Raw genomic sequence first — 57,671 nt, forward strand, 5'->3', positions numbered from 1 at the left:
CCCCTCCCCTCAACCGACCCCTCAACCGACCCCTCAACCGACCCCTCAACCGACCCCTCAACCRACCCCTCAACCAACCCCTCAACCAACCCCTCAACCGACCCCTCAACCGACCCCTCAACCGACCCCTCAACCGACCCTTCAACCGCCCCTTCAACCGCCCCTTCAACCGACCCCTCAGCGACCCCTTCAACCGACCCCTCAGCGACCCCTTCAACCGACCCCTCAGCGACCCCTCAGCCGACCCAGCCGCCGCCCCCTACTCCCCACAGGAACACCAGCACCGACAGAATCAGCCACGGCAGCCACGCTTTAAGCACGGCGGAACGCGAGTGGTTGTAGGCGATGGATTCTGGCGCAACGGCGTGTTCGCTGCCGGTGAATTTTCCCGCCGCGTTAGTCCAAATCTTGGTTGGCTTCCATATCTAGGCTTGAATCCAGGTACGCGCGGCGCTACGTAAAGGAGTAGCGAACGTCTCGATTTTTGTGATCGAGGGCGGGCGGTACAATGGACGCGTTGACGGAGAATGGATCGAACCGCTGCAACGCGCCGGCATTGGCGGACCTAACGTAACGACAAGTTGAGCCGCATTAACGCAGAAACCCGATCCGAGGACGTTCCCGCGGCGCGTACGGCTCGACTTTCAGGTCACGAGGCTGAACACTCCTAGACCGCCGCAGGATTGCTCGGCCGATCCCTTCCCGAAGCGCTTGGCGCATTCGCCGAGGAGAGACGCGCATGAGCACGTCGACCGACGTCCTCGGTAGCCGAATAGCATGAGTCAGGCCGGGCATGCTCTGGATCAGCCCGTCGTAAATCTGGAGTACAACAGCGCGCGCTTGCCGATCAGTCAGATTGGGGATGTCGAATCGCCGCACACGATCGAGGATCGGCGCCGAAAGCGTGTTCGCATCATTGGACGTACAGATCCAAATGATACGGCTAGCATCAAGCGTGATCCACGGGTAGGAGAGATCACGAAACGTCTTCGCAGTCCCCGTTTCAAAGAGGCCTAGAAGGGACGACATCGGGTCGTAATCGCGCGCTTTTGCCTTGTCGATCTCATCAAGAAAGACGACAGGATTCGCGTACTCCTTTTCGACGAGCAGGTTGAAGAGCTCGCCAGGTTTCGAGTTACTCCAAAACTCGGCGCTACCGCTAAGGCTCGAGTTGCTCTGCGCATTTTCCATGGACAGCTGTAACAATCCGGAGCCCAGTTCTGTGGCCAGAGCGCCGGCAAACATGGTCTTCCCGCATCCCGGGGCGCCGTTGAGAAGGATGGGGTCGAAATACGCAACTTCATCACCTCGATCTGCCAATGCAAATGCTGCGCGCACGTAGTCGAGGACGTCTCGGAAGTTAGGGAACCTCGCCTCCAGGTCGTCGATGATGATCTTCCAATCCCGCGGGATGCGCGCAAGCTTTCGAAGCTCGCCGCGATCGCGCAGGACGTTAATCATCGCAATCGTTCGCTTTTGATCCTCGACCGCTGTGTTCCTGGCGAGGCGCAAGCGGTACGCCTGTTCTGTCGGCACCTGTTCGACAAGCCGCAGGACTGGCTCTCCCCATCCGTAGAGCGTTAATTGCCAATCGACGTCAGCGCTCGTCACAGGCTTCTGGCTATTCCCTACTTGCCGCATCACCCTCACTGAGGCATCTTCCTGCGCAAGCTCGGCTTCACGGATCTGCCGCTCGACCATTTGCCTGGGAAGCATCAATCTTCCGGTGAATGCCCAGTTGGCGTCAAAGGATTGAGTGTGTGTTGTCATTGCATTTCCCCATCGTCAGATTTAAGGCGACGGGAATGACTCGATCACCGTCTGCCGCTTTGCGCGACTTGGAGGATCGGAGAGAATGCCCGTCGATGTACGAGGGGCGGCGACGCAGTTACGCTATGGCCACCCTGTGAGGGCGGCGTATCGATGAGAGCGCGGAGTAGATGCCGCTGAGGGATAGACGAGTCATAAGTGTTCAGGCTACCACGTTACTGAGAACGTCGGATATCCTATTTGCCCGCTCGCGCTTTTTTCGTAACCAGTTCGGCCCGCGCGCGGCCGTTCCGTCTCCACCGTCCAAACAGCGTCTGACTCCCCCTGAGAAGCACCGATACGGCGTTTGGGCGCTGCTTTCGGTAGTCCGGCCTACATCTCAACATAGGAGCGTCACAGCCTGTTTGTCGATCTCGATCGACAACATCGCGTGTAGATGTTATTTATGCAACTAATGACCAGCGAGATGAGCGAAAGGGCAGTAGTAAATGTAGAACTACCTTCTACTACCGCGTCGCACATGTTACCTATAGGCATTGATTTTCAACTTTTCGGGTCAACTGCTACATAAGACCGGACTTACGGCCTGATCGGCGGTATCGGCACCGGCATCATCTACGTGGGAGTTGTCGGGTTGATGGTGAAATGGTTCCCCGACAAGCGCGGTTTCGCCACAGGCCTGGTTGCCGCCGGCTACGGCATGGGGGCGATCGTCACCACCTTTCCTATTTCCGCCAGCCTTGCCTCGGCGGGCTACCAACAAGTCATGCCCACGTTCGGTCTGATCATTGGCACCGTCGGCCTAGTCGCGGCCCAGGCGCTGAAACGGCCACCGGCGGACTGGATGGCCGAGCATCGCCCGGCCCCTACTGCCAAAGCGGACACGTCGCCGCGGCAGATGTTGAAGACGCCGGTGTTCTGGCTGATGTTTCCGATGATGACGATGATGTCGACGTCCGGGCTGATGGTCATTTCGCAGATGGGCAGCTTCGCCAAGGATTTCGGCGTCACGGGTGCGATGGTATTCGGCATGGCCGCATTGCCGCTAGCACTGACCATCGACCGGTTCACCAATGGGCTGACGCGGCCGTTTTTTGGCTGGGTATCGGACCGCATCGGCCGCGAAAACACAATGACGGTGGCGTTCGGGCTGGAAGGGCTGGCGATGATTATATGGCTGGCCACTCGCGACAACGCGCTGCTGTTCGTGCTGATGTCGGGCGTGGTGTTCTTCGGTTGGGGGGGGATTTTCTCGCTGTTTCCGTCGACCCTGACCGATACCTTCGGCGCGCGCGACGCGACGACTAACTACGGTTTCCTGTACATGGCGCAGGGCGTGGGCTCGGTGTTCGGCGGCTCGCTGGCGGCGCTGTTGCACGAAAGGACCGGCAGCTGGATTCCTGTATTCGAAGTAGTCATTGCGATGGACCTGATCACGGCACTACTGGCATTCTCGTTCTGCGGCCGATGCGGCGCAGGTTCCTCGCATCAAAAGGGTGACGCGGCCGGTTGGCGACTTGCGCGCAACGCTGGTTTCGGCGTATCGTTGCGGCAGTTGCTTGCAGCCGGAGGCGGCGGACGAACCTCCCCCGAATTACGGAATTTTTAGGAATACTCGATGCTCACAAATACCGCCCGCTCTACTCGGGCGATGGCAGTCGCGCCACACCATCTGGCGTCTCAATCGGCGCTGGCGGTGATGCGAGACGGTGGAAATGCGATCGAAGCGATGATTGCCGCCGCAGCCACCATTGCCACCGTCTATCCGCACATGAACGGCATTGGCGGTGATTCGTTTTGGCTGATAGTGCCGCCGGATGGCAAGCCGATCGCGATCGACGCCTGCGGTCCGGCTGCCCTTGCTGCGACGATCGATAGCTACCGCCAGCGCGGCCTGGCCGAAATCCCCTTGCGTGGCCCACTCGCCGCCAATACGGTGGCCGGTACCATCGGCGGCTGGCAGGTGGCACTAGAGCTGGCGCGGGAATTGGGCGGGCGTGTGCCGCTGGCGCGGCTGCTGGAAGACGCGATCGGCTACGCGACCGATGGCGTCGCGGTGACACTGAGCCAGCAAAATGCGACCGCCGCCAAACTGAGCGAGTTGCGCGACCAGCCCGGATTCGACGGTCAATTCCTGATCGATGGCGCACTGCCAATGGCAGGGCAACGATTCCGCCAGCCCCGCCTGGCGCAGACGTTGTCGGCGTTGGCGGCCGATGGGCTCGACAGCTACTATCGCGGTGCGCTCGCCGGGCGCATCGCGGCCGACCTACTCGCGGTCGGCTCACTGGTCACCGGCGAGGACTTGGCCGCCTACTGTGCGCAACGGACAAAGCCATTACACCTGCGCCATTCTGCCGGCGACCTTTACAACATGACGCCGCCCACCCAAGGCGCCGTGTCTCTGGCCATCCTCGGCCTGCTCGACCGGGCCGGCTTACACAACGTCGCCGCCGATAGCGCCGACCACATCCATTTGGTGGTGGAGGCCACCAAACGCGCGTTCAAGCTTCGCGACCAATACATTACCGATCCGCGCGACATGGAAATCGATGGCCAAGCCTTGCTCGCCGATGCCACCCTTGACGCGCTGGCCGCCGATATCCGGCTTGACCGCGCTGCCGCTTGGGGAGAAGGGAAGGGGCCGGGCGACACAATCTGGATGGGAGTGATCGACCAGGAAGGGATGGCGGTATCGTTTATTCAAAGCATTTATCACGAATTCGGTAGCGGCGTTGTGCTGCCTGAGACTGGCATCAACTGGCAAAACCGGGGCGCGTCGTTCAGCCTCGATGCGGACAAGCTACTGGCGCTCAAGCCCGGCAAGAAGCCGTTTCACACCCTCAATCCTGCAGCTGCACGGCTCAAGGATGGCCGGGTGATGGTCTACGGAACGATGGGCGGGGATGGCCAGCCGCAGACGCAGGCAACCGTATTCACGCGCCATGTGGTGTTTGGTCAGCAGTTGCAAAGTGCGGTCAGCGCGCCGCGCTGGCTGTTGGGACGCACATGGGGGCAGAAATCCGATACGCTCAAGCTGGAGCAGCGCTTTCCGCAGACTGTGGTCGACGAGCTAGTGCGTAGGGGGCATGACGTCGAAGTTCTGCTGCCATTCGATGAAACGATGGGACATGCAGGCGCTCTTGTGCGGCATGCGGACGGCGTCCTCGAAGGCGCGTCGGATCCGCGTTCGGACGGCGCCGTCGCTGCCTGGTAAGTTCCAGAACACAACTTTCGAAACGCCGCTTTCTTTAGCAAAGTCGCACACCATGCGACCGCACCTTTAAAAATGACGATTCCGGCACAATCGCGGGCGATGGCGTCGGGCTGGGCAATGGCTGAACGATTACAACCTGAACATCTCACGTTCTATCAGTACAGCGACGGCGAAAGACAAGGTTGAATTCGACTATCGCTGCCTTCCCTAACTGCGCGGCGTGCCGCATGAACTCGCCATGAGCGGTACGCTGATCTTGTGTCCTGGCCAAAAAAGCGCCCGGCTTGACGGTTTATCGCCGGTTTGCGATAAAGCCCTCTCGGAACTGTTGGCGCAGAAAAGCCACGAAGACGCGAACCGCAGTTGGTACGTAAGGGCTGTAGGGCCGAATCGCAAACAGGGAATCGCCGAAACTGCCAACCGGGCGCCAATGGGGAAGCACCTGCACCAGCTTGCCGGCCGCAAGGTCGGCGCTAGCGGTGAAATCGGGAAGAAGGGCAATGCCAAGCCCATCGAGCGCCGCGCCGCGCAGTGCCTCGCTGTTGTTGGCGGCGAAGGGGCCCGATAGGGCAACACTGTGCCGCTGCTTATCGCCGCGCCGCGCTTCGAAACTCCAGCTGGGCGATTCGCCACGCCGAAAATAGTAAAGGCAATCGTGGTCCTTCAAATCCTGCGGCGCGGACGGTGTACCCCGCATGCGCAAGTAGGCGTCGGTCGCGACCAGAACGGCATCAGTGCGGCATAAGTTCCAGGCGACATGCGTTTCGGGCGCCGATGAGGCATGCCGAATTGCCAGGTCGAAGCCTTCTTGTGCCAGAGGCACCAGGCGATCCGACAGCTCCAGCACGATATGTATCTGCGGATATGTGCGAAAGAACGCGGCCATCCGCGGAACGATTTGCTGGCGGCCAAGCGCCACTGGCGCCGTAACTCGTAGCACGCCCCCCGGGGATTCGGCCAGATCGCGGATGCCCGCAAAGCTGCGTCCGATGTCCTCGAACGAGCCACGCACCGAATCGACCAGCATCTTTCCTGCTTCCGTTAGCTGCATGCTGCGGGTAGTCCGGTGTACCAGCGCAATTCGCGCGGCACGCTCCAGTTCAGCGATGCGCTGGCTGATCGCGCCCTTTGTCAGTCCGAGCCGGGTGGCGGCGGCGGTGTAGCTGCCGGTGGCGTCGACGATGACAAGCGAATACAGATGGTGCCATAGGTCTTCGATGTTCTTGGGATCCATTCAGGCCCTATCATAGTTGGTCGATTGTTTAATAAATTAAACGATCTTTGTATTGTAGACGCATTGTTTCGATGTGAGGAGGAACATAGAATGGGCAGTCTTATCACCAATCAGGAGACAGTCGATATGAACAACACCCCCGCATTTACCAGCAGCGAGACGGTCCCTCATTACATCGGTGGCGAGCGCACCCAAGGTACGAGCCTGCGTCGCGCTGACGTTTTCAATCCTTCCTCCGGCGCCGTGGCGCGCCATGTCGTGCTTGGCGAAGCCGCCGACGTCGCGACGGCCGTCGCCGAGGCCAAGCGGGCGTGGCCCGCATGGGCCGATACGCCGCCAATCCGACGTGCGCGGGTGATGCACCGGTTTCTGGCGCTCATGAATGAGCACCGCAACGAGCTGGCCGCCATCATCACGGCCGAACACGGCAAGGTATTTACCGATGCTGTTGGCGAAGTGGAACGCGGCATCGACATCGTCGAGTTCGCATGTGGGATTCCGCAACTGCTTAAAGGCGACTACACCGAGCAGGTATCGACGGGCATCGACAACTGGACCATGCGCCAGCCGCTGGGCGTCGTGGCCGGCATCACGCCGTTCAACTTTCCGTGCATGGTACCGTGCTGGATGTTTCCGGTCGCGATTGCGGCGGGCAATACTTTTATTCTTAAGCCAAGCGAGCGCGACCCGAGTGCCGCCTTGCTGATGGCCGACCTTTTCAAGAAGGCGGGCCTGCCGGACGGCGTTTTCAACGTCGTTCAGGGCGATAAGGCAGCGGTCGATGCGTTGATCGAGCACCCTGACGTCAAGGCGATCAGTTTTGTCGGCTCGACCCCGATTGCCCATTACATTCACGAGCGTGGTGCCCATTTCGGGAAGCGCGTCCAGGCCCTTGGAGGCGCCAAGAATCATATGATCGTCATGCCTGACGCCGATATTGAACGCACGGTCGACGCCCTCATCGGCGCCGCCTACGGCTCTGCAGGCGAACGCTGCATGGCAATTTCGGTGGCGGTGCTTGTGGGAGACGTGGCCGACCATATCGTGCCGCTAGTGACGGAACGAGTGCGTAAGCTGAAGATCCGCGACGGCATGGACCTCGATGCGGAGATGGGCCCGATCGTCACGCGCCAAGCGCTCGACCGCATCGATGGCTACATCCAGATCGGCGTCAACGAGGGCGCGAGCCTAGTGGTTGACGGCCGCGGCCACCAGGTCGCAGGGCACGAGCAGGGATTTTTCACGGGAGGCACCTTGTTCGATCACGTCACTCCCGACATGCGCATCTACAAAGAAGAGATCTTTGGACCGGTGCTGGTCTGCGTACGGGTCAAGGATTTCGCGGAAGCGGTAGAACTGGTAAACGCTCACGAATTTGGCAACGGGGTCTCCTGCTTTACCAGCGACGGAAACGTCGCGCGTGAATTTGCGCGCCGCATCGAGGTGGGCATGGTTGGCGTGAACGTACCGATCCCCGTGCCGATGGCGTGGCACAGCTTCGGTGGCTGGAAGAAGAGTTTATTCGGCGATATGAATGCTTACGGCGAAGAAGGAGTGCGCTTCTATACCAGGCAAAAATCGGTGATGCAGCGTTGGCCGCAGAGCATTGTCAAGGGCGCCGAATTTGCGATGCCGACGGCAAAATAGATTGGCTGACAACCGCGCCGTAGGTGATCTCAACTAAATAAGTTATTAATACGGTTGTGTAAGCGGAGACCCATCCAGGTGACTTAGGTGTGATGTTTCAATAGGTTGTTGTGGTTCATTCGGACTGGATTTGAGAAACTGGAAATCGCCAAACCCCCAGTTCTTAAGGAAACCACCCGAATGAACATCCATAAGAATGCCCGATTGACTTTGATTCGTCGAGTCGAAATGGTTGAAGACGTCCTACTGAACCGAATACCTAGCTGCCAGGTTGCTTCGCATTTTGGAGTAAGCGAGGCGACAGTACGCAAGTGGCTTGGGCGCTTCCTTTCCGAAGGCCGGGAAGGCTTGGTCGATCGATCTTCGCGACCGGCATGCAGTCCCAGGGCATTAGAGGCGGCTAAGGCGCTCACTATCGTCGAACTGCGAAAAAAGCGCATGACGCAGGCAAGAATTGCGCAGTATCTTGAGGTATCGAAGGCTACGGTGAGCCGTATCTTGAGCCGCGCGGGCTTGTCCAAGCTGACCGACCTCGATCCGGTCGAGCCAGTGCAACGCTACGAACATGAACGACCGGGCGACCTGATTCATATCGACACAAAGAAGCTCGGCCGCATCGAAAATACGGGACATCGCGCGACTGGCGACAGGCGACATAGAAAGCACGGCGCCGGCTGGGAAGTCTTGTTTGTCGCAATTGACGATCATGCCCGCATCGCGTTTACGGAACTCTATCCTGATGAAACCCAGGAAAACGCCAACCGGTTTCTCGCCAACACCCATGCCTATTTTTGCTCGCTCGGAGTGCGCCCTAAAGCGCTCCTGACCGACAATGGCTCCGCGTTTCGCGCCAAGTCGTTCAACGCTACCTGCGCCCAGCTAGAACTAAAACACCGTTTCACGCGTCCCTATCGGCCGCAGACCAACGGTAAAGCCGAGCGCTTCATTCAATCGGCCCTGCGTGAATGGGCCTATGGCTTCGTGTACAAAAACTCAGACGAGCGTACCGACATGCTGAAGGTATGGAATCATCATTACAACTGGCATCGACCACATCAGGGCATTGCAGGCAACGCTCCAATGTCTCGACTCAGATCCAGTCCGAATAACCTCTTGCAACTTCACACTTAGGTCGCACAATCTGAGGTGTACTGTCAATAGTGGACACGTCTGTTTCAAGCAGCCAGCGCCTCTTTGCTGAAGTTCTTGGCGAAAGGCGCTGGCGATACGTAGCCTCGATCCGGTTGCGGGAAGCGCATTAATGGCAGTGGGATTTGCCATCCACTATCTGCAGGACTGGCGCTTTGTCAGACACGCTGGCCTGCCAGCATGGTATCTGCCGAGGCGCCTCAGACTGTCTGTGGTGGCAGCGCTGAGTTTGATTGTGACAAGCTTTGCCAGCCGCGTCTGAATTGGTGCGTCGTGTCGTTCTTCACCCGAGTATGTCAACTCATCGCGCGGCAAGCACATGCGCAGGATGCGCAGAGCGGTCAAGGTTGCATCAACGCGGATCGTTGACGCCGCTCAGTTCTTATTCGGCGCCAGCACGATCAAGACGCCTTCAGTGATGGATAATCGATGTATCCGCCTGCTCCGCCGCCGTACATGGTGGCCGGGTCAGGCGTGTTCAAAGGCGCGACGATGCGTAGCCGCTCCACCAGATCCGGATTGGCGATGAACGGGCGGCCGAAGGAAATCAGGTCGGCGGTATTGTCGGCGCGGGCGGTGACCGCCAAAGCGAGGTCGTAGCCATTGTTGGCCATATACAGGCCGTTGAACAAGCGGCGCAAGATTTGCAAGTCGAAGCCGCCGGGTACTTCGCGCGCGCCACCAGTGTCGCCTTCGATCGCATGCAGATAAGCCAGATCGAAGCTGTTGAGTTGCTCGACGACATAGGTGAACAGCGACTGCGGGTTACTATCGGCAATGTCGCCAAACGAGCTCAGGGGCGAGATGCGAATGCCGACCCGATCGCCTCCCCAGACCTGCACCACCGCTGCCGTCACCTCAAGGAGCAGCCGTGCGCGGTTTTCGATCGAGCCGCCATAGGCATCGGTGCGCTGGTTGGTTTTGTCGCGCAAGAACTGGTCAAGCAGATAGCCATTTGCCGCATGGATCTCGACGCCGTCGAAACCAGCGGCGTGGGCATTCTGGGCCGCGCTGCGATATTGCTCGACAATTGAGGGTATTTCGCTCGTCTCCAGAGCGCGCGGCGTCACCATCGGTACAAAACCGTCGTTCGTATACGCTTGTCCTTCAGGCTTGATGGCAGACGGTGCCACCGGCAGTGCGCCGTCGACTTGGATCGATGGATGGGAAATGCGCCCAACGTGCCAGAGTTGCAAGAAGATCTTGCCATCTGCCGCATGCACGGCCTCGGTAATTTTCTTCCAGGCCTGCACCTGCGCTTGGCTATAAATGCCCGGGGTGAGCACATAACCCTTGCCTTGTTGAGAAATCTGGGTAGCTTCGGCAATGATCAATCCGGCGCTGGCCCGCTGAACGTAATATTCGGCCGCCAGATCACCGGGGATGTCATCTTCCTTCGCGCGGCTGCGCGTAAGCGGCGCCATGACGATCCGATTGGCAAGCCGCAAGGGGCCGAGTCGCGTCGGCTGGAACAGATCGCTCGACGTGTTCTGCGTGAGCGCGAAGTTATGGTCGGCGATGCTGGTGGGTGTTTTGGAGCTGGTCATTATTTCTTCCTTTGAAAGAGGGGCGCGGCCGCGTGACGGAGTTTAGAAAACAATAGCGTGCAATTGATTTGGATGAAGGCATCTTAAACTTAAAACTAGATCGAGGTCGGCGGTTTGGCAGGCGTACGGTGTTGGCCGAATGCGCAAGGCGAATTGGCTCCAGCAGTTGCTTCCCCTGTCATTCAGGGCGGCTCATTCGAAATAACTGGGCAGCGCCAATGGCGAAGTAATCTGCCGGACCGCCCCCGCGCAGAACGTGCCCGGCAGTAGCGGTGTCATACATGCCGTCCGCGAGCAAAGCGCTGGCGATATGCACGCCGACGACTTCTCCGAGCACCAGCCAAGTCGGCACTTTCTGACCCTCTGCTCCTTGCAGTTGTACTATCTGCGTGCAGCGGCATTCAAACGAGACGGGGCTTTCGGCAACGCTCGGGACCGTGATGACGCGCGAATCGCGTGGGGTCAAGCCGGCCAAGCCGAATTCGCTGATGTTCGGAGCGACCGGCGCGCCGGTCTGGTTCATCGCCTCGGCGAGCTGCCGGGTCACAAGATTCCAAGTGAATTCCCCAGCATGCTCAATGTTGCGAACGGTATCTTTGTAGCCGATACTGGCAAACCCGACAATCGGCGGTGTGTAGTTGAAGGCATTGAAAAAGCTGTAGGGCGCCAGGTTCAGCACGCCATTGGTGCCGCGTGACGCAATCCAGCCGATCGGACGCGGTCCGACGATGGCATTGAACGGGTCGTGCGGCAATCGATGACCATTGCGCGGTTCGTAGAAGTGAATCGGATCGGTCAAGGAGGATTGCCTTGTCATGGTTGGGAGCAGGCACGATGGCTTTCGTCATCGCGACGCCGTTGCCGGTGTCAAACTGGCAGCAACTAGCGTTGCCTGGGCGTGTCGAATTTTTTGAACAGCCATTGGATGGCGGGGCGAACATGGAGGAAGCCACGATAAAGCAACTCCAACAAGGGGGGAATGCCAGGCAGCGAGCCTAATTTTCCGAGCCAGCGCCAAGCGGGGAACAATCGCCACAGCGCTATAAACGCTGCCGCTCCGCTCAGCATCACGCCGTCGGCCCTTTGTACATGAAATCTCTCCATCAGTTCGCCGCAACTGCGACCCTCCATCGAGGCGGTTCTCTCGGCGCTGACATCGACCCAAATGATGGGAGTCGAAGCGATGGCGCGTTGATAGACACTGATTTCCCTTCGGCACAAAGGGCAGGATCCATCGAAAAAAACCGTCGTGCTGGCAGCGCCATCGGCAGGTTCAAGCATTCCTGTGGTCCTTCAAAAGAGCGTCACTTTCGGGGGGCGATGCAGCTAAAAAATGCGCCTGGCGAAGCGGGTGAGGCGCGCTGATGCACGGACCAACAGGTCCAGGCGCATCCCAACGTCAGTAAGCTGGCGCTGGAATTGGCATCATCCCTTTTTTGCCCAGGCGACGCACCATCCTTTTGCGCTCACCAGTTTGCCGCCGAAGACGCTGCACGGCCCCGCCGCGTCGGACGGCTTGCCGGCGTAAAGCTGGCAGCCGGCACATTGCCGGCCGGTGGCCATGGCCGGATATTTTTTAGCGTCGACCTTGCTGGCGTCGGCTTTGTAGCCGAGCGCGGCTGCGGCCGGGTCGGCCTCGGTCACTGTTATGGCTGCGGCAGTGGCCTTGCCCATGCTAAGTGTAATGGCGCTGACGGGAATCACGGCGAGGAAGCTTCGGCGGGTGGTCATTGTATGCTTTCGTCAATAATGAACTGATATTGTACCGCGATTTTTTGGGGGCTGTACCGAATTTTGCGTAATTAATACGCTATAATTAGCCATTAACGGGTCTACATCGGTTCACAACATGGTTAATATAGAACAGTCCCCTGAGAAAGTCGCCCCTTGCACAGCCCGCTATCGCAGCGGGGTTGCCGCCAGGCTGGCGGGCTTGCCGGTTGAAACATTGCGCGTCTGGGAGCGCCGTTACAGCATCTCTGACACCGGCCGCAGCGCGCATGGGCAGCGCCTGTATTCCGATGCCCAGGTGCGCCGGCTGAGGTTAATGAAGCAACTGGTCGACCAGGGGCATCCGATAGGCGTGCTGGCGCCACTGCTGCTCGACCAGTTGCAAGCATTGGCGTCGGTGCCGGTGCCGCGCGCGCCGTCGCAGCCGGCGCGGGTGGCCCTGGTGGGCGCCGCGCTGGCGCGGCGCCTGGCCGGCGGCGGGCGCGAATTGCTCGCGCTCGATATCGTCGCCAATTGCAGCGAACTGGACGGCGCGCCAGCGGCATTGGCCGGCGCCGGTGCCGAGGTCGTGCTGATCGAAATGTCGGAACTCGACGACAGCGTGGTGCCGGCCATTACTGCGCTGCGGCAGCAGCTCGGCGTCGCAACCGTGGTGCTGTACCGCTTTTGCGCCAGCGCGACCATCCGCCAGCTGCGCGCGCACGGCTGCCTGGTGGCGCGCGCGCCGAGCGACGCCGCTGAAATCGTGCTGCTGTGCCAGACGGCGCTGGCCGCCGCGCCGGCCGCGCTGGCACAGGCGGCGCCGGCCGGCGTGGGCGCGCCGGCGCCGCGCCGCTTCGACGATCAGGCACTGGCCGTGCTGGCCGCTGCCGGCAACAGCATTGAGTGCGAATGCCCGCGCCACCTTGCCGACATCCTACTCATGCTCAACAGCTTCGAACGCTACAGCGCGCAGTGTGCCGCGCGCACGCCGGCCGATGCGCTGCTGCATGAGCAACTGCATCACGCCGCCGGTTCCGCCCGCGTGCTGATGGAAGCGGCGCTCGAGCGTCTGGCCCGCGCCGAAGGCATCCCGCTGCCCGCCGGAATGTGAGCGGCCCCCCAACAAACGAAAAGGAACGTCATGCCGAACGACGCCATTGCCATCTTCAAACCTGCGCACAGCACGGTCTCGCACCGTATCCGCGAGCGGCTGCAAGCGCGCCGCACGCGCTACTTCGCCAACGATAATATCGCCGCGTCCATCGAGCCCGGCGAGCTCGACGAGCTGGTCGAGGAGGTCGGCGCCAGGCTGCAGCAGGTGCTCGAGAGCCTGGTCATCGACACCGCGGCCGACCACAACACGCGCGACACCGGGCGCCGGGTCGCCAGGATGTTCATCCACGAAGTATTCGCCGGCCGCTACACACCGATGCCCCCGGTGACGGAGTTTCCCAATGCGTCCGCCCTCGACGAACTGATGATCGTCGGCCCGATCACCGTGCGCGGCGCCTGTTCGCACCACCTGTGTCCGATCATCGGCAAGGTCTGGATCGGCGTCATGCCCAACAAGCGCTCGAACCTGATCGGCTTGTCCAAGTACGCCCGCATCGCGCAGTGGATCATGGGCCGCCCGCAGATCCAGGAAGAGGCGGTGGTGCAGCTGGCCGACGTGCTGCAGCAGAAGATGCAACCGGACGGCTTGGCGGTGCTGATGGAGGCCGATCACTTCTGCATGCAATGGCGCGGCGTCAAGGACAGCGAGGCGCGCATGACCAACAGCGTGATGCGCGGCGCGTTCCGCGACGACGCTGCGCTGCGCCGCGAGTTCCTGTCGCTGATCCGCGGCCGCGAATGAACGCGCCAACACCGCTGCGCCTGCAGGCGGCCAAACTACTGCGCAGTAAATGGACCGCTGCTGTGCCAGTCAATAAGGAAAAGCACTTCATCGTCACCGCCCTGATCGCACCTGAGCCGCCGGGTACGCAGATCGACGCCATCACGATGGAGGCAGTGCTGACAGGGCGCTGCGTTACCTTGCGCTGGCGCGAACTGAACGACGCCGCGCAATGGCTGCAAGGCTGGCGTTGAGCGGCGCCGGAAAACCAGGACAGGAAACAGCATGAGCGCTTCTCCGCACATCGCCGTGATTGGCGCCGGCATCGCCGGCTTATCGTGCGCCACTGCGCTGCAGCATGCCGGTTTCCAGGTGAGCGTATTCGACAAGAGTGGCGGCCCCGCCGGGCGCATGAGCACCCGGCGCGTCGACGGCTGGCAATGTGACCACGGCGCCCAGTACTTCACCGCGCGCGACCCGGATTTTCGCGCCGAGCTGGCGCGCTGGGAGCGGGCCGGTGTGGCCGAGCAGTGGTCCCCGGCAATGCGCCGTTTCGATGCCGACGGCACCGCCATCGGCTGCGGCGCAGCCGAACGCTTCGTCGGCACACCACGCATGACGGCGCCCGCCGCATGGCTGGCATCGAGCCTGGCGCTGCGCAGCGGGGTGACGATCCGCGCTTTGCAGCGCGGGGATCCCGGCTGGCGCCTCGCGGTGGACGGCGCGGGAGCACTTGACTGTCGCTATGACGCGGTAGTGCTTGCGGTGCCGGCACCGCAGGCCACGCCGCTGCTGCGGGACGTCGCACCGCTGATGGCCGCACTGGCGGGCGGAACGAAGATGGAAGGGTGCTGGGCCATGATGCTGCAGTACCCGGCACCGCTCGCGCTTGGATTCGATGCCGCCTTCGTCAATCGCGGCGCGCTGCGCTGGGTCGCGCGCGACAGCTCCAAGCCGGGCCGCGGCGGCGGCGAAAGCTGGCTGCTGCATGCCAGCGCGGACTGGAGCGAGGCGCACATTGAGCTCGACGCCGACAGCGTGGCCGCGGTGCTGCTGCCCGCCTTTGCGGAGTTGGGCGGCACGTCTCCTCAACGCTGGAGTGCGCACCGTTGGCGCTTCGCCAGCACGGCGCAGCGGCATGGCGAGGTCTGCGTCTGGGACGGCGGCCTAGGCGTGGGAATGTGCGGCGACTGGCTCAACGGCGGAAACGTCGAAGCCGCCTGGCTCAGCGGGCGGGCGCTGGCACAGCGCATCATGGCCCGCGCGGACGCCACCGGCGTACCGTAAACAGGCTTGTATCAGCCCGCAGCGCGGCCGTCCCCCATGTCGACGCGCTGTCGATGCCCGCGTGGCAACACCAGTGCAGTTCGGGATCGGCTAGGGGAGGTGTATCGAGCACATGCAGCATGGCGCTGTCGGCGTCTCGAGGGGGACGCCCGATCGCCTTGCCGCGAAACGGCGGCGACCGGCGGGAATTGACGGTGCAGGGATGCAGTGCGACCAGCACGCTACTTTTTTGCGGACATGGTGGTCGCCGTTTTGATCAGCATGTTGAGCGCTGCCTTTGAAGCATGGTAGCTGTACCAGCCGCCGAGCCGATTGTCGCCGTTGTCGACCACTATCGGTACCGGTTCGTCCGCCAATGTGACAGTATTCGTGCGATGGCAAAGCGATGAATCGATGGTCAGGTCGGCACTCGGCGCCGCCTTTTCCGCGTTGGCGCTTGCCGACGAGGCGAAGGAATACATAGCGTCAAGGCCCGCCGCCTGTTGCTCATGATCGCGCCGCACGCTTCGACCCGGAGTAGCGCTTGGCAGTGGCATTCATTCTGCCGTTTCGCCCTCCCGGATCGGCAGCGTGGCTGGGAATTCCGCATGTTGGCGAACTGTCGCGAAGCCGACTCCAGGTTCAGCCGTGTTGCTCTCTTCCTCAGGATTTTGCTATGGTGATGATGTACTGGCGTAGACGTCGGCCAAGATCTGTGCAGTAACTGGCGCAGCGAGGACGGCATCACCAGCCGGGATTTGCACCGTTCGAACGGTTTGGAGCATTCCATGAAACCTTATGTCATTTGCCATATGATGTCCTCCATTGATGGACATGCCCTTACGGACGGCTGGGACCGTGCTGTCAAAAACAACGCCGGCGAGCTATACGAAAGGCTAGCGCACCAGCTAGAGTTCGATGCCTGGATTTGCGGCAGGGTCACCATGCAGGAGATCGCCCACGGCGACGGCTATCCGGCGGGGATGGCCAAGGCGCCTTTTGCACGCACTCATCATTTTGCCCATCGCGATGCGGCTCGTTACGCGGTATCGATCGATCCGCACGGGAAGGTAGCGTGGAAAAAAAATACAGCGCTCGATTCGCACATCGTGGAGGTTGTCACGGAAGGGGTGGCCGACGATTACCTTGCTTACCTGCAGTCGATCGACGTGTCGTACGTGTTTGGCGGCAAGACCGAGATTGATCTGGCGCGTGTCGTCCAGATACTCGCTGATGAGCTCGGCACCAAGCGTCTGATCGTCGAAGGCGGGCCTCATATTAGCGGCTCATTTGTCAATGCCGGTCTAGTCGATGAAGTCAGTGTGCTGGTCCTGCCGCTCGTTGACGGGCGCGGAGAGCATCCAGCATCGTTCGAAATCACCAAGGAGGAATGGGTCAAGCCGACGTATCTCTCGCTGGCGTCGGCAGAGATTCAGGACGGCGGCGCTGTATGGTTGCGCTACAAGAAGCATGCGTAAGGCAAAGCGCTGGCAACGGCGCCGACGGCTGGCCTGACTAGGAATTTGATGCCGTCGACCGCGAGCCGACATCGCCCCCAACGGGTCATCTTCTCTTCTTACCTTCTCTTCTTCTTTCTTCTTAACTCAATGCGCGAGCGGCGATGATAGGATATTCTCTGTGCACATGTATGGTATATGAAAGATGAATTGGCATCGACTACAGTGCGGCGACATAATGCATCTGTCTCTTCCGACTCCCTCAAAAAAAATTGGATTGATGCCCGCCAGACGGCGGGCTTTTTTATAGACCGTTTTCCGTAAAGTCGGTTATTGCAATGGGGGGGCATTGAGGCAGTTCCACCCTTCAACACGAGCCGCGTGGCTTGGCGACGACGCGCCATGCTGCACTGCCATACTCACACATTCACATTCTGATCGATCGCTCGCGCAGCAAGGCGCGGAACATTGCATCGTCAGCTAAGCGCCAGGACACACCGCATATGGATCAGCACGCTAAATTATCGCCTGACATCTCGACCGCCATGGTCTGGCTGCTCGCTATTTCCACCGGTTTGATCGTGGCGAACCTGTATTACGCTCAGACCCTCGTTGGGCCGATCGCCACCACCACCGGGCTGATGCCGCAAGCAGCCGGGCTGATCGTCACGCTGACCCAAATCGGTTATTGCCTCGGTCTGCTGTTTATCGTCCCGCTCGGTGACATGGTAGAAAACCGGCGCCTCGTGTGTGGCGCGCTGCTACTGACGTCGTTCGCGCTGTTGGCTGCGGCGTTTGCCAGCAGCGGCTGGGTGTTCTTGGGCGCGTCGCTGTGCATCGGGCTCGGATCTGTGGCGGCCCAAGTGCTGGTGCCGTTCGCCGCCCACCTGTCGCACGAGGCGACGCGCGGCCAGACAGTCGGCAAGGTGGTCAGCGGATTGCTGATAGGAATCATGCTGGCGCGCCCAGCAGCGAGCCTGGTGGCCGATCATTTCGGCTGGCACGCAATCTTCCTCTTTGGCGCAGTCGCCATGCTGGCGCTGGCGATGCTGCTGCGCTGGCGGCTGCCGGTGCGCGTACCGACAGTGATGCTTGCGTATCCCAAGCTGCTCGGCTCGATGTGGCAGCTGTTTTGCACCACGACGGTCCTACGCCGCCGCGCTGCGTATCAAGCGGGAATGTTTGGCGCGTTCAGCCTGTTCTGGACCACGGTGCCGCTGCTCCTGGCCGGTCCATCGTTCCATTTGTCGCTTACCAGTATCGCCATCTTTGCGCTGGTTGGGATGGCTGGTGCGATCGCATCGCCGGTTGCCGGACGGTTGGCCGATCGCGGGCATACCGGCATCGCCACAACGGTAGCATTGCTGCTGGGTGTGGGCGCATTCGCGCTGCCGCTGTTGGTGCCGGGCAGCCCCACGCTGGCCCTGGCGGTTCTGGTGGTCGCCTCGATCTTGCTCGATATGGGCGTTGCCGCCAACCTCGTGCTCGGCCAGCGCGCCATTTTTGCGCTCGCCGCGGAAACGCGCAGTCGCATGAACGGCGTGTTTCTGGCGATCTTCTTCGGTGGCGGTGCGCTCGGTTCGGCGCTTGGTGGCTGGATGTATGCCGCCCACGGATGGCATGCGACGCTGCTGCTCGGCGCGGCGTTTCCAGCTCTGGCGCTTGCGTATCATGCGGCGCAGTACACTGCGGCACGGCGCTGCGCCTGCAGTCCATGACGAACGTCGGCACCGCTACGCGCGGCGACGGCAATCTTCGGTGTCGCGCAGCCAAGCTAAATCAGGGCGCTTTTGCCGCTACTAACAGTTTATTGGGATATCGGGCATGCACACCCACATTGCCGTCGACGAGTAGCGTGATGTTGAGGTCGACTACCGCGCTGGAGAACATGTAGGCCATCGCGTGAGCCCGTTGCAAGCGAAATTGACGTCGAAATTCACCTTCAGGATTTGTACCTCAAGCATGTCGTCAGGTTCGGCTTTGGTGATCGCCACTGGGTCCGTAAGGATATGTCCACAGGGGTCCTTTTCGGTCACCTCCTTGTCGATGGCATCGGTGCAAAGCGCAATGTCCTTACGCTTGCGGACGCGACTCATCATCAGGTCCGGTGAACCGCGCGTGGATATCCTGTCGCCGGAGCGCACTCGTCAGAGGGGGCTTCGAGAGGCCTAAACGGTAACCGCATACCACCGACGTGGGGGCCGCAGCGTATGCTCGGCGGCATAGAGCGGGGCGGCGAAGCCGGCTGCGTAACGCACCAAGACAGTCGATTCATTTATTTTCACCTTGAGTTAGCAGGACACACGTACAAGGGGGCGATACGACGCGCTGATGCGCCTGCCCCGGCGAAAGAGGGAGGACTAGAACGACAAGACGAAGGTGCTGCTGCGCTGGCGCGCATTGGTTACTCTGGCACACGAGTTGGGCAAGCTAATTGAGGTGAGCGCGGCTGAATGCCCCCTCAATATTGAGCATCCGCCGGCTAATCGCCGCCGTGCATTGGTAACACAGGAGTGGCTCAATTTCACGTAAAATCGTTGACTGATAGAAGACATTACGATCAGGCTTTAGCCATTGGCATCAGCATCATGGCCGCGTCAGCGCCAATCCTAAATGTGAACCCAGATTCAGTGGAGCCGTCGACCGCTTCGTCGGCATACCGGAGAGAGTCAATGCAACTTAACACCAACTCCTCGCAACGTCTTGTGGTTGAGTCATCTCGCTTGCCGTGGGTTGATTCGCCCGTCGCTGGCGTCCAGAGGCAATTGATCGAACGCGACGGCGGTGAAGTCGCACGCGCCACTTCCATCGTACGCTACGCCCCCGGCGCAAGTTTTGCGCGCCATACGCACGATTTCGGCGAGGAGATTTTCGTGCTCGATGGAGTGCTTGGCGATGAGTCTGGCAGCTTCCCGGCGGGTACGTACATCAAGAACCCGCCCGGGTCCTCGCATGCGCCGGGCTCGACAACGGGCTGCACATTGTTTGTCAAGCTGCGTCATCTGGATTTAGCAGACCGCGAGCGGATCGTGGTCGATACGCGGACCGCAAACTGGTTTCAGGGGATGGTGCCTGGTCTGACAGTGCTTCCGTTGTCGGAGTTCGCGTCGCAGCACACGGCGCTGGTGCGCTGGGCGGCGGGGACGCAATTCAATTCGCATCGTCACTATGGCGGTGAAGAAATCTACGTGTTGGATGGTGTGTTTGAGGACGAATTTGGACGTTATCCGGCCGGCACGTGGATACGCAGTCCACATTTGAGCATGCACTGCCCATTTAGCCAGGAGGGATGCACAATTTTGGTCAAGACAGGCCACCTGCCAGTCGACGAATCCGATCAAGTGCTGGCGTGAGTTATTCGGGGGCGACTTCGTTGACCATGGCGTACGAAGAGTGCTGGGCAATCGATACTGCGATAGCCGCCAATTTCGCGTTAGCCAAACTGCGCGCATGGGCTCAACTGCGTTGTTTCTGCGTCTGAGTGTCAAATGTAAGCGGCCAGCCGCTCCACCTTCCATTGGAACTTAGGACTATGTAGAGTTTGCGAACGGTGGCAGCGAGTCGATCCTGCTGTTGGGGCAAGTTGGGAGTTGTTCGAGGTGTCGGCCAGCCACCGCAACGCCGCAGAGGGCAGCGATACTGCGAAGGCCATCGGTCAGGCGCTAGGCGCTGGCCGGCGCTGCAGCTTTACGCCAGGTCGAGCAGCCTGGCCATCGACAACAACCCAGTCGAGAGCGCGATACGTCCTCCATCGAAGACATCGTATTCCGCGCATTCATCGCAGCTGCAACAAAATTTGGTATCCAGCCTCGGGTGAAGTTTGCATGGGCCGGGTGGGCGCGATATGCGGACGTTATCAACGCAGACTTAAAAAGCAGCAATGCCTGTCTGCGCCCGACCGAGAATTAGCGCGTGGATGTCATGCGTGCCTTCGTAGGTATTGACTACCTCGAGGTTGACCATGTGGCGGATCACGCCGAACTCGTCGGAGGTACCGTTCCCGCCCAGCATGTCGCGGGCGACGCGCGCAATGTCGAGCGACTTACCGCACGAATTGCGCTTCATCATCGAGGTGATTTCCACCGCCGCCGTGCCCTCATCCTTCATGCGGCCGAGGCGCAGGCAGCCTTGCAGGCCGAGCGTTATCTCAGTCTGCATGTCGGCCAGCTTCTTCTGCACCAACTGGTTAGCCGCCAACGGCCGGCCGAACTGGGTGCGGTCCATGGTGTACTGGCGCGCGATGTGCCAGCAGTCTTCGGCCGCGCCGAGCGCGCCCCAGGCGATGCCGTAGCGCGCCGAATTGAGGCAGGTGAACGGGCCCTTCAGGCCGCGCACCTCGGGGAAGGCGTTCTCTTCCGGGCAGAACACGTTGTCCATCACGATCTCGCCGGTGACCGAGGCGCGCAGGCCGAACTTGCCGTGGATCGCCGGCGCCGACAGGCCGGCCATGCCTTTTTCCAGCACGAAGCCGCGGATCGCGCCTTCGTCGTCCTTGGCCCAAACCACGAATACGTCGGCCACCGGCGAGTTGGTGATCCACATCTTGGCGCCCGACAGCGCATAGCCGCCGTCGACTTTTTTGGCGCGCGTGATCATCGAGCCCGGGTCGGAGCCGTGGTTCGGCTCGGTCAGGCCGAAGCAGCCGATCCATTCGCCGGACGCCAGCTTGGGCAGGTATTTCTGGCGCTGCGCCTCGGTGCCGAACTCGTAGATCGGCACCATCACCAGCGACGACTGCACGCTCATCATCGAGCGGTAGCCGGAATCGACGCGCTCGACCTCGCGCGCGATCAGGCCGTAGCAGACGTAATTCATGCCGGAGCCGCCGTACTCGGTCGGGATGGTCGGCCCGAGCAGGCCCAGTTCGCCCATCTCGCGGAAGATCGAGGTGTCCATCTTCTCGTGGCGGAACGCTTCGAGGATGCGCGGGCGCAGCTTGTTCTGGCAGTACGCGGCGGCGGCGTCGCCCACCATCCGCTCATCGTCACTGAGCTGGTCGTTCAGCAGAAGCGGGTCGTCCCAGTGAAATGTCGCTCTTTTGTTTGTCATGATGGTGTCCTCGAATATTTGCTCAAGATTGATAAGAAACGCGGATGATCCGCTACATGTTCGGGTAATTCGGGCCGCCGCCCTCCGGCGTGACCCAGACGATATTCTGTGTCGGGTCCTTAATATCGCAAGTCTTGCAATGGACGCAGTTCTGGGCGTTGATCTGCAGGCGATCCGCGCCTTCGTCGCTCTTGACGAACTCATACACGCCGGCCGGGCAATAGCGCTGTTCGGGACCGGCATACCGCGCCAGATTCACCGCCACCGGAACGTCCCGATCTTTCAGCGTCAGGTGGATTGGCTGGCCTTCGGCGTGGTTGGTATTCGAGATGAATACCGACGACAGGCGGTCGAAGGTCAGCTTGCCGTCCGGCTTTGGATAGACGATGGGCGTGTAATCGGCGGCCGGCCCGAGCATCTCGTGGTCGGCATGCTTGTGGCGCAGCGTCCAGGGCGCCTTGCCGCGGAACAGGATCTGGTCGATGCCGCTCATGACCGTCCCGAGCAACAGGCCCTTCGACATCCACGGCTTGAAGTTGCGGGCGACGTGCAGCTCGTCGTGCAGCCACGACTGCGCGAACGCGAGCGGATAGCTCGCCAGTTCGTCATGCTGGCGCTGCTCGAGCAGCGCCGCAAAGGCCGAGTCGGCAGCGAGCATGCCGGTTTTGATCGCGGCATGGCTGCCCTTGATGCGGCTCACATTCAGGAAGCCGGCATCGCAGCCGATCAGCGCGCCGCCCGGGAATACCACCTTCGGCAGCGACTGCAGGCCGCCGGCCGTGATCGCGCGCGCGCCATAGGAGATGCGCTTGCCGCCTTCGAAGAAGCCGCGGATTGCCGGATGGGTCTTGTAGCGCTGGAATTCTTCGTACGGCGACAAGTAGGGATTGCGGTATCCCAGGCCGACCACATAGCCGACCGCGACCTGGTTGTTTTCCAGGTGATACAGGAACGAGCCGCCGTAGGTGTCGGCCGGCAGCGGCCAGCCGGCGCTGTGGATGACCAGCCCCGGCTGGTGTCTGGCCGGGTCGATTTCCCACAGTTCCTTGATGCCGATGCCGTAGGTTTGCGGATCCTTGCCCTTGTCCAGCGCATACCTGGCGATCAACTGCTTGCCAAGGTGCCCGCGGGCGCCTTCCGCGAACAGCGTGTACTTGGCGTGCAGTTCCATGCCGCGCTGGAACGCCGCGGTGGGCTCGCCTTCGCGGTTCATGCCCATGGCGCCGGTGGCAACGCCCTTGACCGCGCCATCGTCGTTGTACAGGATTTCGGCAGCCGGGAAGCCGGGGAAGATCTCGACACCCAGCGCTTCGGCCTGCTGGCCCAGCCAGCGCACCACGTTACCCAGCGAAACGATGTAATTGCCGTGGTTCTGCAGCGCCTTCGGCAGCGCGAAGGCGGGCGTCCGGAACGATCTGGTGGCGGTCAGGAACAGCACGCGGTCTTCGGTGACGGGCGTGTTGAGCGGCGCGCCGCGTTCCTTCCAGTCGGGCAGCAGCTCGGTCAGCGCACGCGGATCGATCACCGCCCCCGACAGGATATGCGCACCGAGCTCGCCGCCTTTTTCGAGCACGCAGACCGACACTTGCCGGCCTGTTTCGGCGCCCAGCTGTTTGAGCCTGATGGCGGCGGACAGCCCGGCAGGGCCGCCGCCGACGATCACCACGTCGTACTCCATGGCTTCGCGCGGTCCGTATTGTTCAATCATCGTGATAGGCTCCGGTGCCGCGTCAGCGGGCAAAATATAGGTCGTGAAGCTGGTCGAGGCTCACTTCGGAGGCCGGCTGGGACAGTACGACCTTGCCACTTTGCATCAGATACACATGGTCGGCGACCGACACCGCCCGGTGCGTATTCTGTTCGACCAGGATAATGGTGCGGCCTTCCTGCTTGAGCCGGGCGAGAATCTCGAACAGCTCATTGACCATCACCGGGGCCAGGCCAAGCGAAGGCTCGTCGATGATGAGCAGCTTCGGGTTGCTCATCAAGCCGCGCGCCATCGCCAGCATCTGCGCCTCGCCGCCGGAGAGCGAGCCGGCCAGTTGCTTGTGCCGTTCGCGCAGGCGCGGGAACATCTGGTACGACTTCTCGAGGTTGGCTGCGGCGCCGGCCCGGTGCTGCGGCGCGAACGCGCCCATCATCAGGTTTTCCTCGACCGTCATGTCGCGAAACGTCATGCGGCCTTCCGGAATCATGGCCATCGACATGCCTGTCATCTTCCAGGTCGGCATGCCGTTCAGGGACTGGCCGTCCAGCGTGACCGACCCCTGCGACACCCCGACCATGCCCATGATGGCGCGCAGCAGGGTGGTCTTGCCGGCGCCGTTCGAGCCGATGATGGTGGTCAGCTTGCCCGTTTCAGCGGTCAGGGACAGGTCCCACAACACATTGATCGCCCCATATCCTGCGCGGACGTTTTTAACTTCAAGCATGTTCTGCTCCCGTATAGCTCTTCACCACCGCCGGATCGCGGAACACCTCGTCGGGGGTGCCGTTGGCGATGAGTTCACCGAAATTGAGTACCGCCACCCGCTGGCACAGGTTGCTGATGGTCTCGATATCGTGCTCGATGATGATGATGCCGACCGCAAACTTCTGATGCAGCTGCTTGAGCATGTTCATGAAGTTGCGCTTGCCGGTCGTCTCGAGGCCGGCCAGCACCTCGTCGAGCAGCAGCAGCTTCGGGTCGGTGGCCAGCGCCTTAGCCACTTCCAGCGCCTTCAGTTCGGTCAGCGCCAGCGCGGTGGCGGCGTCGCGTGCGGCCTTCGCCGACAGGCCGGTGAAATCGAGGATTTCATCGATCCGTTTCTGGTTGATGCGGCCGGTGCCAAAGCGCTGGGCCACCATCAGGTTCTCGCGCACCGTCAGTTCGTGCATCGGCTGGGGAATCTGGAACGTGCGTCCGATCCCCATCCGGGCGCGCTGATACATCGGCGCGGCCAGCACGTCGCGGCCATCGAACATGATCTTGCCGCCGGTCGGCCGTACCAGGCCGGAGATGGCGTTGAACAAGGTGGTCTTGCCGGCGCCGTTGGCGCCGACCAGGCCGACGACGTCGCCGGTGCCGACCGCGAGCGAGACGCCGTTGACGGCGGTGAGGCCGCCAAAGCGCACAGTGACGTTATCAAGCTGGAGCATCATTTTTCCTCGTGAACTTGCGCATCAGTGCCAGCAGGCCGTTCGGACTGGCGACGATCATGGCGACCAGCACGACGCCCAATACAAGCTGGTGACCCGACGGCAGAATGTTTTTGACGAATAGCTGGTCGACCAGGTAGACCACGACGGCGCCGACGATCGGGCCGGTGATCGTGCGGTAGCCTCCGAAAATCGCCGCCACGATCGGGATCGTGACCCACAGGCCGCTGAACGCGTAATCGGGCTCGAGGAAGTTGATGTAGTGGGCGTTGAACGCGCCCACCACGCCGCACATGAAGGCCGATACCACTAGCATCAGGGCCTTGAGCAGCGTGTTGTTCACGCCCACCACCTGGGTCGCGTCTTCGCTGTCATGCATGGCGCGCAGCGCGAGTCCCTGTGGGCTGCGCCGGATCAGCTCGTAGACGACGGCGAAGGCGAGCACGATGCTGAGGATGACCAAGTAGCTGCCGGTTTTGCTGCTGAGGTCGTAGCCGAGCACGACCGGCAGGCGCGGAATGCTCGAGATGCCGGCCGAGCCGCCGGTGACCGAGGTCCATTCGTTGGCGAGGATGCGGAAGATGTGCGCATAGGCCAGTACCGCCAGGGCAAAATACGGCCCGCGCAGGCGCAGCACCGGGAACATCGCGAACGCGGCAACGACGGCGCCAAGGCCACCGATCAGGATTGCCAGCAGCACCGGGATACCGTGCTGCATCGACAGGATGGCCGAGGTGTAGGCGCCGACGCCGAAAAACGCGGCGTGGCCAAAGCTGACCATGCCGCCGAGATTGCCCAGCAGCGCCCAAGACAAGGCGATGCCGCCGATCACCAGCGAAGCGATCACCAGGCTCATGACGTAGTTGTTACCGCCAACGGCCAGCGGCACCAGGATGTAGACCGCCAGCAGCGCGGCGACCATGGTTTTATTGAGCGTCATCCGCGCCTCCTTGTAGCGCCGAATAATCCATTCGGCATAACGAACAGCACCAGCAGGAACAAACCCATGCCGACCAGTTCCTGCAATGCCGAGCTGGCCAGCGTCACGGTCAGCGCCTCGGCAATGCCGATCAGCACCGCGCCGATCAGGACGCCGGGGATCGATCCCACGCCTGCCAGTACCGTGATGATGAAGGCCTTGACCGTCAACACGCCGCCGTAAGCGGGGCTGATCACGCCATAGCTGAACAGCGCAACGCCGGCGAAGGCGGCCAGGATGCCGGCCACGATGAACGAGACCAGCTCGGTGAAGCCGGGATCGATCCCCATCAGCTTGGCGGCATCGCGATTGCTCGATACCGCCCGTACCGCGCGACCATACCAGCTGCGCGAAAGCCACCACCATAGCCCAACGATCAGCGCCAGGCTGACGACGAAAAACAGCAGTTCGCTGCGCATGCTGAACAGCGGGCCAATCACGAAGGCCTCCTGCATCCACGACGAGCTGGTGGTATGCACATCGGCCTTCCAGGTCAGCAGGATCAGGTTGGTCAGGATCACGCCGATGCCGTAGGTCAGCGTCAGCGAGTTAATTTCGCGGTTGGTCTTGACACGCCCGACCGCGAAATACACCGATGCCGAGGCGATGCACACGACCACCACTGAAACCGGGATGGCGGCCATCGGATTCCAGCCCAGTTTCGACTCGACCGTGTAGGCGACGTAGGCCGACAGCAGCACCAGCTCTCCGTGCGCCATGTTGATCACTTTCATTGCGCCGAACACCAGCGCCAGTCCGAGTGCGATCAGGGCGTAGGAACCGCCCTGCAGCAACCCGGAATACACAGCTTGCATTATTAATTCGGTCATATTCTGCATTCCATTCGAATTCGTCGCCGGCAGGCGGGGCCGCTGGCCCCGGCCGCCTGCCACCTTTCATTACCAGGGAACGCCCGGATACACGACCTTGCCGGTAGCGGCGCTTTTCGGCCAGACCAGCTCGATTTTCTTGCCCTGATGCTGCCCCATGTTCTGGACGAAGTTCTTGTTGTCGCCCTTGGCATCGAACTGCACGCGGCCGATCAGCGTCTGCCGATCGGTCTTGCGCATCTCCTCGATGACGCCGTTCTTCTTCAGGGTGCCTTTGTCGGCGGCGCGGGCGATCGCTTCGAACAGCAGCATCGACTGGACGTAACCGAACTGGCCCAGGTAGTCCGGCTCCTTGTTGAACAGCTTATGGTAGGTTTCGCCGAACGCCTTGCCGTCAGCAGTGGTGAACGCGACCGGGAACGGCAGCACCGCGGTGCCGTAGACGTTCGGCATCAGGTCGGGGAAGTCGCCGGCCATCTTCGGCGTCGCCAGCGACCATACGCCGATCATTGCCTTGACGTTCGGCTTGAGTACGCGCGCCGCACGCAGGATGCCGACATAGTCGTTTTCGTAGCCGACCATCGCCACCACTTCGGAGCGGTCTTGCAGCTTGACCTTGTTGATGATCGGCTTGAAGTCGGTGATCGACGGGTCGAAGGCATGCGTCGCGACCTTGATGCCTTTCGCTTTGAGCGTTTTCTCGACGTCGGCAGCGAGCGCGTGGGTCGCTTCCTTGGTCGAGTAGATGATCGAAATCGATTTCGCGTTCAGGTCCGACACCAGGCCGACGAGCGCCTTCTGGTAGCCGGCCGTGTTGTTGATGCGGAAAAAATTCTTGCGGCCGCTATTGACCAGGCTGTCGTCGACGCCGCCGGAACTGACGTACGCCAGGCCGAGCTTGCCGGCCGCGTCGGACGCCGGCGCGATGTTGTTGGAACCGTAGCCGCCGGTGACGGCGAGCACGTTCTGGCTGGCCAGTTTTTCAACGGCGGCGATCGCTTTCGCCGGCGCCGACTCGTCATCGACGATGATCAGCTTGACGGTATGCTTGCCGTTGGTCTTGTTAAACAGTTCAGCGGCAACCTTGACGCCTTCCTGGATGCCATTGCCCACCCGTGCCAGGCTGCCCGTCAGGGGCAGTTCGACACCGACCAGCAGTTCGTCGGCGTACGCCGTCGACAGGGTGGATGCGGCAATCAGGGCCAGCGCGATTTTTGTTCGGGTGTTGTTCATTTGTCTCCGCCTATTCAGATTTGTTCCACGATCAAGTCCTGTTGTCAGGACCAGTTTTCCTACATCAGCCGGGCGTGTGCCCGCCGGAATTCACGATGCCTTACTCAGCTAACAGGGTGGCCCAGGCTCATGGCGACGTTGCGCACCATTTCCACCAGGCGCGGCCCGAGGTCATTCATCAACACGTCGCGCGGCAACAGGAAAGCGGGGCCGCCGCAGTTGAACGCCATGGTATTGGCAGGGGAAGTATCGATTAACGGTACGCCGACGGCGCTGATGCCCGCGTCCCAGATGCCCGACGACAGGCAAAAACCGCGATCCTGGTAATCCCTGTAGCCCTGTTCAATATCGGCCTTGATTTTCGGCCAGTTGTCTTCGTCATTGAGCCGGATGTGGTCCATCAGGAAGTCGCGATCCTTCTGCGGCAGGCCGCACAGGTAGGCCTTGCCCATCGCGGTGGTGGCCAGCGGAATGCGCGATCCCGCATCGCGGCGCAAGGTCACGGCCGCGCTGCCGCGGCACGCCTCGACGTACACCATGCTCAGCCGTTCGCGGATGCCCAGCGCCACGCTGGCCTGGGCGTGCTCGGCCAGCTCCTGCATCGCGGGGCGCGCCAAATTGCGTACATCGAGACCGGACAGCACGGTATACCCGAGGGCCAGCACGCCCGAGCCGAGCTGGTAGCGGCCCTGGTCGGCCGAAAAGTTCAGGTAGCCGAGCTCGGTGAGGGTATAGGTGAGGCGCGAAATCGTCGGTTTCGGCATCCCGGTCCGCTTGGCAATTTCATTGTTGCTCAGGTATTTCTCCCCCGGCCGGAAGCAGCGCAGGATCTCCAGGCCGCGCGCCAGGGCGGTCACAAAGCGGCGGTCCTTGCCGCTGTCGTCATCCGGGAATGGCTCGATCTGCTCGCCCATGGTGCGTCTCCTGTTCGTTGTGTCCCCCTGCATCGTTGGCAGGCTGGTCCAGATATTCACACACCCAAAAGCGCAGTGTCAACTGTTTTGTGAAATCACGGTTCGCACTGCGGAACGTCTGATGGTTGCCGAAGAATCGTCTGCCAGCCAGCCCGCCGCGAGGTCTTGGCCGGAACACGCTGGACAAAAAACGGGCGGCGAGGTTCGATAATCAGCGGTTTACATCCCTCATGAAAATAAGGTATCGTTCATTTCGAATTATTTTGCGGAATGATGTTCTGCACAGCGAAACAACAATCAAAAGGAGCGAATAATGAATTCCGGCCAGCCCAATCCCGTCTTGCGCCAGCTGTGCGGCGACATCCTCCTCGTGACAATCGATCATCCGCCGGTCAATGCGCTCGGCGTCGAGGTGCGCCGCGGCCTGCTGGCAGCGATCGACGGCGCCGGCGCCGACCCTGCGGTGGCGGCGGTGCTGCTGGTTGGCGCGGGGCGCAATTTCATCGGCGGCGCCGATATCCGCGAGTTCGGTATGCCGCCGCTGGCGCCGGCGCTGCCCGACGTCTGCAACCGCATCGAGGCATGCGGCAAGCTCGTGGTGGCGGCGATCCACGGCGCCGCGCTCGGCGGCGGCCTCGAGGTCGCGCTGGCGGCCCATTACCGGATCGCGCTGCCGGCGGCCAGGCTCGGGTTGCCCGAAGTGCAGCTGGGGCTGTTGCCTGGCGCCGGCGGCACGCAGCGCACGCCGCGCCTGATCGGTGCCGCAGCGGCACTTGAGCTGATGCTGAGCGGGCGCCATATCGGCCCCGCCGAAGCGCTTGAGCTCGGCCTGATCGACCGGGTCGGTTCCGGCGCCGACCCGGTGGCCGAAGGCCTGGCCTATACCCGCGAGTTGCTCGACAAGGCGGCCGCGCCGCGCCGCACCCGCGATGCGCCCGGCCTTGCCCAGCGCGAACAGCAGCTCGCTGCCCTCGACGCGGCGCGCGCCGATACGGCGAAGAAGGCGCGCGGCCTGTTTTCGCCGCTGAAGATCGTCGATGCCGTGCAGGCTGCCGTCGAGCTGCCGTTCGACGCCGGCCTGGCGACCGAACGCAAGCTGTTCCTTGAATGCCTCGACAGCCCACAGCGTGCCGGCCTGGTGCACGCCTTCTTTGCAGAGCGCGAAGTGCTGAAGTCACCCGAAACGCGCGCCGCCAAGCCACGCCCGATCGACAGCGTGGGCGTGGTGGGCGGCGGCACGATGGGGGCCGGCATCTCGGTCGCCGTGCTGGACGCCGGCCTGCAGGTGACGATGATCGAGCGCGACGAGGCTTCGCTTGCGCGCGGCCGCGCTCACGTCGAGAAAGTCTACGACAGCCTAATCGCCAGAGGCCGCATGACCCCAGAAGCGAAAGCGGCGGTGATGGCGCGCTGGCACGGCAGCACCAGCTACGACGCGCTGGCGCAGGTGGACCTGGTGATCGAAGCGGTATTCGAAGACATGGCGGTCAAGCTGGCCGTGTTTGCCGAACTCGACCGCGTCTGCAAGCGCGGCGCGGTGTTGGCCACGAATACGTCTTACCTCGACATCGACCAGATCGCCGCGAGTATTTCGCGCCCGGCCGATGTGCTTGGCCTGCACTTTTTTTCGCCGGCCAACATTATGAAGCTGCTCGAGATCGCGGTGCCGGCCGCCGTCGCGCCGGACGCTGTGGCAACCGCCTTCGAACTGGCCAAAAAGTTGGGCAAGACACCGGTGCGCGCCGGCGTGTGCGACGGTTTCATCGGCAACCGTATCCTTGCGGTGTACCGCCAGGCTGCCGACCACATGATGGAAGACGGCGCCTCGCCCTACCAGATCGACCAGGCCGTGCGCGACTTCGGCTACCCGATGGGACCGTACCAGGTGGCCGACCTGGCCGGCGGCGACATCGGCTGGGCCACCCGCAAGCGGCGCGCGCCAACGCGCGACCCGCAGGCGCGCTATGTCCAGATCGCCGACCGCTTGTGCGAGCGCGGCTGGTTCGGCCAGAAAACCGGCCGCGGCTTTTATCTGTATGCCAAAGGCGCGCGCAACGGCACCCCCGATGCGGAAGTCGAGGCCATCATCGACCTCGAGCGCCAGCGCGCCGGCGTTGCCCCACGCCGCTTTAGCGACGCAGACATCATGCGCCGCTACCTCGCTGCGATGATCAACGAAGGCGCCAACGTGGTGCATCAGGGCATTGCGCTGCGACCGCTCGATGTCGACGTCACCTTTGTCCACGGCTACGGCTTCCCGCGCTTTCGCGGCGGCCCGCTGAAGTATGCCGACACGGTTGGCCTGGACAAGATCCTGGCCGACATCCGCGAGTTCGCCAGGGAGGACCCGCTGTTCTGGCAGGCTTCGCCACTGCTGGTCGAGCTTGTCGAACGCGGCGCCGATTTTGCCAGTCTGAACCAATCGAACTAACCCACCCGAAGCCGACCAGGAGAACACTTGCCATGCGCGAAGCTGTCATCGTTTCAACCGCCCGTACCCCGCTCACCAAAGCGCACCGCGGCGAATTCAACATCACTGCCGGGCCCACGCTGGCCGCATTCGCGGTACGTGCTGCGGTGCAGCGCGCAGGGATCGACCCGGCGCTGATCGAAGACGCCATTCTTGGCTGTGGCTATCCGGAAGGAACCACCGGCCGCAACGTGGCGCGCCAGGCAGTGATTCGCGCCGGCCTGCCGATCACCATCGCCGGCACCACCGTGAACCGCTTCTGCGCATCCGGATTGCAGGCGATCGCGATGGCCGCCGGCCGCATCGTGGTCGAAGGCGTGCCTGCCATGATCGCCGGTGGCGTCGAAAGTATTTCGCACATCCGCAGCCGCGACAGCGGCGACTCCGGCATCGATCCGTGGATGCTCGAACACAAGCCCGAGTTGTACCTGCCGATGATCGACACCGCCGACATTGTCGCTGCGCGCTACGGCATCAGCCGCGAAGCGCAGGACCGCTTCTCGCTCGAGAGCCAGCGCAGGACCGAGCTGGCGCAACTGGCCGGCCGCTACCGCGATGAAATCATCGCCTGCACCACCACGATGGCGGTGACCGACAAGGAAACCGGCCTCGTCTCGCAGGTCGAAGTGACGGTCGACGCCGATACCTGCAACCGCCGCGGCACCACCTATGAGGCGCTGGCAAAGCTGAAGCCGGTGATGGGGGAGGACAAGTTCGTCACGGCGGGCAATTCCTCCCAGTTGTCCGACGGCGCCTCCGCCTGCGTGCTGATGGAAGCGAAGGATGCGGAACGCGCCGGCCTGCAGCCGCTGGGCGCCTTCCGCGGCCTGGCCGTGGCCGGCTGCGAGCCGGACGAAATGGGCATCGGCCCGGTGTTTGCCGTGCCCAAGCTGCTGGCCCGGCATGGCCTGACGGTGGCCGACATCGGCCTGTGGGAACTGAACGAGGCGTTCGCTTCGCAGGCGATTTACTGCCAGCAGCGGCTCGGCATTCCCGAAGAGCTGCTCAATGTCGACGGCGGCGCCATTTCGATCGGCCATCCGTTCGGCATGACCGGTGCGCGCCTGGCCGGGCACGTGCTGATCGAGGGCAAACGGCGCGGCGCGAAATACGCCGTCGTCACCATGTGCATCGCCGGCGGGATGGGCGCTGCCGGGCTGTTTGAAATTTACTAAGGAATCGCATGGATCTGAATTTCACCCCTGAAGAAGAGCAATTTCGCAGCGAAGTGCGCGCCTTCCTTGCCGCCAAGCTGCCGGCGCGCCTGTCCGATAAGGTGGCCAGCGGCAAGCACCTGTCGAAGGCCGATATGGTCGAGTGGCACGCGATCCTGAACCAGCGCGGCTGGCTGGCCAACCACTGGCCGCAGGAGTACGGCGGTCCGGGTTGGAGCGCGGTCGAGAAGTTCATTTTCGAAAACGAGTGCGCGCTGGCCAATGCGCCGCGCATCGTGCCGTTCGGCGTCAACATGCTCGGCCCGGTGCTGATCAAATATGGCAACGCGGCGCAGAAGGCGTACTGGCTGCCGCGCATCCTCGACGGCTCCGACTGGTGGTGCCAGGGGTATTCGGAACCAGGCGCCGGCTCGGACCTGGCCGCTGTCAAGACCACTGCGGTGCGCGGCGCCGATGCCCAGGGCGAGCACTACATCGTCAACGGCCAGAAGACCTGGACCACGCTCGGCCAGTATGCCGACATGATTTTTTGCCTGGTGCGGACCAACCGCGAGGCCAAGAAGCAGGCCGGCATCAGCTTCCTGCTGATCGACATGAAGTCGCCAGGCGTCGAGGTGCGTCCGATCATCACGCTCGAGGGCGAGCACGAAGTGAACGAGGTGTTCTTCACCGACGTGCGGGTGCCCGCCGAGAACCTGGTCGGCGAGGAAGACCAGGGCTGGACCTGCGCGAAATACCTGCTCACGTACGAACGCACCAACATCGCCGGCGTTGGCATGTCGGCGGCGGCGCTCGAGCGCCTCAAGGGCATCGCCGCCCGGCAGCAGCGCAACGGCCGGCCGCTGGCCGAGGACCCGTCGTTTGCGGCGCGCCTGGCGTGCGTCGAAATCGATCTCGAGAACATGAAGACGACCAACCTGCGCGTGATTGCCGCCGTCGCCGGGGGCGGCGTGCCCGGCGCCGAGAGTTCGATGCTGAAGATCCGCGGCACCGAGATCCGCCAGCAGATTTCGTCGCTGACACGGCGCGCGATGGGCGCCCACGCGCGCCCGTTCGTGGCCGCCGAACTCGATGCGGACTACGACGGTGTCCAGACCGGCCCCGACTTCGCCGCCGCCGCTGCCGCGCAGTACTTCAACAATCGCAAGCTGTCCATCTTCGGCGGCTCCAACGAGATTCAGAAAAACATCATCTCCAAGATGATCCTCGGCCTGTAAGGACCAGAACATGAACTTCGAACATACGGAAGAACGGCGCATGCTGGCCGACAGCCTGAACCGCTTCATCGCCGAACAGTACAATTTTGAGACACGCAACCGCATCGCCGCCACGCCGGAAGGCATGAGCGGGGAGATGTGGCAGCATTTCGCCGAACTCGGCGTCATCGGGGCGCTGTTGCGCGAGGACGATGGCGGTTTCGGTGGCGCCGGCTTCGACATCGCCGTAGTCTTCGAGGCGCTCGGGCGCGGGCTGGTGGTCGAGCCCCTGCTGGGCAGCGCCGTTCTGGCGGGCGAAGCCATCGCAGCTGCCGGCAACAGCACGCAGAAGGCGCTGCTTGCGGACATCATCGACGGCAGCATGATCGCCTCTTTTGCGCATGACGAACCGGAGACGCATTACGAACTCGCGCGGGTGCAGACCAGCGCCCGCCGCAGCGCCGACGGCTGGGTCCTGAACGGCGCCAAGTCGGTGGTGCTGCAGGGCGAGGCGGCCGGGCTGTTCGTGGTCTCGGCGCGCAGCGCTGGCGCGATCGATGATGAAGCGGGCATCTCGCTGTTTCTGGTGCCGAAAGACACGCCAGGGCTGGCGGTGCGGGGCTATCCGACCATGGATGGCGGCCGCATCGCAACGCTGATCTTCACTGATGCCAGGCTGGGCGCCGATGCTCTGCTGGGCGAAGCGGACCAGGGCTACGCCACGCTTGAGCGCGCGGTCGGGCGTGGCGTGCTGGCGCTGTGCGCCGAGGCGCTGGGCGCGATGGAAGCGGCAAAAACCGCCACGCTCGAGTACCTGCTGACCCGCAAGCAGTTCGGTGCGGTGATCGGCAGCTTTCAGGCGCTGCAGCATCGGATGGCCGACCTTTTGCTCGAAATCGAGCAGGCACGCTCGGCCGTGATCAATGCCGCCGCCGCGCTGGACGCAGACCGTGTTGCGCGCGAGCGCGCGCTGTCGGCCGCGAAGATGAGCATCGGCCGCATTGGCGCGCTGGTCGCCGAAGAGTGCATCCAGCTGCACGGCGGCATCGGCATGACGTGGGAACTGCCGCTGGCGCACTACGCAAAGCGGCTGGTGATGATCGACCATCAGCTCGGCGACGAGGATCATCACCTGCAGCGCTATATCGCGCTTGGCAAGCTGGCAGCATGACGCACATCGGGAGCTTATTGTGACAGACAATGTATCTTTGCCACTCGCCGGGGTCCGCGTTCTCGACCTCTCGCGCGTGCTCGCCGGGCCATGGTGCGCGATGGTGCTGGGCGACCTTGGCGCCGAAGTCATCAAGGTCGAACACCCTGAACGTGGCGATGACACGCGCGACTGGGGCATGCGCATCGGTTCTACCGAGACCGCCTACTTCAATAGCGTGAACCGCAACAAGCGCTCGGTCTGCCTGGACCTGAAAACGCCGGAAGGACAGGACCTGGCGCGCGCACTGGTGAAAAAAAGCGATATCGTGATCCAGAACTTCAAGTTCGGCGATATTGAACGGCTCGGCCTAGGCTATGCGCAACTGAGCGCCGACCAGCCTGGCCTGATCTACTGCTCGATCACCGGCTACGACCGCACCGGTCCCGAGGCCGCCCGGCCCGGGTACGACCTTGTGATCCAGGGCGAAGCGGGGCTGATGGCCATCAACGGGGAGCCGACCCAGCCGCCGCTGAAGTTCGGCATTGCCGCGGTGGACATGATGACCGGCATGTATGCCGCCCAAGGCGTGCTGGCAGCGCTGTACGAGCGTCAAATCTCGGGAAAGGGCCGGCATATCGGCATGGCGCTGTTCGACTGCGGGCTGATGATTACGGCCTATTACGGGCTCGAAGCATTGCTTCGTGGTGACGACCCTCCCCGCTTCGGCAATGCGCACCCGTCCATCATGCCGTACGGGGTCTACGAGGCCGAGGACGGGCCGCTGGTGGTCGCAGTCGGCAACAATGCGCAGTTCGTCCGCTTCTGTACCGACGTCATCGGCCGGCCGGACATTGCTGCCGATGAACGGTTCAAGACCAACCTGTTGCGCACCACCCACCGCGACCTGCTGATGCCTGAAATCCGCAGCGAGCTCGGGCGCAGGAAGCGTCGGGACCTGCTCGACCGGATGAGCAGTGCCGGCATTCCGTGCGGTGAAGTGGCGGGTCTGCACGAAGCGCTGACGTCGCGCCGCGCCATCGACAGCGGTCTGGTAGCAACCATGCCGCACCCTGAGGTCGGCAGTGTCAGCGTGCTGGCGTCGCCTTACCGTTTCGACGGCGAACGGTTGCCGGTACGCAGCGCGCCGCCGCAACTGGGCGAAGGGACTAAGGACGTGCTGCAGGAATTGCTTGGCTTGTCCGATGACAAGGTAGCGGGGTTGAAATCGCGCGGCGTATGTTGAATCCTTAACCGCAGGAGTTTGTCTTGGGCCCTCGTCTTCGAGCATTCGTTGGGTTTGCTGTTGGACAGGGTCGGTGGATCAGAAAAAACACGGGGGAAATGATTCTCGCTTCGTGCGACACTAACTGCCGCTCGCTCACTCTCTGCATTTGGACATGAACGAATTGGAAAAATGAGATACCAGTTCCTTATGTTGTCGCGCGAGATGTACCGCAGCGCCTGGCCTGGGTGGTTGGATGCGATATGCGGCCAACATGCCAAAGCTGAAGAAAAATTTTCCCGCCTTGCTCATGCACGGCTTTCGTTACCTCTTGCCATCCAGCTATCTGTTTGCTGTTATAAATCCCGGGCGTCTTCGGATAGCCCTTGCCCTGTGGACTGATCTGGGTGGCTTCGGAAATAATCAGGCCAGCAGTGGCGCGCTGAGCATAGTAGCGCGTGTTCAGGTCGGAGGGCACGTCGTCCGCAGCAGCGCGGCTGCGCGTCAAGGGCGCTATCACGATCCGGTTGCGAAGCTCAACTGAACCGATTTCGGCGGGGGGCGAACAATGAAGATGTGTCAGATTGATTCGTTTTAAAACTTCCACGGTGTGGGCGAACCGATTGCTTCGGATCGCATGATAGGAGCGCTAAGTTAGGCGATGGGGCAAACAGTGATGTACCCGGCAGGCGCACCTTCCAAGCAGGTGGCACGGCAGCCATGCCCGCCTAACGGTTTGGTTTGTCCTATGCAAAAGCTTGTCGAGCGCATTCGCCAATCCTGCGCTGCGTGGCTAAAATCGCTTGCGGCGGGCCTAAATCCTAGTAGTTTTTAGATGATAAGAAAAATTCGGGTAAATGTTGCAAGTTTTGCTGCAAGTGGTGATGCTGTCGTAGTGAAATACCGACGGAATAAGACTTTCTTACACTTTCCCCGAGGATCATATATATTCCTTGAGGAAACCTTCTGTACTCTGCAGGGCGCAAGCTCGATAAACTTCACAACATCATAATGCCAAAGCTTCTCGACGCTACTTTGCAACAGCATGCCCGTTCTGCCGATCGCCTGATGCTCTCTATTCTCTGGGGCTTGTTCGCCATCGCTTTGGCCTTATCACCTCTGCACGGCACCTTTTACTGGGCTCTGCTGATTGGATTGCCGACGGCGGGTGTGCCGACGGCCCTGATCTTGCTGCGCGGCGGACGTCGCGGCACGGCGATCGTAGTCGCCGCCGCCCTGATGGTGTTTTCAGCCCTGCACATCCACCAGGCGGCGGGCATGAACGAAGTGCACTTCGGCATTTTCGTGCTGCTGGCGTTCCTGCTTTGTTATCGGGACTGGCTGGTGGTGGCCGCCGCCGCCGGCGTCATCGCGGTCCATCACCTGAGCTTCAATTATTTGCAGGAGCTTGGCTACGGCGTGCTGTGTATGAGCGAACCCGGCATTGGTCGCGTGCTGATTCACGCCACCTATGTTGTCGTCGAAACGGCAGTGCTGTGCTACTTGGCGGTGCTGCTGCGCCGCGAAGCGGTGCAGGCGGCCGAACTGGAGGCGCGGGTCGCAGCGATGTCCGGGGGGGCCGCCGGCACAATCGACCTGCGCCCTGGCGTCGCCGCCACCAGCCCCGCCGGGCTGGCGTTAGACACGGTGATGGACAGTCTGCACGAGGCCTTGACCCAGGTACAAAGCGGAGTGGGCGCGATCACCAGCGCTTCGCAGGAAATCGCCCTCGGTAACCAGGATCTGTCGGGCCGCACAGAGCGCCAGGCGACCTCCCTGCAGGGCACTGTCGCCACCATGGAGGCGTTGACCGAACGGGTGAAGCAGAGCGGTGTCAATGCGCGCCGCGCCAACGACCTGGCTATCACGGCGTCGGGCGAAGCCGTTCGCGGCGGCGAGGCCGTCGCCGAGGTGGTGGACACCATGGCGTCGATCAATGAGTCCTCGCGCAAGATCGTCGACATTATCAGCGTGATCGACGGCATCGCCTTCCAGACCAACATTCTGGCGCTCAACGCTGCTGTGGAGGCGGCCAGAGCGGGCGAGCAGGGTCGTGGGTTCGCCGTGGTGGCGGCGGAGGTGCGCAACTTGGCGCAGCGCTCGGCTGCGGCGGCCAAGGAAATCAAGCAATTGATCAGCGACTCCGTGGGCCGCGTCGAAGCTGGCACGCAGCTGGTCGACGCTGCCGGCGCGCGCATGCAGGAAATCGTCACCAGCGTTGCCGGAGTCACCGCTATCATCGGCGACATCAGCGCCGCCAGCGCGCTGCAGGAAGGCGACATTGGCCGCATCAACGACGCTGTCGGCGAAATGGATGGGGTCACCCGGCAGAACGCCGCGCTGGTGGAAGAGGCGGCGGCAGGCGCCGCGTCCTTGCACCGGCAGGCGGCAAGCCTCGATGCCATCGTTGCCCGCTTCACCTTGCACGCGCCAGCAATGCACGCATCGCTGCCGCCGCCGCGCGGTCACCTGCGCATGGTTGGCGGCGTTTCCAGCGCAGCTTATCCGAACGGCCAGAGCGCTCATCCAAAGGCTGGCCTCGGTGATAGGCTTTACTCCAACGTTTTAGATCGCGCGTCATGATCCCGATCCACTCAGACCACGGCAACGCGCCGGGCTGCACAGGTTGCCGCACCCCGGACGGACTCGACTTCGACTTCGAATACGCTTACCAACCAATCGTGGACCTCACAAGCCGCACCATCTTCGCGCATGAAGCGCTGGTGCGCGGTCCAAAGGGCGAATCTGCTTACAGCGTGCTGTGCCAGGTCAATGACACCAACCGCTATCATTTCGATCAGGCATGTCGGGTCAAGGCGATCCGAGGCGCGGCAGCGTTGGGCATGAAAGGAATGCTCTCCATTAATTTTCTGCCGAATGCGGTGTACCGCCCGGAGGCATGCATCCGAAGCACCTTGGCGGCGGCCCGCGAGTGTGACTTCCCGATCGAACGCATCATCTTTGAAGTGACGGAAGGCGAGGAAGTCATGGACCGGCCGCATCTGGTCAATATTTTCCGCGAGTACCAGCGCTTCGGCTTTCACACCGCCATCGACGATTTCGGCGCGGGTTACGCTGGACTGAACCTGCTGGCGGAGTTCCAGCCGTCCATCGTTAAGATTGACATGCATCTGGTACGCGGCATCGACAAGAATGCGCCTAAGCAGGCGATCGTCGATGGGATCGTGTCGATCTGCAATGCCCTCGATATCCGCGTGCTTGCCGAAGGGATCGAGACGCCCGAGGAGCGCGATTGCCTCCGCGAAGCCGGCATAAGCCTGATGCAGGGCTATCTGTTTTGCAAGCCAGCATTTCAGTCACTCGGGACGATTGTCGACGAGGCCTGGGGCTAAGGAAGAGCAAACTGGAACAGGAAAGCGGCCGCAAAGGACATCCTCCACCTGGCCGAATTCGCATTGTCGATCAGGCGCTCGGTGCCAAGAGCCGCAAAGGTCTCGCTGCTGGCCGTGCCGCTGCTGACCACTTGTGTGATTAACCGGTTGCGCGCGGTACCGTCCCCTGCCGCTAGAATCGGAACGTCCAAGCCGCGAATGGAAAAGCGGCGGAAGGGTGAGAGAAAAGACCACTCCCGTCGATGGAGTTCTACGGAGGCGTTGTCCGTAGAACTCCAACTTTCGCGCTTTGCTGCACCGACCACAGCAAACACATGCCCCGCGGCCACGTGCAGTGATCCTCGAGTTCTTTAATATTAGCTGTGCAGTGCGGATACGCGCGGTGGGGGCGCTCGTCATTTACGCTCAGCATATAAAATACCTACCAAATACAACCGACACTGTCAATTAACCCAGCGTTGCGACTGGTGCTTGGAAACGGCCGCATAGTGCTGACGCACTTTGCAATGCGCTCAGTGACTGTCAGACGTTCGGTCTGTTCGCTCAAGAAAACTTGCCGAACATATAGCCCGACGGACCCGAACCGGGTGGCGACCATGCAGACACACTGGCTGACGAGTGGAGGGTTGTGGCGTATAGGTATTTCTGCATGGGAACAAGTTCGGATTTGAAGTAAGTTCTGCTCGTCCATTTACATTAGAACTGAACATGTAGTTGAGTTTATTGGATGGCTATAGCACGATGAAAGAGGCTTCTGCCTCTTTCCTATGCGCCGCGGGGACTCTCAACCGCACGGGCTCTTTGTTTGACGATGGACGCCACACCGCGATTCGAGCTATGAAGTTCGAATCTATTCAAAATCCGAGTCAAAATCGTCTCCGCAACTAGTACAAACTTTGGATATACAAGGGCTACAAATCTCGCTAACTTGATGATGGTGCGGAGAGGATTTTGATGTAAGTAGTTGATTTTTATAGCTTTGTCCAAAGACTTGAAAACTGGCGACGGGGGAACCTGTTCGTGAGTTCGAATCTCACCGCTTCCGCCAAAGGCACATCAGTAAGCTCCCCGACCGGGAGCTTTTTTTTCGCCTCTTCATAGGGAAAAATCAAATAAGTTCGTGCGCGGAGGTTCTACACTGTTCGCCAGAATCCAGCGATGTCGCATGGGTAGAAGCATGGGTAGGGTCTCATGGCGCACACAGTCAGAAAACTCTCCGCCATACTCGTTAGCAAGCTGAGTTCGCCTGGATATTACGGCGACGGCGACGGGTTGTGGCTGCAGATCTCCGGCTCCGGCTCGAAGAGCTGGGTGTTTCGGTTTACCCTGTCCGGCCGGCGACGCGAGATGGGCCTCGGCGGGCTGAACGCAGTCAGCCTCAGCATAGCGCGGGAAAGGGCGCGGGAATGCCGGCTGCTGCTGACCGAACGCAAGGATCCCATCGTTGTCCGCAACGCGAGCAGAACCGCCTCCGCGCTGAGCAGGGCACGGGCGAAGACGTTCGACCAGTGCGCGGCGGCCTACATCAGCGCGCACCGCGGCAGCTGGAAGAGCGCCAAGCACGCCTTGCAATGGGAGACCTCGCTGGCAAACTACGCATCGCCAGTGTTCGGGGCGCTGCCGGTGTCCGATGTCGACACGGACTTGGTTGTGCAGGTTCTGAGACCAATCTGGAACACCAAGACGGAAACGGCCGTTCGCTTGCGCGGTCGGATCGAATGCATCCTCGACTGGGCCACCGTCAGCAAGTATCGCCAAGGCGAGAACCCGGCCAGGTGGCGCGGCCATCTCGAGAACCTGCTGGCCAATCCGAACAAGATCGCGCCGGTCACGAATTTTCCTGCGCTGCCATGGCGAGAGATTGCGGGGTTCATGGCTGAACTAACGGGCCGCGAAGGCACCGCCGCGCTAGCGGTGCAGTTTGCGATCCTGACCGCGTGCCGGTCCGGCGAGGTACGCGGCGCCAAGTGGAACGAGATCGATCTGGACGAGAGGCTATGGACCATCCCCGCCGAGCGGATGAAAGCGGGAAAGGAGCATCGGGTGCCGTTGTCGACCGCCGCGATCGCCGTGCTGCGACAACTACCGCGCGACGGCGATCTGGTCCTCTCTGGCCGAGCGCGCGACACGATGCTTTCGGATATGAGCTTGACCGCGGTGCTGCGGCGCATGGGACGAGGGGATATCACCGTGCATGGCTTTCGCTCGACATTCCGGGATTGGTGCGCCGAAGCGGCTGGCAACTCCTTCTCTCGCGAGACGTGCGAGCATGCTTTGGCACACAGCCTGCCGAACAAGGTCGAGGCGGCGTACAGGCGGGGTGACCTGTTCGACAAACGGGTGCCGTTGATGCAGGCCTGGGCCGACTACTGCATGTCGAAGGTCAGCACGATCGCAGACCTCGCACGATAAGCACTATTTATTGCCAGTCGTCCCCGTCCGGCTAATGACCTGGTCGAGCTTTCGTTGCGTGTCCGGATGATACCCGGGGCGCGCTTGCTGGTACACGGCAATGGCCCAGTCGCGCTTGGCGGGTGTATTCAACAGTACCTGGTACAGCGCGCCGGTAAACTTCATGCGTCCGACATGCATGAGGAAATCGCGCAGTGGTTCAAGGACGGCGTCGTACCCCGCCTTGATGCTGGCCCGGTAAAAGCGGACAGCGACTTCGTTATTTGCCGTGCCAGTGAGGTGGGCAGTCTCGTCAAGCGACTGTAACTGCGCGGCGCTGGCCTTGCCGTCAATATCGTCCAAGAACTTGATCCACTCCACCGCCTGCCAGTTGCCAGTACCAAGCTCGGTCGTGGTGATGTCGCCCTTGAGCCAAGCTTCACGTACTTGGCCGAGTCGGCCCAGCCGCGGTGAGGACGCGCGACGCGCGCTCGCGGGGATACCCGGGCCATACAGCCATTCATTGAGTTCGGCGGTGCTCATGACCTCGGGATGGGCGCGCAGAAGTTCCGTTTGCAGGTAGTATTTGAACTGGTCGGTTGTCGCACTTCGGAAAGCGTTCTTGTCGAACCAGCCGCGCAAGAACGGATCGAACAGGGCGCGGCCCGCGCGTTGCTCCAGCGTTCGCATGAACCACGCGCCCTTGTTGTAAGCCAGGCCCTTGTCGGTGTAATGCTCGGCATCGGTGTCAGGAAACTCGGTAACCAGGCCTTGCTTGGACTGCGGCACATTGCCGATGTAGGCGAGCGTTCCTTCCTGCTCCACTTGCAAGGCCATGGAGGCGAATTCGACGCCATAGATCTGCTCGACGATGCGATTGGTGATATAGGTGGTGACGCCTTCGTTCAGCCAAAGATGCTTCTGGGACGCCATGGTCACCAGGTTGCCGGCCCAACTGTGCGCCAACTCGTGCGCAACGAGGGAAACCAGGCTGCGATCGCCTGCAATCACTGTCGGGGTGAGAAACGTCAGCCGCGGATTTTCCATGCCGCCCAGAGGGAAGGAGGGCGGCATGACGACCATGTCGTACTGGCCCCAGCGGTAGGGGCCGTACAGCGATTCGGCCGCCGCCACCATTTTCTCGGTGTCGGCCATTTCGTGCTGCGCCGCCGCGATGCGCTGCGGTTCGGCATAGATACCCGTGCGGGGGCCAAGCCTGCGGTAGTCCAGTTCACCAATGGCGATTGCCAGCAAGTACGAGGGAATCGGCTGCGGCATCCGGAAATACCAGCCACCCTTGCCGGTGGCGGCGGGATCGTTGTTGGCGCTCATCACCACCCGCAGTCCGGCCGGCGCACCGATGCGTGCGCTGTAGGTGAAGCGTACCGCCGGGGTGTCTTGAAGGGGTAGCCAGGACCGCCCCTGGATTGGTTCGTTGTAGCTGAACATGAAGGGCTGCTTGCCGTTCATTGTCTGGGCTGGTGCCATCCATTGCAAGGCTCCAGCGTCGGGCGAAGTCCGGTAGGTGATGCGCACCTTCTCCGGATGCGACGCCGCATCAATATGGAGGGCCTGACCCAGCGACGGGACAACCGGATCCAGTGTGAAGGCGGCTGCATGCCATTGGCCATCGGCGCCGAGCGCCTCGATCTTGTCGATATGGAGATCCCTCGTGTCGAGATCGAGTGTTGCCGCCTTGGTGTCAATCCAATCTAGCGACAGTTCGGCGTAACCGGAAAGCGTCTTGCGCCCGAAGTCCGCGTCCAGGTCCAGCTTGACGTCACGCACCTTGACCTGGTCGTCATGGGCGAAACTAAGCGGATCCCGCGCGAGCGCGGATCCAGCGGTGTGCAGAAGAAGCGCGCAAATCGATACACGCGCCAGCGTTAGGACTGTCATGGAATCTCCATTAGGCGATAGGGGCAAACTGGTAGTCCTACTTTGCCGTACCGCTATTTGCCATCCGCCGCTCCAGCGACATCATATGCAGCGGCACGCCATTCTCGGTGGGCTGGCGATCCAAAAAGCTGCGCCCAGCGGCGCTGCCTTTCAAGTACGCATCGAGAAAGGCTTGCGTATATCGCGCGGTCCAGCCATACGCAGCCAGCACCTCCTGGCGCGAATACTCATCCTTGACGTCCGCCGGCGTGAAGCGCAGCAGCTGCGACGCGAAATCAAAGTGACGCAACGGTCGCATGGTGGCGAGATAGACGTCAGCGTGCGTCATCTCATTGATGAAGCTGCGGCTGGTGTCGATCTTTTCCATGTTCAGCGCTTCTATGGATTTGTCGCGCGACCCGACGAACAGCAGCGGCGTCGTGATGCGGCCGGCGCTGACATCGCGGGCGGCCTTCGCGCTGCCATCGACAAACGCGTGCACGTAACGAAACGGCCCGTCAAGACTGACGACCGCGCGAATGCGGCTGTCCTGGGCGGCGGCAATCAAATCTGCCATGCCGCCCCAGCTGAATCCCACCACGCCGACGTGCCCCAAATCCGCCTGCGGCAGTTGCTGGGCCGTACCAATCAGGAAGCGGATGTCGGCCGCTTGCGCCTCGACACCCTCGGAATCCAGGCCCATTGCGCGTTCCCGAGCGCCTATGCTGGCGCTGGCGATGACCACGTAGCCCTGGCTGGCCAGGAATTCGCACAACTCAGCATTTTCCGCAGCCGACGATCCGAACCCTGGTGCATAGACGATCAGTGGAAAGGTCCCCGGAGCAGGCGTTGCATCGCGTTGCGCCATGGTGGCCTGCTGCAATTCCTTGAGCACCACGTCCTTTGGCATCTTGGCACTGCGCGCCTTCACCCACGCCTCCGCCTTGCGCTCCACCTCGTCCGCCGGCAAGTCGAACTGCTCATCGGCCCGGGTGATGCGTAGATAGTCCGTACTGGTGAGCTTCGCGCCCATGTCACGCGTGGGATACCACACGAGCGCGAGAAGTGGCCGTCCCCGCTCACTGAGCACGGCCGCCGCGCCTGGCGTTGCTCCCTTGCGCTTGTAGGCGCGGGTGGCGTCATGTTGCTGGAGGACCCGCAGGCCGACGGCGTAGCTGCCTGGCTTGGCGTCGAGCACAAAATTCGATTGGGCGTGCGTGCAGGTGCACAGCAGCATCAGCACCAGCGCTAAAAGGTGTCGCATGAAGTTCTCCAAACTGCCATTTTTTTATAGGTCGATTGCTCGCCATGCAACGCGAAGTTATTTGTGCTTGCCATACCGATTGCCAGTGCGCGTATTGGCGTAACGGCCTCCTTTGTGGGATTTGCCGCTACCGCCGGCGTAGTGACCGCCATGGCTGGTGGTGTGGTGTCCTCCGCCGTAGGACGCGCCTTTGCCACCTCTGCCGCCTTTCGCGAACGACGGGGCAGAGAACGCAAGCAGGGCAGCGCAGACGATGACGCAAAGTTTCTTCATGGATTTCGCTCCGGTCGTGGGAAAAGTTAAGGTGTGGCGGCAAGTGGTCGCGCGAGCCGAACGGCGATGTCCTCGTCGAGCACCGTCGCCAAGACGTTCAGCGGTACCGAACCTGTCCTTAGCACCACGTCGTGAAAGCCTTGGAGGGAGAATTTCGGCCCAAGAGCAGCACGAGCTTGTTCGCGCATTTCAACTATGCGAAGCATGCCGGTCATGTAAGCACATGCCTGGCCTGGATAGGCCACATAGCGCTCGACCTCTTGGGCGTTGATGCCGTAGTCGATCGCCTGCTGGCGCGTCCAGCCCTTGGCGTGCAAGCCGGTGTCGACAACCAGACGACGTGCGCGGAAAAGCTGTGAGTCCAGGGCGCCCAGAAGTCCGGGCAAGTCGCCTTCATACCATCCCTGCTCGATCGCCAGAAATTCGGCGTACAGGGCCCAGCCCTCGGAATGTGAAGAGCCGCCGCCGAAAATTCGCTGCCGGCGAAACTTTGGCAAGGCGGGCATTTCCTGCTGAAGAGCCAGTTGAAAGTGGTGGCCAGGAATGCCCTCATGGTAGGTCAGCGATCGCATCGAGGCCATTTCGAATCGAGGACCCGGCATCGGCACCCACAGTGTGCCTGGGCGGCTGCCGTCCTGTGATGGCCAAGTGTAGTGGGCCGACGCGGTGGCTTCCGTCAGCTCGGGCTCGCGGCGCACGGTCAGTGTTGCGCGCGGACGGAGGTTAAACAGTGAAGCGCTGCGAACCTCGGCATCGCGTTCGATCGCTCGGAAACGCTCAAGCAGCTGAGGGCGAGGATCGGTGTTCGTCGAAGGCTGAAGCGACGCATCCAGCGCGGCCATGCGCGCAGTAATGCTGCCATCGACGAAACCCAAAGTTTGAAGGTGCCGATCCATTTCCGCTTCGATGCGGCCGACCTCGCGCAAACCGATCCGATGGATATCGTCTGCCGTCATGCTGGTGCCGGTGAATGATGCCAGGGCAGCCGCATATGCTTGCCTGCCGCCGGGTAGCCGGGACATCCCTGCGACATCGTTTGTGCGCGGGTGTAATTGAGCCAGGTAGTCTTTGAGTCGAATGAATGCCGGCAGCACCTGGCCAGCGACAATGCGATCTGCCTCGGCGATCGCTGCTGCCCGCGCGGTGGGTGTGAAATCAGACAAACCTGCCGTACGTCCGACCAGGGCGACAACCAGCGCGTTCTGCATCGAGGGAGGAGCGAGGAAGGCGTCAACTTGCACCTGCGCTCGCTCCAGAATGAAGCGTGGAGGCAGCATGCCTTTGTCGGTCGCGACACGGGCGCGCACCAGCGCTTCATCGATCCTCGTTGACAACTGCGCCAGTCTCGCCAAGTACGCCGGCACATCTGATGCGCGCCGCAGCGGCTGCACCTCCGTCATGAACTCGACCAGGTCAAGGTGAGTGCCCGCAAACTGATTAAATTCGAAGTAGTAATCGTCGATGCTGTCCATGCGAATTTCGGACTCGAGCGATGCCAGCATGACCGCCGCGGTGATGCGCTGCGCGGAATCAAGTGGGTCCCGCTGCCATTGCTGAAGCCTACGTACCCCGGCTTGCCGCAAAGCCGCCCGTTTAGCTCGGTGCGCCGCATTGAGCGGAGTAAGTTCTCGATCGAGCGCTGCCTGTTCGGCGCCGTCGAAGTATTGCTTCTGCGTCGCCAGTTGCGGGTTGAGGCGAACCGCATCGTCGGCGAACTGTTCGGACCATGCCGTGAATTCCGGATTAGCCTTGTCCGCCGAGGCTGGAAGACCGTTAGTTGTTGGTGACGGAACTTCAGTCGCCGCTAGCGACACCGCACCGGTTGAGAAAAGCAACGTGGTCAACAGGAGAGCGCGCGGGAGGATATGCAGCGCGCGGGAAGGTTGGGCCATAGATTCTTTCACAGGAACAGGCGGCTGGCGATCGGGGATTTCCGGAATTGCCAATCTAGCATCGGATTGCAAAAATTACAAACAAGGAATTGTTACTGCGAGTGGAATCCCGATGGGATGCATGTCCGTTTCTTCTTCCCTCCGTACTGTGCATTCAAGGGTCGTCCCTTGCAGAAATTCTCGTGGTGGTCGCGGCCACCCGGAGGGGCGATTCGAGCCGAGCGCAGGCGAGGAAGCCCGTCAGGGCGCACCCCTGCGTGTCACGGTGCTCCTCCAGAGCATCCGACTGTGTCCGTAGCGCATCGCGTGCTGATACCGGCTTTCAAGCAAACACTGAGAGACGCCGATGCAGAGGAGGCTCGCCTGTCGCCCGTCAACGTTTTCCCCGAACGCTTGATCAAAATGGGCGCATCAATCGATGTGCCTGTTTGGAGGATTTCATGAAGACCACGCTGCGCCCGAATCGCATCAATATCGACCTGCAGGAATACAAGCAACCTTGGCTCGATTACTGCAAAGCCCGCGGCATCTCGCCCAGTGCCGGGTTTCGTCAAATCGCCGCGAAGCTCACGAACGGTAGCGACGCCATCGAACGTCCGGTGCCCCATGCGACTGCGTCGAAAAAAGTGCGGGTCGAACTGAGACTGACGAAAGAGGAAATCGCCACGGTGACCGAGATGGCAGGGCGTGAGGGATTTTCACCAACGCGTTGGATTGTCGCGTTGATCAACGCCCGAGTCTACGCTACGCCTCAACTAGGCCAGCGCGAACTAGAGACGCTGGCGCGTTCAAATTTGCAGATGTTGGCGATCGGCCGCAATTTGAATCAGCTTGCGCGCGCCGCCAACGCTGGCGTATCGATTACGCGAGCCGGCGGCGCCGACATCATCGAAGCGCTTCGCGCTGCGGTATTGCGGCATGCCGAACAAGTTGCGGCGCTGATTGGAGCAAACGTCGCGAGGTGGCGTTCAAAATGATAGAGATCAGCCAACCCCAGGCCGGACATTGCTCTGCGATCTCTCGTCCGCAAGCAACAGAATCCTGCGGCCATTCGGAAGTGTCCCCTTGCAGACTCAGCGCCGACTCTGTGTCACCACATCGTTAATCGCATCGATAACTACATCCGGACGCTCGAGTTGAATGTAGTGCGAGCTCTCCGAGATCAATTGGTTTCTGCCCCGTGATGACAGCGCCGCGAGTTCGTCGTGCGCCCGGCTCCATTCGGTCAGGAAAGCGGGATATCCCTTTGTCAGGCCTTCTGCGACGGTTTGCTCAAGCCCCGCTATAGCCTGCATTTTTCCCGCCGTTAGAATGATTAATGGCATGGACCCATAGTTTCGTGTGTTATTCACAGCCAATTGACTGCTTAGGTCAAAGTTGTCTCGGAGGGAGATTTTGGCTGTCCACCGCGCTTCTTCGGTGTTCAATCGTGCCAGCTCGGCAGCAGTCGCCGCCGGATAAGAGCTTGGCGATTTCAAACACCCGTCTGGATCAGGTGACGCCAACGTCAGTTCGCCGTTTTTCGCGGCTGCGGCGCACTTTCGCATTCCGCTAGCAGACGTGCGCAGGAGTTCCGTTAGGGAGGCCATAAAGTTAGGGGCGGACTTTCCCAAACGGGCCGACTGATCCGGAAAGCTGGGATCAACCAGCACCATGCCCACTACCGCATCGCGATGTTTGTCGGTGAAGAGCAGACTCTCGTATCCGCCCAGCGAATGACCGACCATCACATATGGCCCTTGCACTGCTGCGGCCTTTAGTGCCGCTTCAAGGTCGGAAGTCGTATTAGCGACGCTCTGTTCCTGTCGGCTTCCGACGCTGAAGCCGAATCCGGCGCGGTCCCAGGCACAAACGCGTGTCGCTGTGGCGACCCGAGGTTGCACCTTACGCCAGACTTCGCTCCAATTGCCTAACCCTGCGGTAAGAATTACCGTAGGTGAACCGGCGCCCGTGCATTTCAGGTGAATGATGCGTCCGTCGGGAAGTTTCGCCAAGACGTCCGGAGCAGCGTATGGCACGAATTCCGGATTGGGCACTGGCAGCTCGGCGGCCATCGCTACTTTGCAGTTGGCGACGGTCGCAACAATGCTGGTGAAGATCACTACAGAGACGAAATAACGAATCATTCGAACCTCGCAAGTGGACACATGGAAATTGAATTCGGCCATCCGAGTATCGCACCTTGTTTTCAATTGAACAAGAACGATATGTAAGACTACTCGCGTCGAAGGCTGTCACCGATGCTGGCTCAGCGCGATAGTTGGTTTGTTGGCCGGGTAACTTAGCGCCTGAACGGCACCCTGCTGAGGAAGCCAGGCAGCGCCCCCCTTCACATCACGTTGCTCATCCGGGCCGCGACCTTGCTGGGGAACAGGAAGATTTGACGCTAAGCAGGCGAGGGCGCTATCGGTCCCACAGGCGTGTTGTCGCATGCCAGACTGCTGAGCTTGACCCGAAAGGGTACTTCACGGTCACTTGAGGAAAGGAACGGATCATGGTGCTGGATCTTTCGATGTTGGACGACGCGGAATATTTTCGGTCCTCGACGCCGCGCGGATGCGCCGAGCGGGCCCCCTTGTCATCGTTCGAAGAGGACCCCGATAATCCCCGCTTCGAATCGATGCCGGAAGAATTCGCGGCCCTCGTCGAGAACGTGCGTGTGCATGGGATTCTCCAGCCCATCGTTGTACGGCGGTTGGAAAATAACCGGCTCCGCATACGCTTCGGTGCCCGGCGTTTTCGCGCAGCGATGCATCTGGGATTGCCCGACGCGCCGTATGTGGTGACTGAGGACCCGCGTCAGCTTGACGATTATTCGCAAATCGCGGAAAACGAACGGCGCACTTCGCTGCAGCCGCTGGAACTGGCGACGTTCATTGCGAAGAAGCTGGCCCAGGGCGAATCGAAATCCGCAGTGGCGACAAGGCTCGGGATTCATCCGAGCGCAGTGACCCAACTCCTTTGTCTGACTGGAGACGTTCCGCCCTTCGTGCTGGAGATGTACCATTCGCGGGTTTGCCGTTCGCCGCAGTACCTGTACCGGCTTACGAAATTATGGCGAATCGATGCACGCCTGGTTGAGGATGCGTGTGCCGGCGCGACTGAAGTGGGGCTGCAACTGGTTGAAGCAATCGAGGCATCGTTGAAGAAAACCGGAACCGCCGCGCCGGATCCTGACCCGGCTCCCACCATGAGTGGTAGTCCGGTGCCGATCGAGATGACCTCCATAGAATCGAAGATCGCGCCTCAAACACGATCAGGGACCGGCAAGGGGGATGCAATGAAGGGACCAAAGTCTGGCCTTGATCTCAAGCGCGCATCAGATTCGCATCGGTCGCGTCTTTTTGGGACTGTCGATGGCGCGGCGATCGAGCTGCTGATCTTCGTTCGTCCATCAAGCGATCGAAGGGTCGTCGTGCGATATGCGAATGAACTGATCGAGTCGGAGATCGACCTTGCACGCATCGTTCTCACTAAGGTAGTGCCGCATTCCTGACATGTGGACGTCAGCCGTATTCAAACTGATCAGACTTGATGGGTGATGACGGCTTGGGCGACGGCCAAACTTGCAGAGGGTCCTGGCTCCCATGGCCGCAGTCCCTGATCCTTGGCGAGCCGGATGCGGTGCATCTTCATCGCATCGATGATGTCTGCCGGCTCCGGGTGCTCTATCAGGAGAGGCAAAGTTTGTGCGGCTTCAAGATAAAAGCGCTGTTTGGAGGTCTGTCCGTCGGCTAAGAATGCGTCTCCCCACCAGTTTGTGATGTTATCACTCGCGCGCTCAAGCGCGCCCTGCGTAATGAGGCGATTCGACTTTTGATTGTTGATTTGTTTTGACGCGGGCATCAGGTTCCATGCATCGCCACAAGGCCAGGCTGCAAACGGGAAGCAGTGATCTATATCGAAGTCGTCACGCAATCGCTGGCCCGACCACACGCAGTAGACAGCCTTGCACGCCGAACGGAGACGCACAACGGCTTCGCGCGCGACGCGGGTATCGCGCTCAGGATCTGACCATGCCAACTTTGTTTGGGCTAGTTGACGTGCGTTCGGCTGGCCGCTCCCTGCGTAGACTTCCACTAGCCTGACCCACTCAGATACGAGGACCGGTTCAATCCAAACGTTGTAGCGCGTGAGGGCCTGCCAGATTTGGGGAGGCACGCGCAGTTCGCCGAAGCTCCAGAGAAAGGCGGCGTCAATCGAGAGCGGCGATGGGGCAGTGGTGCGTCGACCAGGCTGGATTTCAAATATGGGCTGGTCACTCGCGGGCCAGCGCAGATAGTTGGCCGGCATCCGGCGAATTAGTTGCGAGATCTCGGAAAGACTGCGTTGGAGATGCTTCGCCGTATCGCCACTAAAGGTTGCGCCCACACGCAGTTCGAAGGGATTGAGGATCCGCAGGGCGTTGAAGCTGTCCGTGACAAAGCCAGGTTGTGTGCCTAAGCGCGTACGCGGCATCTGCGGCAGATCGCTTTCGATCAGCGGCTTGTACATGCGCATCCAGAACAGTGCGACCATGCCCATGGGGACGGCGACAAAATCGGATTCGTGGCGTGCCGTACCGTTCGCCGTGTCTGCGATCCGAGCCAGTATGCGTAGCAGAGCGATTTTGTAAGTGGAGGATTTGTCGTCCACCAGAATCAAGTTACGCAGGAGAGGCAAGGCGCCGAGCCCGTCGTCAGGGAGTCCAAGGACCGCGGTGGTCCAAGAAATGCCGGCGCGCCCCAATCGATCGTCGCTTTCGCTCGCGTGAACCACCCGGAGTCCGAACTGGAGCGAGAGTGACGATAGTTCCTGCAGCGAGACTTCGTGCATCTCGCGTTCGCGATCAGGTTCACCAAGTCTGAGAGTGAGGGCGATACGGCCTCCTGGCGCCAACATCGTGGCGAGCTTTCTCAGCGCTCGCGCACGAGACGCCGGAGGAATGTGCATCCATACCGCGGACAGGAGAATGAGGTCAAAGGTCAGTCCAAGGCGCCGTACCTGGGAGAGTTCAGGAAGGCTGTCGGACAACCAGTGAATTCGGGATGACGGGTGCAACGCTCGTCCCCTTTGCAACATTGCGTCCGATGGTTCGACGGCGACGACATCGTAACCGTTGGCCGCAAACCAGGCAGCGTCGCGACCGGAGCCGGCGCCAATGTCCAAGATAGTTGCGCCAGGCTGGGGCAGCAGATTGAGTAGCGCCGCATGCACGTCCTCGAACGCCAACGATTCATATTGGGTCACCAGTGCTGGTGCGTTCTGATCGTAGTAGGGGATCTGCGTCATATGGCTATGTTGCCATTTTTCTGTCTTTATTGAAACATTCGCTTCGTTATCTGGTGCAACAAGCACGCGGATGTTTGGCCATCCGCGTCGGCGTGGTCTCATCGCTCTCAGCGTCAGGAGTGGCGTTGCATGAGGCTGTCCCGGGCACGCAAGTTCATCCCAAGGGGCTTTGACAGTATCAAGTAAAAGCAGAGTCGCCACCGTAATGCAGGATAGGCTGCCGCCGGTAACCGTGCTCCCCGCACGGACTGCCAAGGCTCCCGCAGTTAAATGGCAGACTCGGTACGTATGTACTGGAGTAAGATTTTCCGGCTGAGCTGGACTGTCAATCCCGCGAAAACGATGCTAACTGCATTGCCCCAAATCCAATAATACCTGTGTTGTTTGCCAGGACAGCGTCGAACTCGGACCGCAACGAACGCACCCGATTAGCCATGGGTAGGAGCTCTTAACTGAAACGCTGTGCAAGCAGTGCACGGTCAGCATTGCCTGCTGATCGATTGGTCCAGCAGTAAACCAAGCTGTCGATGTCGATTCTTATTTTTTCTTGCCTCGCTGCACAATAATGCTGCACACTAGGTGTTCTGCAAAAATTAATTCATTCATTTTTTGTTCGAAACTTCCTCCGGAAATTGAGATCAATCTCTCTTGTTTAAGTTGAGCCAAGCCAATGAATATGCCATCACTGCTGTCCTTGCCTACGGATACTCTTCTGGATAAATTTGGCTCAGGGTCGCATGCACCAGGCTCCGGTAGCGCGGCCGCATTTATTGGTTTGCTAGCGGCGCAGCTGGTTGTCACGGTTGGACATTTGACTCTGGAGAGAAGCGAGTATGAAAGGCATCACGTACGTGTTGCTGAAATATGCACAAGGATACAGACCGACTTAGTACCACTCTTGACCGAACTGTTCCAAGCGGACGCTGATGCCTTCGATTTGGTAATCCAGACCCGTAGAGCTCGGGATCAAGAAAGCGATGGTGTGGGCAGACGAAAGTTGGCGAAGGCAGCGCTGGATCAACTGAAGCTGGCGACCGCCATTCCCTTCAAAATCGCGGAATCCTGTATCGAATTGATTGATCACTCAGCCGCGGTGTTCGATGTGGGGTTCAAAGGCGCGCGCGGTGATACCGGTGTTGCGTTGAGCGCGGCCCTCGCTGGAGTCTTTTCTGCTGTGTTCGTGATAAATCTTAACCTGAAGTCGTTCAAAGGTAGCTATTGGGCACGGCAGCAGCGTCGAGAATGCGATCAACTTCAGAAAATTGCTATTAGTAAATATGAAGCGGCACTTACACGTATTGCTAAGTTGCGAGGTGAAGATCTCGGTGTGCAGAGCAAAGTCGACGACTCTGATCCAATCGCGAAGCTTTGGTCTGGTTCAAAATCAATTTATTCTAAAGACGAGATCGAGGAGCGTGCCTCTGCGGTCCGGGCAATTGTTTGGCAACAACGCGAAAAACTGTGGGCGGAGACGACGATCCCAACTAATCCGGTTGACCTTCTCAACCCTGAAGTTGCGCTTCGACTTCTTGACTACAATTTCATGTTGGTGGAAACTCTCGGCACTTTTGCGTCGGACGCAGGAACAGTCGAAGTCGCGGGGCTACTGGAATCGCAGCCTGGGAGGGTGAGTGTCTCTAGGCAAATGCGTCCAGATATACGAATTTTCACTGCTGCTCACGAACTCGGACATATTGTCCTACACCCCACGCTTAAAGAAGCACATCGCGATCGCCCCCTCGACGGTACCATCATTTCCCGAAGCCGCATTGAGAGAGAAGCGGATCAATTTGCGTCCTGCTATTTGATGCCAGCTGTTCTGGTACGAAAAAGGTTCGCGGCGATTTACGGTGCGGATGAGTTCTCACTTACGGATGAAACAGCGTTTGCGCTCTTTGCCACCGGGCTCACCGACGCCCGACGCCGGACGAAAAATCTTCGGAGTCTTTCTCTACTGCTCGCTGGCACGGAAAGGTTTGATGGTCGGAGCTATATTTCACTTGCAAATCAGTTTAAAGTGTCGGTGACAGCGATGGCGATTCGCCTGGAAGAGTTAGATTTGGTTCGAATGGAAGGTTAGATGCTGGCACACTTGCCTGTATTAACCAAATATTCGTCAGCCGTTTTCATCGCTTCTTGGGCATCAGAATATTGCTGCTCGTTCGGCTGGAAATATTCAATTAGACTTATATTACTTTAAATGGAGGAACACCTGAATCCAAGTGATCTAATAGCTGAATTCTCGAAGAGTTTGGTACATGGGCGTGGCGCGATTTTTGTCGGCTCTGGAATTTCCACGGCCTCTAAGGTACCCTCTTGGTCGGATCTGCTGAGGCCGATGGCGAAAACTCGATTGGGGATCGATATCGTTGCGGAGGACCCACTTCCACTTATTGCCCAGTACATTGTCAATCATGCGAATGGGAATCGCGGACCGCTCATACAACACTTTCGCGAATCGCTTTCGCGGCAATTCACCGGAAATGCCTATCATGCGGCACTGGCTCGTACAAATGTTAGCACGTTGTGGACAACCAACTACGATACTCTTTTGGAAGATTCATTCAGGAGGAATTTCCACGTTCATGTAAAGTCGACAGACGACGCTATCGTTCGAAGCGTGGCGAGCTCAGGTGTTGAAGTAATTAAAATGCACGGGTGCATTGAACATTCCACACATGACAGTATTGTCGCGACGCAAGAAGACTATGAGGATTTCTTCGATCGACGCCCGGCGACAGCGCAACGGCTCAGCCAGGATCTATTGGAAAAATCACTTCTATTTATTGGATATTCCTATGGAGATAGTAATATTAACAATATTCTGGTAGAAGCGCGGCGGTTAGGGCGTGCTGCTACTCGACAACATCATATCGTTTTGCGGAGGGTACAAGATGCCGACGATTCAAGACGACAAGCAAAGCAAGCGCGTCAGGATTTGTGGTTGCGGACTTGGCTCGGGTGGGGATCGAGGCTTGCCAAATTGATGAGCATGCTGAACTTCAGGTAATACTGGATGGGATTGCTTTGGGTTCCCGCGGAAACACAGTGTTTGTGACCGGGTCGCACGTGCGCGGTGCGGACGGGTCCACTCCTGAGTCACTAGCACGACTCGGAAGATTGCTCGCGGAAGAACCCGGATTAATTCTCTTCGATGGGCAGTCCACTGGGACCAGTCGATTTGTCGTAACTGCATTCTTGGAGCACTGCATCGCACGTGGCGCCGATATTATCAATAGATTCCGTCTTTTCCCCAACCCATATGCGGCCAACCCTAGTTTCGCGAATGAGGCGAGACTATTGCCAGTTCTGCAGGAATGGCGCTCCCCGCTTTTGCGTCAGACCAACGTAATGGTCGTTTACAACGGCGGGATGGGCACACAGGCAGAAGTGGACGCAGCAAAGAAACTCGGTTGTCAAATTATTCCGGTACCAGAATTTTCTGACGATTTTCCCTCGCAGTTGCTCGAACATGATCCGGAGATACGAAACGCGTTAGATACCATCGCGCCCACATATCTTGCAAAGGCGCTAGTGCGAGCGGTCTCTCCTGAGGATGTCCATGAATGCATTAAGGCGATGCTCCTGTGAACGCTCATAGCATAGTTAAACTCCGTGCGGGGGCGCACCATTACAAAGCGGGAATCGGCTGCAGAACGCTCGTTATGGCATTGATCGGAAAAAGCCATCTTCGCCAACACGATATCCAGGTAGAGAAAATTCGACGCATGGCAGGATCCGAAAAGCCCCCACATATTATTAGCGATCTCAGCATCGTTTCGTCTGCAAATGACGTTCCACTGTGGAAGACTGTTTTATGTGAAACTGAGGCTGTCGCTGCTTGCCTGCCCGTTTATACAGCAAAAATTCGTAACGGACTAATCGATGCGTCAGAACTTCTCGAAATTGCTATCGAGCAGATGGAGGGGGGCGTTGGTTTGCTCACAATTCATCCCACCCCTACCATTCGAATTAAGCAGATGTCAAATCGACGTTTAACACCATGTACCTCCAGAGGTGGTGGGCTAATTATTGCTGACGCCGAAACTCGTGGGTGGCGCGACGAGAATGCATATCTTAAGATATTGCCCGAACTTATTGCTCACGCAGCAAAAAACGGAGTGGTGCTCAGCTTAGGGGCCGCTTTCAGGTCGGCGAATATTTTTGATTCTTGTGATGAAGCGCAGTTAGCAGAGATCGACTTCCAAATCGAACTAGCAGAGTTAATTCGTTCTCATGGCGTCGGTGTCATTATTGAGTCGCCCGGTCATGCGCGTCCGAGGGATATCAGGAGAATAGCTGAATTACTACGTTCGACCGGGTTTCCAGTCATGCCGCTCGGCCCAATTCCGACCGACACCGCTATTGGTATGGATCACGTGGCGAGCGCCATTGGTGGGACGATCATGGGACTTGAAGGGTGCGCGCAGATACTGGCCGCGGTGACGAGGGAGGAACACACTGGCGGGGTCCCCACTGTAGATTCGACACTTGAGGCCGTCGCGGCAACGTTTGTCGCCGCGCACGTGATTGACATTCATATGTTGAACCACGATGCGGAGGATCATTTAATTGCAAAATTGCGCGCGGATAATCGGACATGTGTTGCCGATAAAATCAGCAGCGGATGCGACCGTTGTGTGCGCGCGTGTCCTCTATGATTATCACTTCAGGTTGCGCCATGTGGCTGGGTGCACGCCAGATAGCGCCTGGTACCTATGCAAGTGATGTGATGCGCTTTTAAGTGAAGCAAGTTGCAGCCCGCGTAGATGCTTCGTTCGGAGGCGGTGTTGACCCAGCGCACTTGGAGGTTGCTTACTACCGATTCAGGCTACACTTTTCAATTCCCCACAAAGAAAATTATTAACCACGATGCAAGCTGAGCGGCGCTTCCAAGTCTTTATTTCATCTACTTACACCGATCTTATTGATGAGCGGCAAGCGGCAATGCGCGCAATACTTGAGCTTGGACATTTTCCAGCTGGAATGGAACAATTTTCTGCGGGAGATTCAGACGCTTGGTCTTTGATAGAGCGGGTAATCAATGAGTCCGATTTTTATATGCTAATTGTCGGTGGTCGATACGGATCGACTGATATTCGTGGCATAAGTTTTACCGAACGTGAATACAATTATGCAGTCTCCCTGGGGAAGCC

44 protein-coding genes and 3 pseudogenes (1 of these 47 running past the window's edge) are annotated in these 57,671 nt (G+C 60.4%); 26 read left to right on the forward strand and 21 right to left on the reverse strand.

Features of this window, described 5'->3' with window-relative positions; translation table 11 throughout:
- Positions 1–591: 591 nt before the first annotated feature.
- Positions 592–1,770, reverse strand: a complete 1,179-nt coding sequence (locus AC1D02_RS15580; protein WP_477318434.1) for an AAA family ATPase — start codon at positions 1,768–1,770, stop codon at positions 592–594.
- A 577-nt stretch (positions 1,771–2,347) separates the two neighbouring features.
- On the opposite strand from AC1D02_RS15580, the pseudogene AC1D02_RS15585 reads away from it, so the two are divergent.
- Both AC1D02_RS15585 and AC1D02_RS15590 read left to right on the forward strand, forming a co-directional pair.
- Positions 2,348–3,270 (forward strand): annotated as a pseudogene (locus AC1D02_RS15585) (MFS transporter); the annotation flags it as partial.
- A gap of 118 nt (positions 3,271–3,388) precedes the next feature.
- Entirely contained in the window at positions 3,389–4,987 is a 1,599-nt protein-coding gene (locus AC1D02_RS15590; RefSeq protein WP_477318436.1) for a gamma-glutamyltransferase family protein, read from the forward strand.
- Between the two features lie 292 nt (positions 4,988–5,279).
- On the opposite strand, the gene AC1D02_RS15595 is transcribed toward AC1D02_RS15590, so the two are convergent.
- The gene (locus tag AC1D02_RS15595; RefSeq protein ID WP_477318438.1) at positions 5,280–6,221 is read right to left on the reverse strand and encodes a LysR substrate-binding domain-containing protein; all 942 of its coding nucleotides are present in this window, start codon (positions 6,219–6,221) and stop codon (positions 5,280–5,282) included.
- 126 nt (positions 6,222–6,347) lie between these two features.
- On the opposite strand from AC1D02_RS15595, the gene AC1D02_RS15600 reads away from it, so the two are divergent.
- Positions 6,348–7,868: a CoA-acylating methylmalonate-semialdehyde dehydrogenase gene (locus AC1D02_RS15600; protein WP_477318440.1), complete on the forward strand. Its 1,521-nt coding sequence runs from the start codon at positions 6,348–6,350 to the stop codon at positions 7,866–7,868.
- Positions 7,869–8,048: 180 nt separating this feature from the next.
- Positions 8,049–8,999, forward strand: coding sequence for an IS481 family transposase (locus AC1D02_RS15605; protein WP_477318442.1), 951 nt, complete (start codon positions 8,049–8,051; stop codon positions 8,997–8,999).
- Between the two features lie 419 nt (positions 9,000–9,418).
- On the opposite strand, the gene AC1D02_RS15610 is transcribed toward AC1D02_RS15605, so the two are convergent.
- The 4 genes from AC1D02_RS15610 to AC1D02_RS15625 form a co-directional block, all read right to left on the reverse strand.
- The gene (locus AC1D02_RS15610; protein ID WP_477318444.1) at positions 9,419–10,564 is read right to left on the reverse strand and encodes an alkene reductase; all 1,146 of its coding nucleotides are present in this window, start codon (positions 10,562–10,564) and stop codon (positions 9,419–9,421) included.
- Between the two features lie 178 nt (positions 10,565–10,742).
- Positions 10,743–11,381 carry a flavin reductase family protein gene (locus AC1D02_RS15615; protein ID WP_477318446.1) on the reverse strand — a complete coding sequence of 213 codons (639 nt, stop codon included), beginning with the start codon at positions 11,379–11,381 and terminating at the stop codon, positions 10,743–10,745.
- A gap of 65 nt (positions 11,382–11,446) precedes the next feature.
- The gene (locus AC1D02_RS15620) at positions 11,447–11,845 is read right to left on the reverse strand and encodes a thiol-disulfide oxidoreductase DCC family protein (protein WP_477318448.1); all 399 of its coding nucleotides are present in this window, start codon (positions 11,843–11,845) and stop codon (positions 11,447–11,449) included.
- A gap of 144 nt (positions 11,846–11,989) precedes the next feature.
- Positions 11,990–12,295, reverse strand: coding sequence for a high-potential iron-sulfur protein (locus AC1D02_RS15625; RefSeq protein WP_477318450.1), 306 nt, complete (start codon positions 12,293–12,295; stop codon positions 11,990–11,992).
- Positions 12,296–12,413: 118 nt separating this feature from the next.
- Here AC1D02_RS15625 and AC1D02_RS15630 point away from each other — a divergent pair, with 118 nt between their 5' ends.
- The 4 genes from AC1D02_RS15630 to AC1D02_RS15645 are packed head-to-tail and all read left to right on the forward strand — an operon-like array spanning position 12,414 to position 15,398.
- Positions 12,414–13,388 carry a MerR family transcriptional regulator gene (locus AC1D02_RS15630; RefSeq protein ID WP_477318452.1) on the forward strand — a complete coding sequence of 325 codons (975 nt, stop codon included), beginning with the start codon at positions 12,414–12,416 and terminating at the stop codon, positions 13,386–13,388.
- A gap of 30 nt (positions 13,389–13,418) precedes the next feature.
- Positions 13,419–14,132 carry a GTP cyclohydrolase I gene (gene folE, locus AC1D02_RS15635; protein WP_477318454.1) on the forward strand — a complete coding sequence of 238 codons (714 nt, stop codon included), beginning with the start codon at positions 13,419–13,421 and terminating at the stop codon, positions 14,130–14,132.
- Positions 14,129–14,365, forward strand: coding sequence for a TIGR02450 family Trp-rich protein (locus tag AC1D02_RS15640; protein ID WP_477318456.1), 237 nt, complete (start codon positions 14,129–14,131; stop codon positions 14,363–14,365). Before folE ends, AC1D02_RS15640 begins: the two co-directional genes overlap by 4 nt.
- A 31-nt stretch (positions 14,366–14,396) precedes the next feature.
- Entirely contained in the window at positions 14,397–15,398 is a 1,002-nt protein-coding gene (locus tag AC1D02_RS15645; RefSeq protein WP_477318458.1) for an NAD(P)/FAD-dependent oxidoreductase, read from the forward strand.
- A gap of 103 nt (positions 15,399–15,501) precedes the next feature.
- On the opposite strand, the pseudogene AC1D02_RS15650 reads toward AC1D02_RS15645, so the two are convergent.
- A pseudogene (locus AC1D02_RS15650) lies at positions 15,502–15,718 on the reverse strand (short-chain dehydrogenase); the annotation flags it as partial.
- Positions 15,719–16,165: 447 nt separating this feature from the next.
- Here AC1D02_RS15650 and AC1D02_RS15655 point away from each other — a divergent pair.
- From AC1D02_RS15655 to AC1D02_RS15665, 3 genes are all read left to right on the forward strand, one after another.
- Positions 16,166–16,855, forward strand: coding sequence for a dihydrofolate reductase family protein (locus AC1D02_RS15655; RefSeq protein WP_477318460.1), 690 nt, complete (start codon positions 16,166–16,168; stop codon positions 16,853–16,855).
- A 482-nt stretch (positions 16,856–17,337) separates the two neighbouring features.
- Entirely contained in the window at positions 17,338–18,552 is a 1,215-nt protein-coding gene (locus tag AC1D02_RS15660) for an MFS transporter (RefSeq protein WP_477318462.1), read from the forward strand.
- Between the two features lie 954 nt (positions 18,553–19,506).
- Complete coding sequence (locus tag AC1D02_RS15665; protein WP_477318464.1) at positions 19,507–20,187, forward strand: cupin domain-containing protein; 681 nt, start codon at positions 19,507–19,509, stop codon at positions 20,185–20,187.
- Between the two features lie 514 nt (positions 20,188–20,701).
- Here the strand turns inward: AC1D02_RS15665 and AC1D02_RS15670 are convergent.
- The 8 genes from AC1D02_RS15670 to AC1D02_RS15705 all read right to left on the reverse strand — a co-directional run bounded on the left by AC1D02_RS15670 (position 20,702) and on the right by AC1D02_RS15705 (position 28,977).
- Complete coding sequence (locus AC1D02_RS15670; RefSeq protein ID WP_477318466.1) at positions 20,702–21,883, reverse strand: acyl-CoA dehydrogenase; 1,182 nt, start codon at positions 21,881–21,883, stop codon at positions 20,702–20,704.
- Between the two features lie 52 nt (positions 21,884–21,935).
- Positions 21,936–23,561, reverse strand: a complete 1,626-nt coding sequence (locus tag AC1D02_RS15675; RefSeq protein WP_477318930.1) for an electron transfer flavoprotein-ubiquinone oxidoreductase — start codon at positions 23,559–23,561, stop codon at positions 21,936–21,938.
- 52 nt (positions 23,562–23,613) lie between these two features.
- Positions 23,614–24,315, reverse strand: a complete 702-nt coding sequence (locus AC1D02_RS15680) for an ABC transporter ATP-binding protein (RefSeq protein WP_477318468.1) — start codon at positions 24,313–24,315, stop codon at positions 23,614–23,616.
- The gene (locus tag AC1D02_RS15685; protein WP_477318932.1) at positions 24,308–25,021 is read right to left on the reverse strand and encodes an ABC transporter ATP-binding protein; all 714 of its coding nucleotides are present in this window, start codon (positions 25,019–25,021) and stop codon (positions 24,308–24,310) included. The genes AC1D02_RS15680 and AC1D02_RS15685 overlap by 8 nt, the downstream gene beginning before the upstream one ends.
- Positions 25,008–25,961, reverse strand: coding sequence for a branched-chain amino acid ABC transporter permease (locus AC1D02_RS15690; protein WP_477318470.1), 954 nt, complete (start codon positions 25,959–25,961; stop codon positions 25,008–25,010). Before AC1D02_RS15690 ends, AC1D02_RS15685 begins: the two co-directional genes overlap by 14 nt.
- Entirely contained in the window at positions 25,958–26,830 is an 873-nt protein-coding gene (locus AC1D02_RS15695) for a branched-chain amino acid ABC transporter permease (RefSeq protein WP_477318472.1), read from the reverse strand. Before AC1D02_RS15695 ends, AC1D02_RS15690 begins: the two co-directional genes overlap by 4 nt.
- 69 nt (positions 26,831–26,899) lie before the next feature.
- Positions 26,900–28,063, reverse strand: coding sequence for an ABC transporter substrate-binding protein (locus AC1D02_RS15700; protein WP_477318474.1), 1,164 nt, complete (start codon positions 28,061–28,063; stop codon positions 26,900–26,902).
- Positions 28,064–28,167: 104 nt separating this feature from the next.
- Positions 28,168–28,977, reverse strand: coding sequence for an IclR family transcriptional regulator (locus AC1D02_RS15705; RefSeq protein ID WP_477318476.1), 810 nt, complete (start codon positions 28,975–28,977; stop codon positions 28,168–28,170).
- A 313-nt stretch (positions 28,978–29,290) separates the two neighbouring features.
- On the opposite strand from AC1D02_RS15705, the gene AC1D02_RS15710 reads away from it, so the two are divergent.
- Genes AC1D02_RS15710 through AC1D02_RS15730 form a run of 5 tightly spaced genes read left to right on the forward strand, consistent with a single transcriptional unit; the run spans position 29,291 to position 36,214 of the window.
- Positions 29,291–31,408 carry a 3-hydroxyacyl-CoA dehydrogenase NAD-binding domain-containing protein gene (locus AC1D02_RS15710; protein WP_477318478.1) on the forward strand — a complete coding sequence of 706 codons (2,118 nt, stop codon included), beginning with the start codon at positions 29,291–29,293 and terminating at the stop codon, positions 31,406–31,408.
- A 32-nt stretch (positions 31,409–31,440) separates the two neighbouring features.
- Positions 31,441–32,622, forward strand: a complete 1,182-nt coding sequence (locus AC1D02_RS15715; protein ID WP_477318480.1) for an acetyl-CoA C-acyltransferase — start codon at positions 31,441–31,443, stop codon at positions 32,620–32,622.
- 8 nt (positions 32,623–32,630) lie between these two features.
- Positions 32,631–33,839 carry an acyl-CoA dehydrogenase family protein gene (locus AC1D02_RS15720; RefSeq protein WP_477318482.1) on the forward strand — a complete coding sequence of 403 codons (1,209 nt, stop codon included), beginning with the start codon at positions 32,631–32,633 and terminating at the stop codon, positions 33,837–33,839.
- Positions 33,840–33,849: 10 nt separating this feature from the next.
- Positions 33,850–34,989 carry an acyl-CoA dehydrogenase family protein gene (locus AC1D02_RS15725; RefSeq protein WP_477318484.1) on the forward strand — a complete coding sequence of 380 codons (1,140 nt, stop codon included), beginning with the start codon at positions 33,850–33,852 and terminating at the stop codon, positions 34,987–34,989.
- Positions 34,990–35,005: 16 nt separating this feature from the next.
- A complete protein-coding gene (locus tag AC1D02_RS15730) occupies positions 35,006–36,214 on the forward strand; it encodes a CaiB/BaiF CoA transferase family protein (protein ID WP_477318934.1) in 1,209 nt (402 codons plus the stop codon).
- 223 nt (positions 36,215–36,437) lie between these two features.
- On the opposite strand, the pseudogene AC1D02_RS15735 reads toward AC1D02_RS15730, so the two are convergent.
- Positions 36,438–36,782, reverse strand: a pseudogene (locus AC1D02_RS15735) (oxidoreductase); the annotation flags it as partial.
- A 422-nt stretch (positions 36,783–37,204) separates the two neighbouring features.
- Between AC1D02_RS15735 and AC1D02_RS15740 the strand changes: the two are divergent.
- The 3 genes from AC1D02_RS15740 to AC1D02_RS15750 all read left to right on the forward strand — a co-directional run bounded on the left by AC1D02_RS15740 (position 37,205) and on the right by AC1D02_RS15750 (position 41,958).
- Positions 37,205–38,776: a methyl-accepting chemotaxis protein gene (locus tag AC1D02_RS15740; protein WP_477318486.1), complete on the forward strand. Its 1,572-nt coding sequence runs from the start codon at positions 37,205–37,207 to the stop codon at positions 38,774–38,776.
- Positions 38,773–39,546, forward strand: coding sequence for an EAL domain-containing protein (locus AC1D02_RS15745; protein WP_477318488.1), 774 nt, complete (start codon positions 38,773–38,775; stop codon positions 39,544–39,546). The genes AC1D02_RS15740 and AC1D02_RS15745 overlap by 4 nt, the downstream gene beginning before the upstream one ends.
- 1,191 nt (positions 39,547–40,737) lie before the next feature.
- On the forward strand, positions 40,738–41,958 hold the full coding sequence (locus tag AC1D02_RS15750; RefSeq protein WP_477318490.1) for a tyrosine-type recombinase/integrase: 1,221 nt from the start codon (positions 40,738–40,740) through the stop codon (positions 41,956–41,958).
- A gap of 3 nt (positions 41,959–41,961) precedes the next feature.
- Here AC1D02_RS15750 and AC1D02_RS15755 read toward each other — a convergent pair whose 3' ends face one another.
- The 3 genes from AC1D02_RS15755 to AC1D02_RS15765 all read right to left on the reverse strand — a co-directional run bounded on the left by AC1D02_RS15755 (position 41,962) and on the right by AC1D02_RS15765 (position 47,244).
- The gene (locus AC1D02_RS15755; RefSeq protein ID WP_477318492.1) at positions 41,962–43,836 is read right to left on the reverse strand and encodes a M1 family metallopeptidase; all 1,875 of its coding nucleotides are present in this window, start codon (positions 43,834–43,836) and stop codon (positions 41,962–41,964) included.
- A gap of 37 nt (positions 43,837–43,873) precedes the next feature.
- Entirely contained in the window at positions 43,874–45,079 is a 1,206-nt protein-coding gene (locus AC1D02_RS15760; RefSeq protein WP_477318494.1) for an alpha/beta hydrolase family protein, read from the reverse strand.
- A gap of 299 nt (positions 45,080–45,378) precedes the next feature.
- On the reverse strand, positions 45,379–47,244 hold the full coding sequence (locus AC1D02_RS15765) for a DUF885 domain-containing protein (RefSeq protein ID WP_477318496.1): 1,866 nt from the start codon (positions 47,242–47,244) through the stop codon (positions 45,379–45,381).
- A 440-nt stretch (positions 47,245–47,684) separates the two neighbouring features.
- Here AC1D02_RS15765 and AC1D02_RS15770 point away from each other — a divergent pair, with 440 nt between their 5' ends.
- Positions 47,685–48,221: a hypothetical protein gene (locus AC1D02_RS15770; RefSeq protein ID WP_477318498.1), complete on the forward strand. Its 537-nt coding sequence runs from the start codon at positions 47,685–47,687 to the stop codon at positions 48,219–48,221.
- 96 nt (positions 48,222–48,317) lie between these two features.
- Here the strand turns inward: AC1D02_RS15770 and AC1D02_RS15775 are convergent, their stop codons facing one another.
- Positions 48,318–49,412 carry an alpha/beta fold hydrolase gene (locus tag AC1D02_RS15775; protein ID WP_477318500.1) on the reverse strand — a complete coding sequence of 365 codons (1,095 nt, stop codon included), beginning with the start codon at positions 49,410–49,412 and terminating at the stop codon, positions 48,318–48,320.
- 326 nt (positions 49,413–49,738) lie between these two features.
- Between AC1D02_RS15775 and AC1D02_RS15780 the strand changes: the two genes are divergently transcribed.
- Positions 49,739–50,740: a ParB/RepB/Spo0J family partition protein gene (locus tag AC1D02_RS15780; protein WP_477318502.1), complete on the forward strand. Its 1,002-nt coding sequence runs from the start codon at positions 49,739–49,741 to the stop codon at positions 50,738–50,740.
- 29 nt (positions 50,741–50,769) lie between these two features.
- On the opposite strand, the gene AC1D02_RS15785 is transcribed toward AC1D02_RS15780, so the two are convergent.
- Positions 50,770–52,581 (reverse strand): class I SAM-dependent methyltransferase, encoded by a 1,812-nt coding sequence (locus AC1D02_RS15785; protein WP_477318504.1) that lies wholly within the window; start codon positions 52,579–52,581, stop codon positions 50,770–50,772.
- 610 nt (positions 52,582–53,191) lie between these two features.
- Between AC1D02_RS15785 and AC1D02_RS15790 the strand changes: the two genes are divergently transcribed.
- The 5 genes from AC1D02_RS15790 to AC1D02_RS15810 all read left to right on the forward strand — a co-directional run.
- Positions 53,192–54,595: a cyclodeaminase/cyclohydrolase family protein gene (locus tag AC1D02_RS15790; protein ID WP_477318506.1), complete on the forward strand. Its 1,404-nt coding sequence runs from the start codon at positions 53,192–53,194 to the stop codon at positions 54,593–54,595.
- A gap of 120 nt (positions 54,596–54,715) precedes the next feature.
- Complete coding sequence (locus AC1D02_RS15795) at positions 54,716–55,525, forward strand: SIR2 family protein (RefSeq protein WP_477318508.1); 810 nt, start codon at positions 54,716–54,718, stop codon at positions 55,523–55,525.
- Between the two features lie 110 nt (positions 55,526–55,635).
- Positions 55,636–56,106, forward strand: coding sequence for a hypothetical protein (locus tag AC1D02_RS15800; protein ID WP_477318510.1), 471 nt, complete (start codon positions 55,636–55,638; stop codon positions 56,104–56,106).
- Complete coding sequence (locus tag AC1D02_RS15805; protein ID WP_477318512.1) at positions 56,103–57,176, forward strand: phosphomethylpyrimidine synthase ThiC; 1,074 nt, start codon at positions 56,103–56,105, stop codon at positions 57,174–57,176. The genes AC1D02_RS15800 and AC1D02_RS15805 overlap by 4 nt, the downstream gene beginning before the upstream one ends.
- A gap of 211 nt (positions 57,177–57,387) precedes the next feature.
- A protein-coding gene (locus AC1D02_RS15810; RefSeq protein WP_477318514.1) for a DnaB-like helicase C-terminal domain-containing protein crosses the window boundary here: on the forward strand, positions 57,388–57,671 show its 5' end (the start). Its footprint extends 1,138 nt past the window's final position; the window shows 284 of its 1,422 coding nt (coding positions 1–284); the start codon lies at positions 57,388–57,390; its stop codon lies off the right edge, out of view.

It is taken from the genome of Massilia sp. P1_C10, from assembly GCF_056406475.1.

Bases quoted from the DNA above. Each gene is read 5' to 3' on its own strand.
- AC1D02_RS15765 (WP_477318496.1), bottom strand. From the start codon at position 47,244: ATGGCCCAACCTTCCCGCGCGCTGCATATCCTCCCGCGCGCTCTCCTG.
- AC1D02_RS15780 (WP_477318502.1), top strand. From the start codon at position 49,739: ATGGTGCTGGATCTTTCGATGTTGGACGACGCGGAATATTTTCGGTCC.
- AC1D02_RS15795 (WP_477318508.1), top strand. From the start codon at position 54,716: ATGGAGGAACACCTGAATCCAAGTGATCTAATAGCTGAATTCTCGAAG.
- AC1D02_RS15775 (WP_477318500.1), bottom strand. From the start codon at position 49,412: ATGGCCGAATTCAATTTCCATGTGTCCACTTGCGAGGTTCGAATGATT.
- folE (WP_477318454.1), top strand. From the start codon at position 13,419: ATGCCGAACGACGCCATTGCCATCTTCAAACCTGCGCACAGCACGGTC.
- AC1D02_RS15615 (WP_477318446.1), bottom strand. From the start codon at position 11,381: ATGACAAGGCAATCCTCCTTGACCGATCCGATTCACTTCTACGAACCG.
- AC1D02_RS15605 (WP_477318442.1), top strand. From the start codon at position 8,049: ATGAACATCCATAAGAATGCCCGATTGACTTTGATTCGTCGAGTCGAA.
- AC1D02_RS15660 (WP_477318462.1), top strand. From the start codon at position 17,338: ATGGATCAGCACGCTAAATTATCGCCTGACATCTCGACCGCCATGGTC.
- AC1D02_RS15755 (WP_477318492.1), bottom strand. From the start codon at position 43,836: ATGACAGTCCTAACGCTGGCGCGTGTATCGATTTGCGCGCTTCTTCTG.
- AC1D02_RS15625 (WP_477318450.1), bottom strand. From the start codon at position 12,295: ATGACCACCCGCCGAAGCTTCCTCGCCGTGATTCCCGTCAGCGCCATT.
- AC1D02_RS15710 (WP_477318478.1), top strand. From the start codon at position 29,291: ATGAATTCCGGCCAGCCCAATCCCGTCTTGCGCCAGCTGTGCGGCGAC.
- AC1D02_RS15720 (WP_477318482.1), top strand. From the start codon at position 32,631: ATGGATCTGAATTTCACCCCTGAAGAAGAGCAATTTCGCAGCGAAGTG.
- AC1D02_RS15715 (WP_477318480.1), top strand. From the start codon at position 31,441: ATGCGCGAAGCTGTCATCGTTTCAACCGCCCGTACCCCGCTCACCAAA.
- AC1D02_RS15645 (WP_477318458.1), top strand. From the start codon at position 14,397: ATGAGCGCTTCTCCGCACATCGCCGTGATTGGCGCCGGCATCGCCGGC.
- AC1D02_RS15770 (WP_477318498.1), top strand. From the start codon at position 47,685: ATGAAGACCACGCTGCGCCCGAATCGCATCAATATCGACCTGCAGGAA.
- AC1D02_RS15740 (WP_477318486.1), top strand. From the start codon at position 37,205: ATGCCAAAGCTTCTCGACGCTACTTTGCAACAGCATGCCCGTTCTGCC.
- AC1D02_RS15600 (WP_477318440.1), top strand. From the start codon at position 6,348: ATGAACAACACCCCCGCATTTACCAGCAGCGAGACGGTCCCTCATTAC.
- AC1D02_RS15750 (WP_477318490.1), top strand. From the start codon at position 40,738: ATGGCGCACACAGTCAGAAAACTCTCCGCCATACTCGTTAGCAAGCTG.
- AC1D02_RS15680 (WP_477318468.1), bottom strand. From the start codon at position 24,315: ATGCTTGAAGTTAAAAACGTCCGCGCAGGATATGGGGCGATCAATGTG.
- AC1D02_RS15790 (WP_477318506.1), top strand. From the start codon at position 53,192: ATGCCATCACTGCTGTCCTTGCCTACGGATACTCTTCTGGATAAATTT.
- AC1D02_RS15700 (WP_477318474.1), bottom strand. From the start codon at position 28,063: ATGAACAACACCCGAACAAAAATCGCGCTGGCCCTGATTGCCGCATCC.
- AC1D02_RS15580 (WP_477318434.1), bottom strand. From the start codon at position 1,770: ATGACAACACACACTCAATCCTTTGACGCCAACTGGGCATTCACCGGA.
- AC1D02_RS15670 (WP_477318466.1), bottom strand. From the start codon at position 21,883: ATGACAAACAAAAGAGCGACATTTCACTGGGACGACCCGCTTCTGCTG.
- AC1D02_RS15665 (WP_477318464.1), top strand. From the start codon at position 19,507: ATGCAACTTAACACCAACTCCTCGCAACGTCTTGTGGTTGAGTCATCT.
- AC1D02_RS15705 (WP_477318476.1), bottom strand. From the start codon at position 28,977: ATGGGCGAGCAGATCGAGCCATTCCCGGATGACGACAGCGGCAAGGAC.
- AC1D02_RS15690 (WP_477318470.1), bottom strand. From the start codon at position 25,961: ATGACGCTCAATAAAACCATGGTCGCCGCGCTGCTGGCGGTCTACATC.
- AC1D02_RS15685 (WP_477318932.1), bottom strand. From the start codon at position 25,021: ATGCTCCAGCTTGATAACGTCACTGTGCGCTTTGGCGGCCTCACCGCC.
- AC1D02_RS15620 (WP_477318448.1), bottom strand. From the start codon at position 11,845: ATGCTTGAACCTGCCGATGGCGCTGCCAGCACGACGGTTTTTTTCGAT.
- AC1D02_RS15595 (WP_477318438.1), bottom strand. From the start codon at position 6,221: ATGGATCCCAAGAACATCGAAGACCTATGGCACCATCTGTATTCGCTT.
- AC1D02_RS15745 (WP_477318488.1), top strand. From the start codon at position 38,773: ATGATCCCGATCCACTCAGACCACGGCAACGCGCCGGGCTGCACAGGT.
- AC1D02_RS15630 (WP_477318452.1), top strand. From the start codon at position 12,414: ATGGTTAATATAGAACAGTCCCCTGAGAAAGTCGCCCCTTGCACAGCC.
- AC1D02_RS15760 (WP_477318494.1), bottom strand. From the start codon at position 45,079: ATGCGACACCTTTTAGCGCTGGTGCTGATGCTGCTGTGCACCTGCACG.
- AC1D02_RS15655 (WP_477318460.1), top strand. From the start codon at position 16,166: ATGAAACCTTATGTCATTTGCCATATGATGTCCTCCATTGATGGACAT.
- AC1D02_RS15610 (WP_477318444.1), bottom strand. From the start codon at position 10,564: ATGACCAGCTCCAAAACACCCACCAGCATCGCCGACCATAACTTCGCG.
- AC1D02_RS15725 (WP_477318484.1), top strand. From the start codon at position 33,850: ATGAACTTCGAACATACGGAAGAACGGCGCATGCTGGCCGACAGCCTG.
- AC1D02_RS15590 (WP_477318436.1), top strand. From the start codon at position 3,389: ATGCTCACAAATACCGCCCGCTCTACTCGGGCGATGGCAGTCGCGCCA.
- AC1D02_RS15640 (WP_477318456.1), top strand. From the start codon at position 14,129: ATGAACGCGCCAACACCGCTGCGCCTGCAGGCGGCCAAACTACTGCGC.
- AC1D02_RS15675 (WP_477318930.1), bottom strand. From the start codon at position 23,561: ATGGAGTACGACGTGGTGATCGTCGGCGGCGGCCCTGCCGGGCTGTCC.
- AC1D02_RS15695 (WP_477318472.1), bottom strand. From the start codon at position 26,830: ATGACCGAATTAATAATGCAAGCTGTGTATTCCGGGTTGCTGCAGGGC.